The sequence below is a fragment of the Streptomyces sp. 142MFCol3.1 genome (assembly GCF_000424945.1).
In the GTDB taxonomy this organism is placed as follows: Bacteria; Actinomycetota; Actinomycetes; order Streptomycetales; family Streptomycetaceae; genus Streptomyces; species Streptomyces siamensis.
Genome location: NZ_AUKV01000010.1, coordinates 1 through 57,671 on the forward strand (window position 1 = coordinate 1; position 57,671 = coordinate 57,671).

Consider the following 57,671-nt stretch of genomic DNA (forward strand, 5'->3'; position numbering starts at 1 on the left):
CGGTTTCGGCGAGGGGGACGCCGTAGCGGGCGAGGCGCAGGGGCATCAGGGATTCGACGGGGGCTTTGCGGCGCCAGGCGCGGCCGAAGCGGGAGCGCAGCCGGGCCTGGTAGACGAGGCGTTCCTGTTCGAGCTTGATGACCGCTTCGTAGGAGCGCAGTTCCCACAGCTTCATGCGGCGCCACAGGAGGAAGGTGGGCACCGGGGAGAGCAGCCAGCGGGTGAGGCGGACGCCTTCCATGTGCTTGTCGGCGGTGATGTCGGCGATCCGGCCGATGGCGTGCCGGGCGGCTTCGACGGAGACGACGAAGAGGATCGGGATGACGGCGTGCATGCCGACGCCGAGCGGGTCGGGCCAGGCCGCCGCGCCGTTGAACGCGATGGTGGCGGCCGTCAGCAGCCATGCCGTCTGGCGCAGCAGCGGGAAGGGGATCCTGATCCAGGTCAGCAGCAGGTCCAGGGCGAGCAGGACACAGATGCCGGCGTCGATGCCGATCGGGAAGACGTAGGAGAAGTTCCCGAAGCCCTTCTGGATCGCGAGCTCGCGGACGGCCGTGTACGAACCGGCGAAGCCGATACCGGCGATGATCACCGCACCGGTGACGACCACGCCGATGAGAACCCGGTGCATCCGCGTCAGTCGCAATGGCGCACCGTTCCCGACGGCCACGTTCCGCTCCCCCTTCGACGTCCACTGCTTGAGCGGCCCTCACACTCCCACGACGAGCGGAGGGCCGGGGCCTTTCCCCGGCTCGGAGCCGCCGGGGGCCACACACTCCCGAGTGGCCCGCGCCGCCCCCGCCCGCATCCTGCCGCACCGTCGGCCGTACTGTCTCGACGGGGCGTGTCGTTCGTGGAGGCTGAAGGTGACAGTGGATCTGCGGGTGGGCGACGTCGTCAGCGTCTCCTGTCCCTACACCCCGGCGCGGGTCACCCGGAAGACCCTGGAACACGTGGTCCTGAAGTGGCCGTGGTGGTCGGCCGATCCGCACTGCGACTGGATCGAGTGGAACGGCGACGTGGCGCTCGTCGGCGATCCGGCATCGTACACGTGGGACGAGGAGTTGTTCCGCACCGATCCGGCCGCCGAACAGCTCATGGCCGGGGCCGTCTGCCGCGTCGGCATTCCTCCGTCGCTCGTCCACGTGGTGGCCGTCGATCACTTCGATCCGCCGCTGGAGACCGGCCGTCTGCCCCGCCCCGGGCGCCGTGTGGTGGTCCTCCGCGCAGGCCGGTCGCTCGATCCCGAGTCGGAGGAACAGGGTTACGACATCTATCCCGACGACGGCATCCCGATCGCTTTCGAGCTGGTGTTGCGCCCCTACGCCTGCCTCGTCGCCGGTGACGAGGTGGCCGACGCCGCGGGACGTGCGTGGCGCTTCGACGGCCCGTGGGACTGGCACCCCTTCGACGGCGACGAGCCTCATGAACCACGGTGGCCGCTCACACTGTTGACACGCGGGGGCTCGCCCGACGAGACGGCGGCCACCACTGTCGCGGGGGCGACGAAGGACGGCTCGCACCGGCGGGAGGTCGCGCGCTGGGTCGCACTGGCCGAGGCCGATCCCACCGGCGGCTGCGTGGGATAGCGCCCGTCCCCGCGGCGGCTGCGTCTGGTGGCGCCCGCTGCGCCGAGCGGCGGGAGTACCGCTCGGATCGTTCACGGCGGCGGCGCCGTGCCTCGGAGCACGCCCGTGCGCCCGGCAGGCGACTCATTGGTGGCAGCGGGGGTCCGCCGAGGCGCGACCCCCCGGCACCCGCGCCCGCCGCGCACGCAGAGCGGCGGACGAAGCCCGTCGTCGCGTGCGGCTTCGACGAGCCGGGTCAGCGCCCCATCATCTTGCGGGCCCTGTGCGCTGCCTTCTCCGCCATCTCCTGCGCCTTGCCGCCCAGCATCTCGGCCTGGCCCTCCCGTTTCAGGGACCTGTTGCCCACGGCCTTGCCGACGGTCTCCTTCATCTTGCCCTTGACCTGCTTCACCTTGGCATTGCCCTTGCTCACTTGGACCGCGACCTCTCGAGCTTCGTTGCGGCGCGGGAAGGACGACACACTCCCGCACATGTTTTCACCCTGCGCTTGCCCGCACCGCGCGGCAACCCGTACCTCGGGGCATACCGGGTACTCACCGCGTATGGCTCTTTTCGGATACACGATGATGACCGAGCAAGCCGGTCCCCGAGACCTGGTGGCGCATGTCGTCCGGGCAGAGGAGGCCGGGTTCGATTTCTCGGTGACGTCGGACCACTACTTTCCGTGGCTGGACGAGCAGGGTCACGCCCCCTACGCATGGAGCGTGCTGGGCGCGGCGGCGCAGGCCACCTCGCGGATTCCCCTGATGACGTTCGTGACCTGTCCGACGATGCGCTACCACCCGGCCGTCGTCGCGCAGAAGGCCGCGACGATGCAACTGCTGGCGGGCGGCCGCTTCAGGCTGGGACTGGGCTCCGGCGAGAACCTCAACGAGCACGTCGTGGGAGGTGGATGGCCCGCCGCCGACGTGCGCCAGGACATGCTGGCCGAGGCCGTCGAGATCATCCGGGCGCTGTTCGGCGGAGGCTACGTCAATCACCACGGCGAACACTTCGACGTCGAGTCCGCCCGGCTCTGGGATCTGCCCGACACCGTGCCGCCCATCGGCGTGGCCGTCTCGGGACGGCAGTCGTGCGAGCTGGCGGGGCGACTCGCCGATCTGATGATCGCCGTCGAGCCGGACGCGGACCTCGTCGCGGCGTTCGACGAGAGCGGCGGTACGGGCAAACCGCGCATGGGTCAGCTGCCGGTCAGCCACGACACCGATCGCGACGCCGCGGTACGGCGGGCGCACGAGCAGTTCCGCTGGTTCGGCGGCGGCTGGAAGGTGAATTCCGAGCTTCCGGACACCACGGCCTTCGCCTCCGCCGGCGCGTACGTGCGCGAAGAGGACGTGGCGGATTCGATCCCCTGCGGAGACGACCCGGAGGTCTTCGTCGAGGCCGTACGGCCGTACGTCGAGGCGGGGTTCACCGAGATCGCCCTCGTCCAGGTCGGCGGTGCGTCGCAGCTGCCGTTCCTGGACTGGGCACAGAAAACGCTGCTGCCCGCGCTGCGCGAGCTCTAGGCCGGGCGGCGCCGTGCCCGCAGCGGCTCTGCTTTCGTGTCCCACTCCGTCGTCCGCAGCGTGGTCGCGCGTCGCTCCGTTCGCCGCGGCGTCGTGGGCGACGCGGTCCGGTCCGGGTCCTGACCGGCCCCGGCGACGGAGTGGGACGGTCGTCGGCTCACCAATAGTGGCGGCGGCCGGCGACGGCGTGCCCCATGGATCCCGCGATCCACAGGACGACGCCCACCACGGCCAGGATGACCCCGATGGTCCACAGGATCGAGATCCCTGTGATGAGTCCGATGATGAGCAGAATGATGCCGAGGGCGATCATGGCGTGCCTCCTGCGGTTGTGATGCCTCTAAGCTGCCGAGTTCCCCCGAGCAGGGACGTCACCCATCGGTTCCGGCGAATCTTCGAGCGTCCTCGGGCGGCGGCGCCGACCAGGCTTCGAGCGTCCTCGGGCGGCGGCGCCGACCAGGGCCGAGCCTGCCGTCAGCTCTCGGCGAGCCGTCGTCGGGCGGCTCGGATCGAACAGCGACGCTTGAGGACGTCGCCCCACGGGTCGCAGTCCATCCGCTCGGCGATGGAGTCGGTGCTGAAGCTGCGGGCGCCGATGGCCGGATCCTCGACCTCGTCCCAGGTCAGGGGAGTTGCGACCGGAGCTCCACCGACGGGTGACGGACACCCCGACGGCGCACCGCCCCCACTACGCCGTCGGATCCTCGTCCCGGCCGGGGGTGTCGCCGACCCGCTCGCTCTGTTGCCTGAGCTGCCGTGCCCTGTCCACGAGGCGCTGCTTCTCCTGCTGGTCCGCGGCGCGGCGGGCCTTCTGTTCCAGTTCCTCGGCCTGCGCGCGCATGTGCTCGGCGCGGCGTCCCGGTTCACCCGCGACAGTCATGATCGCTCCTTGCGGTGGGCAGAGCATGCCCTGGCAGGGAAGCCGCCCTTTCCCTGGGTCGCACCCCGGGACACATCCGTGAACGGGTCCCGGCGCGTCGCTCGCGAGGCTCCCTCCTGTTGCGGCGGCCGCGGCGCGACGTGAAGGTGATGCTCATGGTTGAACGCTCCGTGATCGTCCGCCCTCCTGCTGACCCCCGCGGCCGTGAGGTCGTCGTCGACGGGGAGTCCATGGGCATTGCCTACGGCCTGCGTGACCTCGCCACGTTCCTGCAGTCGGCGGGGTGGGCCGGGCTGGACGAGATCGATGTGGCGGATTCGCCGTTCATCGAGTGGCACGGCGGGGGCCCGGAGGTGTGGGCGCAGCGGCCCTGAGACGGCACTGAGCCCGGCGCCTGGATGGTAGGGGCCGACCGGGCCCTCGTTCATGTGCCCGCGGTGTGGGAGGGGTCGGACGGGAGGCCGCCCGCCGTCGACGGGCAGGCGGACACCGGTCATCAAGGTGGTGGTCAGCGCGAGGAGGACGGCCGCCACGACGCGGGCGCCTGCCTTCAGGGCCGCGTCGCCGACCGCCCGGGCGATGCCGCTGCCCGAGGTACAAGGAGTGCAGGGGCAACGGGACTTCGAACCCGCCGCAGGCCTCCGACCGAAGCAGGGGGCCGGCCGTCAAAGCAGGGGGCCGGCCGTCACAGGCGCCCGTACGGAGCCCACTCGGGCGGCAAAGGCGGGCCCGCTCGGCTCACGGGCCGGCAGCACCCCCGCCCCTGGATGCCGACGCGGCGACCCGTAGGCGCTACTAACCCTCCAGATGGCCTTCTCTGGTTAGCACGAAAGAATTCATGTAACCTCTCAACTAAACCAAGCGGGTTAGGAGGTGCGAGAGTGGCCGACCGAGAACAGCAGGACGCCCTGCTGGAGCTCCTCAACAGCACTCCGGTGGTGCGCGACGAGGTCCAGGACCAGCTGGCGGATCCGGAGGCGGCCAGGACCTGGCAGCAGGCCCATGGCGGCACCGGCGGCCCTGGAGAGCACCGATACCTCCTGCAAGCACGCGACGCCCTTCAGGACGTGGTCCGCGGAAGCCGGCCCGCCACCTCACTGGCACCGCTCCTCGAAGACGTGATCTCCCGCCCGCACCTGTCGCCCGCGGGTGTCTCCTGGGAGCTGGACGCCCCCGCGGAGCGCAGGATGGCGGTGGAAGCGGTCATGACATGGAGCGCGCTGCAGGAAACCATGCCCGGTCGGCTGCGGCCGTGCTCCAACCCCGAGTGCCGGCGCTTCCTCCTCGACCGCAGCAAGACCAACAAGGCCCGATGGTGCTCGATGGCCCTGTGCGGCAACAGGATGAAGGCCCGGCGCCACTACCGGCGCACGCGCGACGCCGCCGAGTGACCCCGCGGCGGCGGGCGGGGCCGGCGGGGCATCACGCTTGATTCCCGCGGCCGAGCCGATGCTTCACCCTGGCGATCTCGCCCGCGATGGGCAGCCAGTCGTAGGGGACGAAGGCGGCGATCACGGCCACACCGGGGTACGGGAAGCACCCCGCCGATCAGGGTTCCGGTGGCCGGCCGGGCGACGGCGAGCCGGAAACCTCGGCTGATCGCCGCCACGCCGGGGTGCGAGGGAGGCGGCAAGCAGGCGCCGACGGCGGACGTGCCACCGGATGACGTTGAACAGCACGGCCGGGAACGCGAAGGCCACGTCGTGGAAAACCACGGCGGTGCCTTTGGCACCGGAGGCCGGGGCGCGCGCCCCGCCGCGGAATCGCGGGGGTACCGGCACAAGAATAGGATCGGCCCGAGCGCCCAGATCACCACGCCATGAGGGGCTGCCGGCCCTGCCGTCCCCGCAGGAGGTCCGCGATGGCGACGCTGCTGTCCGTCAACGTAGGAATGCCCAAAGACGTCTCCTGGCAGGGAAGGACGGTCCACACCGGCGCCTGGAAATCTCCCGTCCGCGGGCCCCGGATGGTGCGGCGGCTGAACATCGCGGGAGACGGACAGGGCGACCTCGCCGGACACGGCGGCGAGATGCGCGCCGTTCTCGTGTACCAGCTGGAGTCCTACGAGTACTGGCAGAAACACCTGGGCCGCGACGACCTGTCCTTCGGGAGCTTCGGCGAGAACTTCACCGTCGCCGGCCTGCCCGACGACGAGGTGTGCATCGGCGACCGGTACCGCATCGGCGAGGCCGAATTCGAAGTCAGCCAGCCCCGCGTCACCTGTTACCGGGTCGGCATGCGCCTGGGCGAACCGGCCATGGCCTCGTTGCTGGTCGCCCACCACCGCCCCGGCTTCTACCTGCGCGTCATCTCCGAAGGCCAGGTCCAGGCCGGTGACGAGATCACCCTCACCCGCAGAGGCCCGCAAGAGCTCAGCGTCGCCGACACCGACGCGCTGCTGTACCTCCCCCACCGCGACCCCGCCAAGCTGCGCAGGGCTCTCGGCATCCCCGCCCTGAGCCCCGGGTGGCAGCAGTCCTTCCGTGAACTCGCGGCCGCTCAACAGCCCAAGCAGGAACCGGGTTGGCCCGGTGGGCGTGCCGAGCCGCAGCAGCCCAGGGAGATGCCGGGGTGGCCGGGATTCAAGACCATGCGTGTCGCCCGGATCGTCCCCGAGACCCCCGCCGTGTCGTCCATCCACCTCGACGCCACCGACGACACACCACTCCCGGACTCCCGCCCGGGCCAGTACCTCTCGATCCGCGTCGCCGTCGGCGACGGCGCCCCCGCGGTACGCAGCTACTCCCTGTCCTCCACGCCCACGGCCCGCTCGTACCGCATCAGCGTGAAGCACGAGCCGCACGGGCTGGTCAGCGGCTACCTCCACACGCGCCTCCACGCCGGCGACCTCGTGGAGATCGCCTGCCCCCGCGGGACCTTCGCCCTCGAGGACGGCACCGGGCCGGTCGTCCTGCTGTCGGCGGGCATCGGCGTCACCCCCGTACTCGCCATGCTCCACAAGCTCGCCGCCGTACACGACCCACGTCCCGTCTGGTGGATCCACACCGCGCGCGACCGCGCCCACCACGCGTTCGCGGACGAGGTCCACGCGCTCCTGGCCCAACTCCCCCAGGCCCACGAGCACATCTCCTACACGGCCGAGGCATCCCTCCGTCCCGACGAGGCCCACGTCGGCCAGGGCCGCCCCAGCGCGCGCTCACTCGCGGCCCTGGGCATCCCCGCCGACGCCGACGCCTATCTCTGCGGACCGACCGCCTTCATGGACGACGTCGGCGGCTTCCTGCGCGAACTCGGCCTGGACTCCGCGCGGATCCACGTGGAACAGTTCAGCGCCCTGCCCGCCATCAATCCGGGCGTCACGCCCACCGCGACGGTCCGACCGCACCAACCCCCCGGCCCCGAAGGCACGGGCCCGCTCGTCACCTTCGCCCGCAGCGGCGTCACCACACCGTGGTCACCGGCCCACGTCTCCCTCCTCGATCTCGCGGAGGCCTGCGACGTCCCCACCCGCTGGTCGTGCCGCACCGGCGTCTGCCACACCTGCGTCACCCACGTGGTGTCGGGCGACACCACGTACACCACACAGCCCCTCGAACCGCCCGAACCCGGCACCGTCCTCGTGTGCTGCAGCGAACCGACGACCGAAGTGGTCCTCGACCTCTGAGGGGGCTGAAGGATGCCCGGGCCCGGGGGCCGATGCCCTGCTCGGCTACGGCTCGTCCCGCTCCGGGATGTCCGACGCCGTCGACGGCGAGTTCCGCCGGGACGGCCTCGTCGCCGTACGGCAGGCGCGGTCCGGCGCGGTGCGGTCCTGCCCGGTCTCGAAGCGGTGGAGCGAGCCCCCGATGTTCGCTCGCTCACCGATGGGGCGAGGCGCCCTCAGCGCTTCAGGCGGTCCTTGTCGCCCATCACCACGACGGGGTGACGTGCGGGGTCGAGGGTGCGCAGAAGGGACCTCATCCCGGACTCCGGGACGGTGACACAGCCCGACGTGCCGTCACCGTGGTCCAGATGCAGCCAGATGCCCCCGCCCTTCTCCACACCCAGGGGCCGGGACCAGTCGTAGGGCGGGGTGCCCTTGATCCGGTTGTAGTCGATGGCTATGACGTAGTCGAAGTCGTGCTCGTGGGCTTCGTCCCAGTAGATCGTGGACGCGAAGGCGTGATCGTCCTGCCGGTACTTCAGTCGGCTGCCCGGGTCCGCCAGCACGCCGCCCGCGTCGGTCAGGGTGAAGACGCCCACGGGGCTGCGCTCGTCGTCCATCTGATGGTCGGTCGTCCAGCCCAGCCTGCCGTTGTGGGCAGGCCAGCTGCCGGTCTGTTTCCAGGTCTCGCCCTGCTTCTCGTAGAGGACGACGACGCCGTCGGGTGAGTCCCTGTCGTCCCCGTAGACGGCCACCACCTGGCGGGTGTCGGCGGGGACCTGCCGCCACATCCGGTCTCCGATGCCGGGAACGCGGTCGGGTCTCGCGGAGGGCGAGGCGGATGCCGGGCCGTTGGTGCCCGGTGCGCCACCGGGGCTCCTCCCCGCGGTCGTGTCACCGCATGCCGTGGCGATCGTCAGGAGAAGGCCACAGGCAGCGGTCGAGGCTATGGCGTGCCGGGCACCGCCGCGGCGCATTGCACGATGAGCGGATCGAGTTCTCGAGGATCTCCACATGATCAGGATTTTGTGGGGGCCGGGACATACGGTGCATCCGGGCACGGGCATCCGGCCTAAGGGGCGAGCCGGACCGCGCGAGGGGTGGCGACTTTGTCGCGTACGCGTCCGTCCCGACGTGGGATGCGGACGGCGACCGGCAGGGCGCGTTCGGCGGACGATGGACACGACCCGGGAGAGAGCTTCGGTGAGCCGTCGGTCTCCTCGCGTTCGGGAGCGGCCGGACGAGGTGCCGGGATCGACGTCGCATGTGCACACGCCAGGCGGTCTCCGCGTCCATGCCCGGCGAAGCGGCCGGCGGCCGACCGGCGATTCGGCCAGTGACCAGCGGTCCGGGGTCGCGGTCATCGTCCAGATGCCGCCGGCCCTTCGGCGATCACCCGGACCTGCGTCCCGACGGGCGCGGTGCTGTCGCGCAGGGTGTACGGCAGGGCGGCCAGTGCCGGGCCGAACAGAGGGCGGGCGTCGATCGGCCTGCCCAGCCAGGACCGGTCGACGGGCAGGCCGTCGGGCCGGACGCTCATGGTCGCCGCCCCGCCGTCCATCGCCGTGGCCGGCCGGCGGACGGCTCCCTCGGCTCCCGTTCTCCGACCGGGGTCAGCGGGACTCCGGGTAGCGCCCCCGGCCGTTGGGGAGTTCGCCGGACGTGGTCTCCTCCAGCAGCGCGGTGTACTTCTGCGAGAGCTCGTCGTACCGCTCGTCGGTGTCGTCGGCCCGGCGTCTGTTGCGGGTCATGACGTACAGCGCCACGGGCCCGGTGATCATCGAGACGACCGGGATCAGCGCCCACCACGGCATGGGTCCTCCCCTGAGTGCGGTGTTCCGGGGCTGTCGCGGAACGCCCGTCGCAGACTATGCCCTGTCGGCCCGCTCGCCAACGGGGCGTGCCCCGTGAGGCGTTGCCTACCTAACGTGTTACCAGATGTTTGACGTCAACCACTGGACGGGCGTCCGATACGCAATCTAAGTTCGCCTCTCGGCAGCGGTCATGTCCACGATCGGCACACCGAACGTGCGCAACGGCCCTTCCACGCAAGGCCGTTGATGCATCACCTACCGTGCGATGTGAGGGGCTGTGGAGAAGACCGATGCCCGCGTGCCCGAGGACGCGCCCCCCGAGCGGCTCGCCGCCGCACCGTCCACCGGTCGCCCACGGTTCCTGGTACTGGGTCTGTTAGCCATAACCGACGGGTGCGAGACGGTCGTCCTGCAACCCTCCCGCCCCGCGTCGTTGCTCGCCGCGCTGCTGCTCCATCCCGGCGCCGTCGTCTCCTCGGGCTTCCTCCAGCACGTGGTCTGGGGCAGCGCACCGCCCGCGGGAGGCAAGGCCGCACTGCACACCTGTGTGCTGCGGCTGCGTCGGCTGTTCGCCAAGTACGGCGTCGCGAACCAGACCATCGAGGCCGTCGCCGGCGGCTACCGATTACACGCCGACGCCGACACCCTCGACCTCCTCCACTTCCGCGACCTGCTCTCCCGGGCGCAGGCCTGCGAGGACCCGGAGACCGCATTACGCCTGGCACGGGCCGCGCTGAGTCTCTGGAAGGACCCGCTCCTCGGCAACGTCCACTCCGACGAGCTCCACCGCGACCAGGTCCCGCGCCTGACCGAGGAACGTCTGCTCGCCGTCGAGCGGGTCTTCGACGGCGAACTGCGCCTGGGACGGCACCGCGAGATGATCGGCGAGGCCCGCAGGGCCGTCGAGGCCCACCCGGGGCACGAAGGCCTCTCCGTCCTGCTGATCGAGGCGTTGTACCGCTCCGGGATGCGCGCCGAGGCGCTCGCCGAGTACCGCAGGATCCGCACCCACCTCGACGTGGAACTCGGCGTGGAACCCGGTCCGGCGCTGCGCCGCCTCCAACTCGCCGTACTGCGCGGCGAGCCTCCCGACGGACACCCGGCGTTGCCCCCGGCCGGCACCCCGCCCGCAGCGGCGCTCGCCGAGGCGCCCGCGGCCCGCGGGCGGGCCTCCCCCGCGGCTCCCGGAACCGCCGTGCTGCGCTCCCTGGTCGACGCCGGACTGCTGGAGGAGGGCCCGCCCGGCCGGTACCGCGTCCACGACCTGTTACGCCTGTTCGTCCAGGCCGCGGGCACCCCTCCCCCGGTCGCCACCACGCACAGCCCGGCGGACATGTCCCCGCCGCCGGCCGACTGACCGCCCCCGCCCCCGCCCCCATCGGAGGTTTCGGAACCCATGGCTCACACTCCCGCCTCGTACGAGGAGATCGCGCGGTCGCGGCCCCGCATCCGCAGGGACGTGCTGTTCACTCGCACCCCGTCAGGTGTGCTCTTCCACAACGCCCACGGCGGGTTCAACGTCGTCACCCAGTCCGCCTACCGGTTCGCCGCGCTGATCGTGCCTCACCTCGACGGCCGACGGCGGGTCGAGGAGCTGTGCGACGGCCTGGGGGACAAGCAGCGCGACATGGTGGTCCAACTCGTGCGCGCGCTCTACGCGCGTGGTTTCGCCCGGGACGCCGCGCCCGAACCACCGTCGGACATCCTTCCGCCGCAGGTCGCAGCGCGTTTCGCGCACCAGCTCGACTATCTCGACCACTACGCCGACGACGCACCCGGACGGTTCCTGAGATTCCGATCGACCCCCGTCGCCGTACTCGGCGACGACGCTCTGGCCCGCTGGGCCGCACTCGGTCTGCTGCGCAATGGCTGCGCCGCCGTCGCCGTCACCGAGCCGGACTCCTCGCACGGCGTCCTGCGCCGTGAACTGCACGGCGTGGAAGGCACCGCCGACCTCGACGCCGAGGCCGCCGAACTGGACGGCGCGGGCTGCGCGCCGCGCGTCACCCGGCTGCCCGCCGCGACCGCGCAGACGTACGGCTGGGACGAACTCGACGGCTGGGACACGGTCCTGGTCACCGGTGCGGCCGGACCTCGCCAGATGATCCGTCTGCTCACCGAGGGCGTACCGGCCGGCCGTCGGCTGCTCGGTGCCTGGACCTTCGGCGACCGCGCCGTCATCGGTCCGGTGATGACCGGCGACGCTCCCGGCTGCTGGTCCTGCGCCGCCCTGCGGCTAGGGGCGGGTGCCGACCCCGCGGACAGTGCCGGCCTGTGGGCCTCGGTCGGCCCCGCCGCACCCCTCGGCACTCCCCCGGCCGCCCTCGGCGGCCCGCTCGCCGGCATGCTCGGCAACCTCCTCGCCTTCGAGGTGTTCCGCCTCGTCACCGAGGCGCTGCCCGCCGAGACACGCAACCAGGTCGTCGTGCAGGACCTCGACTCCCTCGACGTGCTGACCGAACCGCTGCTGCCGCACCCGCGCTGCCGGTTCTGCGCCGGCGCGGACGATCCGCTCCCCGTCACCGGCGACGCACTGCGCACACCGCACGCGGACGACGAACCGGCCGCCCTGCCCGCCGACGGCGCAGCCGACGAGGACGCGGCCCGCGCCGCCCTCAACGCCCTGGAGCGACGGGACGTCCTCGTCCACGAGAGGGCCGGTGTCTTCACCGCCTACGCCGACGACGACTGGGAGCAGACCCCGCTCAAGGTCAGCACCGTCCGCCTGGGCCTCGCGCCCGGCCGCGTGCGCCGGATCTCCGCGGTCGACGTCCACCACGTCGCCGGCGCCCGCCTCACCGCTCTCTTCCGCGCCGCCGAGGTGTACGCCGAGCACGTCGTCCCGCCCCGGGTCCTGGACTCCACCGCTCTGGAGGCCGCGGTCGGCAAGTGGGCACGCGTGACGCCCGCCGAACTCACCGTCTCCAGCGGTCTCGACGTGCCCGCCGACGCGATCGCCCACTGGACCGAGGCCACTTCGCTGCTCGACGGCCGGACCGTCCTGGTGCCCGCCGGCGCGGTGCACACCCTCGGTGGCTGGAACGACCAGGGCATCTTCGAACGCTCCTCGGCCGGCACCGGCGCCGCCGGCAGCCCGCGCGCCGCGCTCGTCCGCGCCCTGGGCACCGCGCTCGCCCACGACGCGCTGCGCGGCGCCGTGCACCGCATCGCGCCGGTGCCAGTCGTGGACCCGGCTGCTCGCGCCGACGACCCGGAGCTGCTGTTCCTGCTCCGCTCGGCGGAGAACCTCGGGATCACCGCGGAGATCCTCGACCTGACCGCCGCCGGCGGAAACACACTGCCCGCCGCCATGGCCCGCCTCACCGATGCGGAGACCGGTGCGGTGCGCTGGGCCACCGGTTGCGGCCTGCGGCTGCGCGACGCCGTGCTGGAAGCGCTGCGCGACCTGCTCGGGGCCGAACAGACGGCCCGCGCCGCGGGGCGGCCGGACACCGGAGACCCGCTCTGGGCCGACCTGGACGGCGCCACCCTCGTCGCCGAGGCCCCCGTGCCGCTCCCCGGGACGGCCACCACCTGGGCGGCCGTGCTGGACGGCCTCGCCGCCGCCGGACGGGACGCCTACGCGGTGCCCGTGGCAGCACCCGACCTGGCCGCCGGCCAGGTCCACGCGGTGCGCGTCCTGCTGACCCGCGGGGAGCACCGTGCCCACTGAGACCGCGCCGGCACCGCGTCCCGAGGCGGTGGCGCAACCCGGGGCCACCGGGCCGTGGAGCGCGTTGTGCGAAGCACTCACCGCCGCCCTCGCGGACCGCGCGGGGCGTCGCCCCGGCATGCCGCCGGCGCTCGTGACCTCCCTCGGTATGCGCGATGAACTGGCCGTCGGACCCGGCGCGTTCACGCCGGGGACCGTGCCGGTCGGCCTGTACGGGCATCACGCCGTGGTCGGCCCCCTCACCACGGCCGGCGGCGGCACGGGCTGCCCGCAGTGCCTGGCCCGCCGCTGGCAGGCGGTGCGCGCCGGGTTCCTCCGCGACGCCCTGGAGTGCGGCGGGGATCCCCGTGCCACCGGGACCCCGCCATGGCAGGCCGCCTTCGTGGCGGACGCCCTCGCCGCGCTCGTCGCGTCGGCTGCCCGGCGGCCGCCCTCGGACCGTCACCCCTGGGTCTGGCTGCTGGACCTCGAAACCCTGCACGTCTCCCGGTTCCCGCTGGTGCCCGACGGCGAGTGCCCGTCCTGTGCGACACGCCCCGACGACACCTCCGAAACCGCTCGGATCACGCTCGAACCCACCCCGAAGCACGCTCCGGACAGCTTCCGGCTGCGCCCTCTGGACGCCTACGACCTCGCGCTGGAGGCATTCGCCAACCCCGTCACCGGGATGCTGGGCCCGTCCGTCGCCCCCGACCTGACGTCCGCCTCGACCTCCTCGGCGGTGGGCGCGTTCACCACCCGCTCGGGTGCCTACCTGCGCGAGTGCTACTGGGGCGGCCACACCGACGCCTACGCGACGAGTGTCCGCGTCGGCCTGCTGGAGGGCCTGGAACGCTACGCCGGGATGCGGGCCCGCGCGCGGAGGACCGTCGTCACCGCCGCCCTCGACGAGCTCGGCGACACCGCTGTCGACCCGCGTGTCACGGGCCTGTACTCCGACGCCTTCCACGCCGCGGAGCCGGACGCACCGCGCTTCTCGCCCGACCGCCCGGTGGACTGGGTGTGGGGCTGGTCGCTGCGCGACGCCCGCCCCGTCCTCGTACCGGAGGTGGCGGCCTACTACCACGCGCCCGGCGGCGTCCGGCGGCGCTTCGTGCAGGAGAGCTCCAACGGCTGCGCGTCGGGCGGCTCGCTCACGGAGGCCGTCCACCACGGGCTGCTGGAGACACTGGAACGCGACGCGTTCCTGCTGGCCTGGTTCGGCCGGGCGCGGCTGCCCGAGATCGACCCGTCGACCAGTACCCGGGCCGCGACCCGCGCCATGGTCGACCGGCTGGCGATGTACGGCTACCGGGCCCGGTTCTTCGACACCCGCGTCACCTTCCCGGTGCCGGTGGTGACCGCCGTCGCCGAACGCCTCGACGAAGGACCGGGGTTGCTCTGCTTCGGCGCGGGTGCCTCCCTCGACCCCGAGGCGGCGCTCGCCGCCGGACTGTGCGAGATCGCCACCGACTCCGTCAACCTCCGTCGCCGGGTGGCCCGCGAGGAGAGCCGGCTGCGGCGCATGACGCGCGACTTCGACGAGGTGCGCGTCCTGCACGACCACCCGCTGCTGTACGGGCTGCCCGAGATGGGCCCGTACACCGACTTCCTGCTGAAGGGGCGGGCGGACGCCGACCGGGTGCCGCTCGGCTCGCTGGCCTCCGGACCCGCCGCGCCGCGACCGTCCGCGGACCTGCGGGAGGACGTGGAGTCCTGTGTCGCCGCCGTGACGGCGCGGGGCTTCGACGTGGTGGTGGTCGACCAGACCTCGGCCGAACAGCGCGACCTCGGCTTCCGCACCGTCAAGGTCCTGGTGCCCGGTCTCGTCCCGATCGACTTCGGGTGGCGCAGGCAGCGCGGGCCCACGATGCCCCGGGTCCGTTCGGCGCTCCGGGAAGCCGGTCTCCGTGACTCGGACTTGGCACCGCAGGACCTCAACCCCGCTCCACATCCCTTCCCTTGACCGGTCACCCCGCACCACCCGCCCGCGGCACCCGGTCTCCGGCCCGCCACCGGCACCCGTTCGAGGAAGTGCCCGCGCAGGGCCGTCCAGCGCACCCGCACAAGCCCGCGGCGGCCACCGCCGACGCCCCGTACAGACGAGCAGAACAGGGAGTGAGCATGGGATACGCCCACGAGTACGCGACCGCGGTGATGCGGCGGGGCCGCATCCCCATGGAGCCGGCCGACTTCGTCCCCGACTGGTCCGACCGCCCACGCAAGGGCAAGTTCTTCCCCGGCGCCCCGTCCTTCCCGCTGCCCGACGGCGGCTGCGCGGACGACGCCACCCTCGACCGGGGGCTGTTCGGGCAGCGCGGCACAGGGGAGTTCACCCTGCCCCTGCTCGGCGCGATGCTCCGCGACTCCTACGGTCTGACCGGGCGCCGCCTCGCCGTCCAGGCCAACACCGACCTGGGTTCGCTGCCCTTCCATTCCCATGCCAACTGGTCGCGCGGCACCGCCTCCGGGGGCGGCCTCTACCCCGTCGGCATCCACTGGGTCACGGGCGCGAGCGGCCCGCTGGCACCGGGCGTGTACTACTACGACACTCCGCGCCACCGCGTCACCCGGCTCCTCGCGGGCGACGTCACCGGCGAGGTCCGCACGGCCCTCGGCGACTGGGAGGAGGCCGCCGAAACGGACCAGTTCCTCGTCCTCGGGGTGACGTTCTGGCAGAACGCGTTCAAGTACAACAGCTTCTGCTACCACGCCGTCACGATGGACGTCGGAGCCCTCCTGCAGACCTGGCGGATGTGGGCCCGCGCCCATGGCCTCCATCTGGGCAGCGCCCTCTGGTTCGACGAACCCCGCCTGGGCGGGATGCTCGGACTCGACGCCGACGAGGACGGCGTGTTCGCCGTCGTCCCGCTGCGCTGGGCGGGCACCGCCCTGGCGACACCCGCCCCGCCGGCGCCCGGCGCGCGCGTGCGCCGCACACCCGACGAGAAGTCCCGCCGCGTGCTGGCCTTCCCGACCCTGCGCCGTATCCACGCCGCCACGCTGGAGGGCGCCGCCGACCGGCCCGCCCCCGGCACCCTGGACACCGCCCTCGCCACGCACGCCGGACCCGGCGAGCGCAGCCCGCTGCCCACGCCCGTGCCACTGGACACACCCGTGCGCCGCGCACTGCGCGAACGGCGCAGCAGCTTCGGCCGGTTCGCCGCCGCCGAACCGCTCGCCCCCGACCGGCTCGCCGCCGCGCTCGCCGCCGCCGTCGCCGCGGGCACCCTGGACAGCGACACCGAGACGCCCGGCGGGGCGCCCCTGATCCGGCTGTACGTCTTCGTCAACCACGTGCGGGACGTGCCCGCCGGGCTCTACGAGTACGACCGGGACACCGGCGGGCTGGTGCTGATGAAGGCCGGGGACCTCGGAGCCTTCCTCCAGGAGAACTACTTCCTCGCCAACTACAACGTGGAGCAGGCCGCCGCCGTCCTGGTGCCCGTCGCCCGCACCCACGCCGTCCTCGACGCCGTCGGCGACCGCGGATACCGCCTCGTCAACGCCGCCGTCGGGGCCACCGCCCAGGCCGTGTACACCGCGGCTTCCGCGGCGGGCACCGCCTGTGGCGTCGCGCTCGGCTTCGACAGCGTCTCGTTCGAGGAGGAACTCGGGCTGGCCGAACGGGGGGAGATCCCCTTGCTGATCATGATGATCGGCCATGAGCGGCCGCACCCCGCCGACTACCGCTACGACATCGTCGGCCCGTGACCGCGAGCCCCGCCCAGGACCGACGGGGAGCCCGACGGTCCGTTCCCGATCGGCAGCACACCCCACACGAAAGGGGGAGGGCGTGAGCCCGACCGCCACCACCCCGGCCCAGGACACCGCCCTCGCCGGCGAACCAGTAGGCCTGCACAGCCGGTTCATGCTCCGCGTCGCGGGCCTGCCGGCCGACACCGTCCTCGCGCTGCGCGCCCCCGAGACGGCCGACTGGGCCGTACGGACCGCCGCCGAGGAGGACCGGCTCGTCGAGCTGGGCGCCCGCCTCAGCGACCCGCTGTCCGAAGCGGTCGGCGGGACCGAGGACGCCGGGCTGCGCCGCCGCCTGCTCGCTCTGCGCAGGCAGGTCTTCAACAACCGGCTGCCCGCCGATCCCGACGCCGCCCGCGCTCTCGCCGCGGACCTCGGCGGGGGCACCGGAACCGACCTCGCGGCCTGGCTCGACGCCCGGGTCCGCTGGGAGCGACTGCGCCGTGAGGGCGACACCGTCCTGGCCGCCGGGCTCGCACGCACCCGCGCCGCCCTGCGCGAACTGGCCCTCGACGACCGGCTGCGGCGCGGCCTGCTCCTCGCCTCCCCCACCCTGGAGGAACGGCTCGAGGCCTTCGCCGCCGACCCCGCGCCCGTACCGGGCAAGCGGGCCCGCAAGATGGAGCGCTCACTGCTCTCCTATCTGTACCGCACCGCCTGCAAGACGAGTCCCTTCAGCACCCTCACCGGCGTCGCCCTCGGCGGATTCGACACCGGCGCGGCGAACGGCGCGGCCTCCACCCGTATCCGCGACGACTGGACGGGCCATCCCCGGCTCAACGTCGTCGTCCTCACCCGTCTCGCCGAACTCGTCGCCGCCGATCCGCGACGCCGCGCCGACCTCCCGGTGACCCTGGCCTCCGGCTGGAAGCTGGACGAGGACCGCGTGCGCTATGTCCAGCGAGCCGTCACGGCCGGCGACGACAGCGCGCCCATCAGCTTCGACGCCGCCCAGGACCGCCTCCTCTTCCTGCGCCGCCAAGGCGCCCTCGACGGCATGCTCGCCCTGCTGCGGGGCCAGGACCGCACCCTGCGCCACGGCGATCTGGCGCGCTGGCTGGCCACCACCACCGGAGCCGACGACGAGGAGGCCGAGCGGTACCTCAGCGCCCTGCGCGACCTCGGGATGCTCCAACTCCCCGATCTGGACACGGGCGTGCACAGCGGAGACCCGCTGGCCGCCTTCCAGCGTTCGCTGCGCGCCCTCCGGCGTCCCTGGGCCGATGCGCTGGCCGCCCGGCTGGACGGCCCGGCCGACGCCCTCGCGCGCTACCCGCACGCCGACCTTCCCACCCGCCGCGCCCTGCTCGCCGGCCTCCGCACGGATCTCCTCGCACTCCAGGCCGAGCTGGGCGCCGAGCACCCCACGCTGCCGCAGACCCTGCTCTACGAAGACGTGTCCGCCGGCACCACCACGGCCGGCCTCACGGAGTGGACCACGCTCGCCGCCGGTCCGCTCCGCTCCATCGGGCGCATCCTGCCCGCCTTCGACGTGGCCCTGCCCCAACGGCTCACGCTCAAGGGCTTCTTCCTCGCCCGCTTCGGACGTGGCGGGCACTGCGCGGACGTACTGCGGCTGGTCCACGACTTCCACGAGGACATCTTCCGGCAGTACGTCCAGTTCACCGCCACCAAGGACGACTTCCTCCCGGACGGCAGCCACGCCCCCGAGGAGAACTGGCTCGGCATGCCGGAGATCGCCGCCGTCGACCGGGCCCGCGCCGCCCTCACCGCCCGGGTCCGCGCCGACTGGTCCGTACTGCCGCCTGGCGCCGACGAGTTCGTCCTCGACGACGCCACCGTCGACGAGGTCGCCGACGCGCTCGCCGGTGCCGCACCCGTCTTCCAGCCGCAGAGCCACTTCCTCCAACTGGCCCGCCGCGACGGCGACCCCCTCGTCGTCCTCAACAACTCCTTCGGCGGCCTCTGCTTCCCCTTCACCCGCTTCACCCACTGTTTCGACGGCGAGGACGGGACCGACCTCACCACCTCGCTGCGCGAGGACCTGCGCGGACTGCTGCCGCCCGGCGCGGTGTTCGCCGAGATCACCGCCGGTGCCGCCACCACCAATCTCAATCTCCACGGCCGGCTCACGGACCACGAGATCGTCTGCCCCGGCGAGCACAGCACCGCCCCCGAGGAGTCCCGGATCCACCTCGACGACCTGTATGCCGTGCACGACGTCGACACGGACCGGCTCGTCCTGCGCTCCGCCCGACTCGACCGCGAGGTGGTCCCGCTCTACCTCGGCTACCTCGTCCCCATGGTGCTGCCCGAGATCCCTCGGACCCTCCTGCTGTTCTCCCCCACCGCCCGCTCTGTGCTGGACGTGTGGCGCGGCGTCCCCGCGGGACCCGAGGACCAGGGCGTCACCGGTCGGCCCCGTGTCCGCCACCACGCCCTCGTCCTGCAGCGGCGCTCCTGGACGGCCGCCGACGGCAGCCTCCCGCTGCGCGCCCCGAACACCGGCGACGGCGACTGGTACCTCGGCTGGCAGCGCTGGCGCACCCGGCACGGGCTGCCCGCACGGGTCTTCGCCACGGTCCGTCGGCAGACCGCGGACGGCGAGGACAGCGGACCGTTCGGCGGCTCCAAGCCTCAGTACGTCGACTTCGACAGCCCCCTGTCGCTCATGGCCCTCGAAGGACTCCTCACCGGTACCCGCGCCCGCACGGTCTTCGAGGAGATGCTCCCCGGCGAGGACGAACTCCACGTCACCTCGCCGCGCGGCCGGCACGTCGCCGAACTCGCCGTCGAGATGCTGCCCGGTCCGGTGAGCGCGCCCGCAGTCGACCGCCCCGAAGCCGACCGTGCCGAGGCCCGCACGCCCGGGGCCGGGCTGCCCGAACCTCCCGTGTCCACGACCGGCCTGCCCGAACCTCCCCTGTCCGAGACCGCGCTGCCCGACGCCCGCCTGCCCGAAGAGGACGGAACACAGTGACCGCACCCACCGCGCCCTCCGCCGTCCCCGCAGAGCCGCCCGCCGACGCCGCCGGCGCATGGCAGGCCGTCCACGTCTTCTACGCGGCCAGCCCCCGCCCGCTGCTCCTCCAGTGCGTCAAACCCCTGGTGGCCGCACTGACCGAAGAAGGCCTGCTCGCCGGGTACTTCTTCATCAACTACTGGCTGGAAGGTCCTCATCTGCGGCTGCGCCTCAAACCCGCCCGGGCTGCGGATGCAGCGGCCGTGCGCGAGCGGACGCACGCGGCGCTCACCGCGTTCCTGCGCGAACGCCCGGCGCTCTACGAGGTCAAGGAGGGCTTCCTCGCCGACCTCTACGAGACCCTCTTCACCCTGGAGTACTCGGAGGAGGAGCGTGCCCGGCTGCTCGGCCCCGACGGACGCATGAGGCTGCGCCCCAACAACACCTTCGAGGAACGCCCTTACGAACCCGAGTACGGCAAGTACGGCGGGCCCGCCGGGATCGAACTCGCCGAGTGGCACTTCCAGCACTCCAGCGACCTGGTGGTCGAGGCGAACCGGAGCATGAACCTGCACCTGCGCACAGTGCTCCTCGGGCTGTCCGCGCAGCTGATGATGGTCATGTCCGGCACCTTCCTCTCCGACGACGAGGCGCTGCTCGCCTTCCTCGACCGCTACCACACCTTCTGGAACAGGGCGTTCAGCGGAACCAACTACACCGCCGACGAGGGCTACGAACGCGCCTACGACGCCATGGGCGCCAGCCTCCCCGCACGCTTCCGGCACATCCGGGACACGGTGGCCAAGGATGCGCCGGAACGGCTGCCCGCCTTCCTGCGCGGCTGGGCGGCCCACTGCGCCGAACTCCGCGACCGGGCCCGGGATCTGGCCCGCCGCGGCGAACTCACCTTCCGTTCCTGGGACGGTACCCGCGACATCCACGCCACCGACCCCGCACACGCCCTGCCCATGCTGCTCTCCCCGTACATGCACATGACCAACAACCGCCTGAGCATGACGATCCGCGACGAGGCCTTCCTCTCCTACGTCCTCGCCCGCGCCCTCCGCGACGGCGCACCGCGGGAGGCGGAGTGACCGCGGACGCCTTCCTCACCGCCCGGCCGCGCGTGCGGGCCGACGTCGTCGTCGGCCCGAGCCTCGTACGCGGCGCGGCCCGCATCCACCTGCTCAAGGACCCGCGCTCCGGGCGCCGACTGGAGGTTGGCCCCAAGGAGCATTTCCTGATCACGCGGCTGGACGGCACCCGCACCCTCGCCGAGATCGGCAGGGAGTACGCGGGCGAGTTCGGCACCCGCCTCGGGGAGGCCCAGTGGGGGCAGATGCTCGGGCTGCTGCACAGTCGCAGCCTCCTCGACGGCGGCCCCGCCCCCGCCGCACCGCACGTCGCCGCGCCGCAGGACCGGCCAGGCGGCATCCTCGCCGGCCGGACCAGGCTGGTCGCCGACGCACCGGCCCTCATGGATCGGCTGCACCGCGCCACCTCCCCCGTCCGCCGGCCCGCCGCGCTGACGGTCCTCACCGCACTGGCCGTCGCGCTGCTCGCCGCCGTCGCCGTGCAGGCGGGCACACTGTGGCGGCAGACCGAGGAGACCGCCGGGCGGCCCGCGGTACTGCTCGCCGTCGGCTGCGTCCTGTGGTGCAGCCTCGCGCTCCACGAACTGGCCCACGGCCTGTTCGCGCGTGCCTGGGACGGCCGTGTCACGGAGATCGGGCTGCGCTGGGTGCTCGGCGCCACCTACCTCTACTGCCGGGTCGAGGACGTCCAGTTCCTCGGCAGCAGGGCACGCAAGGTCGCCACCGCGTGCGCCGGGGCCTTCGCCAACCTCCTGTTCCTGGTGCCCTTCTACCCGGTGTGGGCGCTGCTCCCGTCCGACGCCCAGGCCCGCCCCGCACTCGGCGCTCTGCTGCTCCTCGGTACCGTCTGCGCGATCGCCAACCTCCTGCCGCTGCCGCCCCTGGACGGTTACAAGGCACTCGGCCACGCCGCCGGCGTCACAGGTCTCGCCGAGGGCAGCCGTACGTTCATGGCGCTCGCCGCCCGGGCGGCCTTCGGCCGCGGCCCGGGCCTCGCCGCGTACCCGCCCCGGCTGCGGCTCGTGTACGCCGGTTTCGCCCTGCTGACGGCCGCGCAGAGCGTCGCCCTGCTCGTGGCGGCGGGCGCCACGCTGCACGCTGTCCTGCCGGACGACCTCGCGGCCCTGTCCTGGTGGCTGCCGCCCGCCGCCCTGGCCGCCGTCCTGCTCCTCTGGGCGCTCGGCGTACTCGGCCGCTCCCTGCGCGCGCGAGGCCAGGAGCCGGCTCCCGCAACGGCGTCGGCCACCGCCCCTGAACGCCTGCCGCCCACACCCCCCATCGGCCCGGCGGGGCACCTCTCCCGCGCGGGGGCGGGACCCGGGCACATCCCGGACCCGTCGGCTCACGCAAGGAAAGGCGAGATGAGCGCACCAGACAGCGAGACACAGGTGGCCCAGGGCCGCGCCGCGCCCGAGACGGTCGTCGCCCTGGACGGCGTGACGAAACGGTACGGGGAGGTGACCGCTCTCGACGGCGTCGGCCTCGCCGTACGCCGGGGTGAGTTCTTCGGCATCCTCGGCCCCAACGGCGCCGGCAAGACCACCCTCGTGGAGATCGTCGAGGGCCTGCGCGAGGCCGATTCCGGGACGGTCACCGTCCTCGGCGGGAGCCCGTGGCCACGCGACACCGCGCTGCTGGCGCGGATCGGCGTACAGACCCAGGCGTCGGCCTTCTTCGCCCGCCTCACCGCCGGCGAACACCTGCGCACCGTCGCCGCGCTCTACGGGATGGACGAGGCCACGGCGCGCACGGCCCTGGAACGCGTCGGCCTGACGGACAAGGAGAGCGCCCGCGTCGACCACCTGTCCGGTGGCCAACGCCAGCGCCTGGCCGTCGCCACCGCCCTGCTCCACGAACCCGAACTCATCTTCCTCGACGAACCGACCGCCGCGCTCGATCCCGAGGCCCGGCGCGAACTGTGGGGGCTGCTGCGCTCGTTGCGCTCCGAAGGCCGCACCATCATCTGCACCACCCACTACCTGGACGAGGCAGAAGCCCTCTGCGACCGGGTGGCGATCATCGCCCGCGGGCGCGTCGTCGCACTCGACACCCCCCGCAACCTCATCCGCTCCCTGGCCGCCCCCGCCCGGCTGCTGCTCCCCGCCGCCGGGCTCTCCCCCGAGGCCGCCCTCGCCCTGGAGGGAGTGGACCGGGCCACGGTCGAGGGCGACGAACTCGTCATCGAGACGACCGCCGCCAACCGCGTCCTCACCGCGCTCGGCGACCTCGTCGACATCGAGTCGGTCACCGTGCGCACCGCCACGCTGGAGGACGCCTACCTGTCCCTGACCGGTACCGGAAAGGAGCACCTCCATTGAGCGCCTACTCCGCACTGACCAGGGCCACCTGCGTCGCGAGCGTGCGCGACAAGACGACCCTGTTCTTCACCTTCGCCTTTCCGCTGGCCTTCCTCGTCCTCTTCGGCCTCATCTTCCACGACCAGGAGGTCGTCGGCGGGCTGTCGTCCATCAACTACATCGCCCCCGGCGTGCTCTCCTGGGGTGTCGGCAACGCCGCCGTGTTCTCCGTCGGCTTCGCCCTCATGCAGTGGCGCCGGGACGACCTGCTGCGTCTCATCTGGCGTACGCCGACCCCACTGCGCACCCTCCTCGCCTCACGCTGGACCGTGGCGCTGGGCGTCGCCGGTGTGCAGACGGTGCTCTTCACCGCCGTCGCCCTGCTGCCCTTCTTCGGCCTGCGCCTCGCCGGGCCGTGGTGGGCGGCCCTGCCGCTGCTCGTGCTGGGCGTCACCGCGTTCCTCGCCATGGGCCTGGTCGTGGGCAGTGTCGCCGACACCCCGGAGGCGGTCGCGGCCATCGCCAACGTCGTGATGGTGCCGATGGCCTTTCTCTCCGGCTCGTTCTTCCCCGACGACCTCATGCCGGGCTGGCTGCGCACGGTCGCCAAGGTACTGCCGCTGCACTACCTCAACGACGGCCTGACCGACGCCATGGGCGGCCGCGGAGACCTCGGCGACATCGCCGTGGACTGCGTGGGGCTCGTCGTCTTCGCCCTGGTCTTCGGACTCGTCGCCATCCGTAACTTCCGCTGGAGCAACCGGCCATGACCACCGTCACCGCGCCCGCACCGGCCACGTCGCCCCTGGAGGCGGCCCGCGCGGATCTCCAGGACCGCCTGGCGGTCCGCGCCGCCGCCGCCCGCCTGCCCGCTCCTGTCGTCTCCCGGATCGGCGACGTCAATGTCCTCGGCGAGACGCCGCCCCGGCAGACCGCTTCCCCGCACCGGGCAACCGTCCATCTCACCGCCCAGGCCGCGCTGTTGGGCCCGTGGGGCGGCTCCCCCGGTGCCGGGCCCGCGTGCGGCGCCTGTCTGGCCATGCGGCGCCAGCGGCTGCGTACCCGCACCGAGCGCGAGGCGCTGGAGACGGGCGTCGAGACCACCGCGGCGGGCCGCTGGCCCGCGTTGCCCGACCATGCGGTGGACGCCGTGTGGTCCCTGCACCGCCTCATCGCCTCGGGGGCCGCCCGACACGCCGCGGAGGGCGCCGACGCCGTCCTGCCCCGGGTCACGGAACTCGACCTGGAGTCACTGCGGGTCCGCACCTTCCCGCTGGTGCCGGAGCCGATGTGCCCGCACTGCCGGCCGTTCACGGAGGAGGCCACGCGCCGGGCAGCCGTGGAGTCCGCCCTGACGGCACCGGTGTCCCGGCCCAAGCCGCGCCCCGACGCCTACCGGCTGCGCGGCCCCGCCGACTACCCGCTGCCGGTGAAGGGTCTCGCCAATCCGGTGTGCGGGGTGCTCGGCGGCGGCACCTGGATCGATGTCACCTCGCCCACCACCGCGCCGGTCGCGGGCAGCGTCTTCATGCGCGGATACGCCGGGCTGACCGACGTCACGTGGAGCGGCCAGGCCAACTCCTTCGCCCGGAGCCGTGATCTGGCGTTCCTGGAGGGGCTGGAACGCTATGCGGGCACGCACCGCCGTCATCGCGCTCCCGTCGTCACGGCCTCCCTCGACGAGTTGGGCGACCGTGCCCTGGACCCGCGTGACTGCGGGCTCTACGCGCCGCGTACGTACGCGGAGGACCCGATGGTCGCGCCGTTCGATCCGGCCAGGCCCATCCCGTGGGTCACCGGATGGTCGCTGCGCGACGAGCGCCCGGTCCTCGTCCCGGCCCGGCTCGTGTACTACAGCGCGGGCACCCGGGAGGACAACTTCGTCTTCGAATGCTCCAACGGCTGTGCCACCGGGGGCAGTCCGGAGGAGGCCGTCCTGTTCGGCCTGATGGAACTCGTCGAGCGGGACGCCTTCCTGCTGGGCTGGTACGGCGGCCTGACCCTGCCGGAGATCGACCTGGACTCGGTGCGTGCACCACGGGTGCGGGCGATGGTGGCCCGCGCCGCCCTCCAGGGCTACGACGTCCATGTCTTCGACAACCGGGTGGACCTTCCGTTGCCCGTCGTCACCGGTCTCGCCGTGCGCCGCGACGACGGGCCCGGCACGCTGGCGTTCGCCGCGGGCGCGTCGTTCGACCCGGAGACGGCGGTGGAGTCCGCGATCTCCGAGATCCTCACCTACATTCCGCACCTGCCCCGTCAGGTCGCCGAACGTCCGGCCGAACTCACTGCCATGGTGAATGACTTCGGCCTGGTCCGGCGGCTGCCGGATCACGCGGCGCTGTTCGGCCTGCCCGCGATGCGCCGCCACGCGCAGGGCTACCTCGCCCCCTCCCGAGTCGCCCCGTCGGCCGGTCTGTTCGCCGGGTGGGAGGAGCTCCGTCCCCGTACCGGGGACCTTCGCGACGACGTGATGCTGCTGCGCGACCTGATCGCCGGTGCGGGATGCGATGTCATCGCCGTCGATCAGACCACCCCGGAACAGCGGCGGACGGGGCTGCGTACGGTGGCCACGCTCGCGCCCGGGATGCTGCCGATCGACTTCGGCTGGTCGCGGCAACGCGCCCTGACCATGGGGAGGTTGCGGACCGCGCCGTACCGCGCGGGGCTGGTGCCGGCGCCGCTGCCGGAGGAGGACCTGCGACGCGTGCCCCATCCGTTCCCGTGACCGGCGACGGGTCCCGCCCGGACGCGCAGGGTGCACCCCGCAGACCCCGCGCGTCCGGCCCGTGCATGCCGAAGGCCCCCGGCGCACGCTCGCGTGCCGGGGGCCTTCGATACCGACGACGGATGTCAGGCGGTGCAGGAGGTGGTGCTGGTGGTGCTGGAACACGTGCTGGTCGACGAACAGCTCGTGGACGAGCCGAGCATGACCTCACTGGCGTCCGAGTAGTCGGTGATCTCGAAGGTCTCCGACTCCAGGTCCAGGATCTCCTGGGCGAGAGAGGCAAGGGGGCTGTCGGCCATGACGACTCCTTCTGGTCCGAGGACATGAACCCGGACGGGACAGCACAGTCCCGTCGGGTGGTGCGTGTGCTGAACCTGCCGAAGTGTTCCGGGACTTCGGCACCACCCTTTCTACGCGGTGCCTCCGTCACCGCTCTTGCCGTCCGCTGTCACCTCACTGACACCCGCCCCCAGGAGTCCCGCCCTTGAGCACCCGTAGCCGCAGACCGGGCACCACCACGCGCCACGATGGGCCCGCTCCCGCCCTGCCCGGCCTGGACGCCCTGTCGGTGCCCACCGCCGGGCTGTATCTGGACCTGCACCGCCATCCCGAGCTCTCCGGCGACGAACGCCGTACCGCCGCCCGGTTCGCCGACTGGCTCGACGCCGACGGTTTCCGTGTGCTGCGTGGGATCGGCGGTCACGGCGTGGCCGCCGAACTCCGCAACGGCGACGGCCCCGCCGTCCTCCTGCGCGCCGAACTCGACGCCCTGCCGGTGGCCGAGGACACCGGCGCGCCCTACGCCAGCACGGCCACGGCTCCGGGGCCGGACGGACGGCCCGTGCCGGTGATGCACGCCTGTGGTCACGACGCCCATCTGGCCTGCGCGGCGGCGGCCGCCCGGTGGCTCGCCGCCCGTCGCGAACAGTGGCGCGGCACGCTCCTCGTCGTGGGCCAGCCCGCCGAGGAGACCCTCAGCGGTGCTCGCGCCATGCTGGAGGACGGTCTGTACGAGCGGATCACCCCGCCGGACGACGTCCTCGCGCAGCACACGGCGCCGTTCCCCGCGGGGATGGTGGCGCACGCGGACGGGCCGGTGATGGCCGGCAGCGTCCTCCTGGAGGTGCGCTTCGAAGGCGAAGGGGGCCATGCCGCCACGCCTCATCTGACCGCCGACCCGCTGTTGGCAGCCGCCGGAGCCGTGGTGCGGCTCTCCGCCGTCGCGGCCCGCGAGTCCGATCCGGCCGAGCGGCTCGTCGTCACCGCGTCCTCCCTGCGGGCCGGCGACACGGGCGGCACCGGGAACGTGATCGCCTCGACAGCGGTGCTCCATGTCACCGTCCGCGCCTTCTCCGAGCCCGCTCTCGATCGCGTCGTCGCCGCCGTGGAGCGCGTCGTCCGTGCCGAGGCCGCTGCCGCCGCACGCCCGCCCCGCGTGACCGTGACGGCCCTGTCCCGTTCCGGTGTCACTCTCGCCGACCCGGGGGTCACCACCGCCGTCCGTACCGCCCACCGGAGGCAGTTCGGTGCCGCCCGTGTCACGGGGTGGCCGGGCGCCACGGCCACCGAGGACTTCCCGCTCCTCACCGGTGCGGGCGCCGCTCTGCACGGCCGGCCCGGCATACGCGGGGGTTACTGGATGCTCGGCGCGACCGGTCCCGCCCAGTGGGCGGCGGCGCCCGGCAGCGGGGCCGCCGAGAAGCTCCGCGTCCTGCCCCCCAACCACTCGCCCCGTTACCTGCCCAGTGTCCGCCTCACCCTGGAGACCGGCACGGCCGCCCTGGTGACGGCGGCCTTGGCCCGGCTGGGGACGGCCGAGGGGTGAAGGGTGCGGGCGGGCACGCCTGGACCCCCGCCCGCACCCCGCTTTCACACAGGGCCGTGTCCGGGCCTGCCGGTCACGCAGGCGCGTGCCTCAGGCAAGTCGCTCGCAGAGGAGACCGTGGCTGCCGGGCCCCAGGTTCGACACGGTGACGGTCCCGTCGGCCACGGTCACGTCACGGGTGGCCGCGCGCCTGCCGTCCCAGAGCGTCCGGCTGCCCGCACGCACGCGCAGTCGCCGCGCGTCACCGGGGACGGCGACCGAGCCCCGAGTGCCGTCCGGGACGTGGACGGTGAGCCGGAACTCACGGGCGCCGTTCTCCCATTCGACGCACAACGGGCCGTGCGGTGTGGGCAGTCGGCCCGTCGCCCAGTCGACGTCGCCGGGTTGCGGAGCCACCTCCCAGGTGGCGTACCCGGGTGAGGTCGGCCGGGCACCCAGCAGATGGTGGGTCAGTGCCGGCAGCACACCGGTGGACCAGCCGTGCGCCATGCTCGTGTAGGCGTCCTCGTACAGGGATCCGTCGGGGCCGATGCCCTCCCAGTGGGTGATGCCGGGGTCGTGCCGGTCCATCCATCCGTAGGTGCGCCGGATCTGGTCGAGCGCCGACGCGGCCCTGCCCGTCAGGAAGCGGGCCTGGATCTCCGGGTAGGACGTGAAGGCGTAGACCCGCTGGGAGGCCTGGTCGAAGAGGGTGTCGTTGTCCATGAAGGCGTTGCCGTACGCCCGCTTCGTCGTCTTGTCGAGGTGCGCGAGCGCCGATGCCGCACGGTCCGGGCCGGCGATGTCGGTGACGACGGCGAGGGCGTTGCCGTCCTGGGCGTGGCGCACGGGGCCGGTCGCGGAATCCAGGTAGGCGCCGGCCTCGGCGTCCCACAGCAGCGAGTTGACGGCCTGGGCGACCTTGTCCGCCCTGGCCTGCCAGCGCGTGGCGTCGGCGTCACGGCCCAGCAGGCGGGCGAGCCGGGCTCCGTCGCGCAGGGCCTGGACGTACAGGGCGTTGTAGTAGGTGACCCGTCCCGTACGGCCCAGGAACGCGTAGTCGCCGTATCCGCCGGTGCCGTTGAGGCCCTTGCTGAGCAGCCCCGCGTCGTCGGTGACACTGGGGTACCAGGTGTCGAGCACCTTGACCAGATGGGGGTGGTACCGGGCGGCGTAGGCGCGGTCGCCGGTGTACAGGACGTAGTCCCAGCTGCAGGTGACCCAGTAGAGCGGATAGTCGAAGAGAGGCAGCGTGTAGCCCGAGATGGAGGCGGGCGGGATCCAGCCGTCGGCGCGCTGGTGCTCCGCCAGGTCGGCCAGCACGTTGCGGGACGCCTCGGCCGCGTCGTCGTGCGTCAGGTACAGGGTGCGCGCGGAGACGGCGAGGTCGCCGACGTACGGGTCCCGGTCGCGCTTGGCTCCGTCGTGCAGGACCAACTTCCCTTCCAGGGAGGCGGACCACGCGCCGCGGGGATCCACGTCGTCCTGACGGAAGGTGTCGGTGACGATCTCGTTGGTGTACGAGGCGCCGTACCAGTAGCGGTTCAACTCGTCGTCGGAGCACAGGAACCAGCCCCGGTAGGTGCCCGGCGTGCCGAGATAGCCGGTGAACTGCAGGGCGACGGAGTCGATTTCCACCTCTCCCCAGGGCTGGGCGGCGGGCGCGTCCGAGGCCAGGGCGTCCAGTGTGATCTTGACGTAGCGGAATCCGTGCAGTCCGTCGGCGAACACCTTGTCGCCCGACTGGAAGCCCTTGTGGTCGGTCCAGTCGGCACCGCGCGCCGGCACGGCGAACTGGTCGGTGCCCTGCCCGGCGCCGCCCGCCTGGTCGGAACGGGTGAAGTCCGAGCGGCTCGTGAGGAATTGGCGGGTCTCGGAGAACGCGAGACGGACGCCCGGGGCGTTGTCCGAGGCGGAGGTGAACCGGATCTGGGGGTATCCGACGACGACCTTGCCGAAGTCCACGGTGACGCTGGGCGCGGGTATGGGCTCGACCGGAGCGGGCCACACTTCGTTGACGCGCGTGAAGGCACCGTGCGGGGTGTCCTGCACGCCGGTCACGGTGACGCGTACGCGATCGGTGGTGATGTCTTCCGGGAAGGCGACCGCCCTCTGGATGACATCGTTGTCGGAGACCGTGGCGGCCGTGGTCCACACACCGTCACGCCACACGTCGACGGTGAAGTCGGTCGGTACGCCGTCACCGTTGGAGACGACCGTGACGCCGGGCAGTCGCGCGGCCTGTGGCAGGGTGACGGTGAGGACGTCGGGGAACGCCCCCTGCGTGTCGTCGTTCCAGAAGGTGTCCGGGTCGCCGTCGATGGCGTTGGCGGCGTCATAGGTGCGCGGGCGCCCGTCGTTGCCGTTGTTGCCGGCATGCGTCGACGAGGCCTCGGCCGTGGTGCCGTCGGGCCAGCGGGGCGCCGCCTCGGGCCGCGGGCGCCGCAGGAGCGTTCTGGCACCGCCGGGCTCGAGCAGCGCGTCGGGACGCTGCACGTCCCCGCTCGCCTCGACGACACGCATGGGGCGGACCGTGCGCGAGGAGGGCGCCTGGACGTAGCGGTGCCACCCGTTGGTGCGACGCGCCGGGACGCCGGTGGTGGCGGCGCCCGCCTCCCGGTCCGCGGGTGCGGCCGCCGCGGGGAGTCCGGCGGAGAGGGACACCGCCGAGAGCCCGAGGGTGCCTGCCGTGGCGACGACGGTTCGCCTGGGAATGCCGATGCCCTTGTCCGGTGTGTCGCTCGACGTCATGGTGCCTCCCTGGGCAACAGTGGATTGAATCGTTTCAAGTCGCGACGGCGAGGAGAAGTTATCCCGAACACCCGCGGCCCGTACAGGGTTCGGACAGGAGTATTCGCACCGCTGGCCGCAGCGCCCGGAACGGATGGCTGCCGTGTTTTCGTGGCCCACGGAGGCCCGCTCGGCGCCGAATTGCGCCACCCGTGGCCGGGCCGCAGGGTGGCCTGAGGTGACAGGCGGCCGGGCATCAGCCGGCCCGGCGACGGCGGGAGCTGACGAGTCGTGGGCACTGGGTCCGACGAACAGGGGCGAGGCTACGACGCCACCCCGTACCTGCCGAACCGCCGGGCCGGACTCCCGGGGCTTCGGAAAGCTGCCGCCGACTGTCGTGGATGCCCGCTGTACGAGGAAGCGACCCAGACCGTGTTCGGCGAGGGGAAGGCCTCGGCACGGGTCTTCCTGCTCGGAGAGCAGCCGGGCGACCAGGAGGACCGGCAGGGCAGACCGTTCGTCGGTCCTGCCGGCAGGGTCCTGGCGCGCGCGCTGGGGGACGTGGGCATCGACCCCGACGACACATACGTCACCAACGCGGTGAAGCATTTCAAGTTCACCGTCCCGGAAGGGCGCAAGCGCCGCATCCACAAGGCGCCGACCCTGCGGGAGATGACCTCCTGCCGCCCGTGGCTCATCGCCGAGCTGCGCGTCGTGTCACCCCAGGTGGTCGTCGCGCTCGGCGGCACCGCGGGGAAGGCGCTGCTGGGTTCTTCGTTCCGCGTGTCCGAACGGCGCGGCGCCCTGTTGCCCTGGCCGGATCTCGGCGTCGAGGGCGAGCACGACACCGCCGCAAAGACCGTTCGCGGTCTGGTGGCGACCATTCATCCCTCCGCCGTCCTGCGGGCCGACGATCGCGACGCCCTGTACGCCGGGCTCGTCTCGGACCTGCGGGTGGCGGCGGACGCGCTGTAGAAGACCGGGGCGTGCGGGCCTGCGGAGCACGCACGAGGACCACGTTCGCGTGAGGGGACGACGCTGCCGGGTACACCTGTCACAGATGGCTTCGTGGCGCCGACCGGCGCAGGATCGCGCGCCCGGAAAGGAAAGCGTTTCGATGGAGCGCGGCAGCCAGGCGGACGTGACCGGACGCGACGAAACCCCCGCGGAGCGCGCCGACCGTATGTGGAACGACCTCCTCCAGGAGATCCGGGTCGCCCAGACCGGAGTCCAGATCCTCTTCGGATTCCTGCTCACGGTGGTGTTCCAGCCGACTTTCCGGCAGCTTTCGGATGCCGATCGGACGCTCTACGTGGTCATCATCGTCCTGGGCGCAACCGCCACCGGCGCGCTGGTGGCACCGGTGTCGATCCACCGCATCGTCTCCGGCCGCTTCATCAAGCCCCGGGCCGTCGTGTGGGCCTCCCGGCTGACCGAGCTGGGGCTCCTTCTGCTGCTGGTCACCATGGCTGCGTCGGTTCTGCTCGTGCTGCGCGTCGCCACGCAGGACGACAGCCACGTCCCGTGGATCGTGGTCGGCGTCGCGGCGCTGTACGTCCTGTGGTGGATCGTCATCCCCATCGTCTGCCGCATCCGGCGGGACTCGCCGGGCCGCGACGAACCGAAGGGCTGAGGCGAGTCGAACGCCGCTCCCTCCTCGCCACAGGATCAGCCGGCCGCCGCGAGCGGGCGCCGCAACGCACTGCGGTGCTGTTGCCAGGCGGACAGCAGCCCCGCCGCGAGCCGGTCCTCCAGGAAGCCGGTGACCTGCACGCCGAAAGCGACGTCGGAATCGAGTTCCGGTTCGCTTTCGAGCAGGCCACCGACGACGTCGCGGCGTACCACTTGTTCGTGCACGGCATCCGCCTCCACGTGCTCGTCGTAGAACCGCTGCGCGGCGGCTCCCGCCCCGACCCGGCGCATGGCCTCGGCCAGCCGCCGGGAGCCCGGCGAGGAGGTGACCTCGACGGCGGCGAAGTGCCCGACCAGGGCTCCACGCAAGGCGCGGTGCAGTCCGAGCAGGGACATCAGATTGACGGTGGCGAGCGCTTCGGCGGGCGCCGCGTCGACGTAGTAGCCGTATTCGGTGTGCAGTCCCAGGTCGGCCATCAGATCCGCGTAGAGCCTGGCGTGGATCTCGTCCTCACGGCCGGCTCCGAACTCGTCGAATTCGACGGCGACCATCGCGGCCTTGGCCCGGCCGTACAGACGGGGGATGACCCACGCGTGCGGATCGGCCTCCTTGAGGTGGTACAGCGACCGGAGCGCCGCGTATTCCTGGATCTGCCACAGCTCGCCGTCGCGCTGGAGGTGGTGGCTGACACTGGTGTCGTCGTGTCCGACGGGTTCGAGCAGGATGGCTTCCAGCGCCTCGGCGGCGCTCAGGTCGGCAGGTACGTCCCGCCGCAGGGCCTGTGCGAAGCGGGTCTCCAACGAGCGGCGCAGAGCGAGCAGCCCGGGGTCCCACTCCCGTTCGTCGGCCGCCTCGACGAACCCCCGGTAGTGGAGCTCGTACAGCATGTACAGAGCGAGCTGGAGATCGTCGCCGTAGGGGTCGGCCTCTTCTCCGGCGCAGGGCGAGACGGCAAGGGGCGTCGCGTAGCGCAGGGTCGAGGCGAGGGACTCGGACACATCACCTCGCGGCACGGGGAGAGAGGGGCCGGTCATGCCGCGTCTCCCCCGGTCCGCCGTCGGTGGCTGGTGTCGCACCAGGGATACGTACGGCTGCGCCGGCACGTGCAGATCGCTGCCTCGAAGCGCCGTGAGGTGACCGTGGTGCCGTCTTCGAGAACCACTTCGACCGGGCCCTCGACGAGCAGCGGTCCGGTGCGGTTCGCCCGGATGCGGCGCGGTCGCTCAGGTGTTCTGGGCACGGATGACCACCAGCTCTTCCCTGTCGGGGTTCTCCTCGCTCAGCAGGCCCTGCCGGCTCAGCCATGACCGGCGCGCACTCAGGACGGGGCCGAAGGGAACGACGGCACGGTCGCTGACCGAGGCGTCGAGTCCGGCGCCCGCGAGCCGCTCCAGTGTCCGCCGGGTCCCGCAGAGCGCGGAGTGCACGATGAGCAGGACACCACTGGGCCGCAGGGCGGCAGGCGCTTCGTCGCAGAGACGGTCCACCACCGCGCGGCCGTCGAGTCCGGCGTCCCAGGCGCGCGCGGGGCCCCTGCTGGGCAGCCGTGGGGTGGGCGCGGGCACGTAGGGTGGATTGCTCACCACGAGGTCGTACGCCCGGCCCGCCACGGCGGCGGTCAGGTCGCCGCGGCGGACGGTGACGCGCCGACGGGCGAGCAGAGCGTTCAGGCGGGTGGTGAGCACGGAGCGCCAGTCGATGTCGACCGCTGTGACCCGTGCTCCCAGGCAGGCGGCCTTCAGGGCCAGGACACCGCTCCCTGTTCCCAGGTCGAGCACGTCCGTGCGGGCGCTGATCTCCTCCCTCAGCAAGGCTCGGGCCAGCAACTCCGTGTCCTGCTGAGGCGCGTACACACCCGGAGGTGTCATGAGCAGGCCGCCGCTGAGCGTACCCATGTGCCACTTCCCGTCGATGTATCGGTTTACTGAGGAACTTCCCTTTTGGGAGCCCATGATTGTGGGTCCCCCGTGGCAGGAGGTTCACACGTGAACCCTGGGACGGGATTCGGCTCGGAAGACACGCCGAGGTGTGACCGGATCCGGCTCGGAAGGCACGTCGAGTCGCGACCGGCCTGGCCGCCTGCACGCCATCCGGCGCAGCCGTCTCGCCGACCTTCTGGAGCGTGCCCCACATCGTCGTGTCAAACAGAGGCCGACGGGCACCCGGACGCACGACACACCGATCACAAAGTCACTCCACTGGAGGTGAAGGACATGGGCCATGGCGGAAACGTCCTGGACGAACTCATGACCGACCATCGTGAGGTCGAGGAGTTCTTCGGACGCATCGAGGCCTGTCCCAAGGGCGAGAAGGACCGCAAGATCTACGCCGACCAGGCGACGATGGAGCTCGTGCGGCACTCGGTCGCCGAGGAGGCCTACCTCTATCCGGCCGTGCGCGAGCATCTGGCGCACGGTGACGAACTGGCCGACAAGGAGACCGAGGAGCACTCCGAGGCCGAGCAGATCATGAAGGACCTGGAGAGGCACGACGCGGACGATCCGGAATTCGACCGGCTCATCGACGCGTTGATGAGCGAGATCCGCGCCCACATAGCCGAGGAGGAAGAGATTCTCTTCCCCATGCTGCGCAGTGCCTGCTCTCCGGAGACTCTGAACGAGCTCGGCGACAAGGTCCGTCAGGCCAAGAAGATGGCGCCGACCCGCCCCCACCCGTCCGCTCCGGACACTCCCCCGGCCAACAAGATCGTCGCTCCGGGCATCGGACTGGTCGACCGGTTGCGCGACACGCTGACGGGCCGCGGCAAGCACGACTGACCGAGCGCGACCGACAGCGAGTGTCGACGCGCCTCCCACGCTTCGCCCCGTGGCAGGGGCGCGTCGACCTGCTCGGCCCGCTGCCGCAGACTCCGCGTCAGCGCCCGAGGGCGTTCTTCAGCTGCTGCTTGCTCATCGAGGACCGGCCGTGGACGTCGCGCTTCCTGGCCTCCTCGTACAGCTGGTCCTTGGTCGGCCCCTGTGCCCCGGAGTGTGAGCGCTGTCCACCGCGCTCCGGTGCGGACTTGGGGTCCTGGGTGGACGTCCTGCTCGCCGTCTTCGACTCGCCGGCCCGTGCCCGCTCCTTGTTCACCGTGCGTGCCGCGATCTCCTTGGCCCGGCTGGTCGACTCGCCGCGTTCCTCCGCGCTCTCCTTGATGTGCTCGTACTGCCGCTCACGCTTCTTGCTCGATCCTGCCGGCATGGTGCGCCGCCTTCCTTGAGGTGGTCGAGTGGTTCCGGACAACCCGTCGGGTACCCCACAGAACCCGCGAGCCACGGCCTGCACGGCCGACACGGGACCAGTCACACGCCCGGCGCTTGCTGCGTGCTTCAGGAAGCGCGCGCTCTGCGCCCTGTGCCGGGAGCGAGCGCGTGGATGAGTTCGTCACGGTTCATGGAGGACCGGCCCGGTACGCCGGCATCGGCGGCCCGCTCGTACGGCTCCGCCTTGGTGAGGTCGCGCAGCGCCGCGGTCGTGGCGGCCCGCCCGCCGGCGGACTTCCTGCCTCCGGAAGCCGCTCTCGTCCTGCGCCGTGCCGGACGACCGGCCCTGCGCCACCGCCGTCACCTCCGCCCACAACCATCGGACCCCGGTGCGGCACTGATCGCATCCGGAACCTTCGACGCGGGCGCCCGCCTCGGCGCCGACGTCTCGCGCCCGGGTGGAGAAGGCCGAACAGCGGGTACCCGGGAACGATGTACATGATCTCCACGGAAACAACGGCGTCGGCGACCACGGCCGGCGCCCTCGCCGTGCTCGTCGGTGGCCTGATCGTCGTCGGCGCGCTGATCTGGGCCGTACGGTTCGGGATCAAGGTGCGCCGCAGTGAATCCGCGGTGCCCCGACGGGGGCAGCATCCGACGCTGCCGGAGTCCGGGCCCGTCCACGAATCCAGGGAAATGCGCGAGGCGAACGAAGTGCCGCGCGCGCACGGCGAGGGCGGGCGGCTCACTCCGCACGAGCTCAGGCACTCCGCGAGCCGGCGAAGCGACGACCAGAGCCGCCCCCGTTGGGATTCAGGATCCGGCGAAGGCCCGTCCGACTCGTGACCTCCGTCCGATCGTGACCAACGGGGCCCGTCGAGGAGCACGCCGGGGCATGTCTAGGGGCATGCAGCCGGGGCCCGTCGAGGAGCCTGCCAGGGCCTGTCGGCACTTGGTTCCCGCCGGGAGACGGTGGAGCCCGGTACTGCCCGGGTCAGCGACCGCTCTCGCGCCTTTCGACCGCCGGTGCACCGATGCGACGCCCCCTCCGGTCCCGGCGCGCGAGCAGGCGCTCGGCGACCGCCGGTGCCGGGGGCAGACGACGGAGTGCGGCACGGGCGGCGTTGGAGCCCGGCGCCCCGTGGACCCCGCCGCCCGGATGGGCCGCGGCGGAGGCCAGGTAGAGATGCGCCACCGGGGTCTCCGAGCGGCCCGTCCCGGGGACCGGCCGGAAGACGAGTTGCTGGTGCATCGACGCGGTGCCGCCGTTGATGGCGCCCGCGTGCAGATTGCTGTCGAGCGACTCGAGGGTGGGGGGTGCCAGGATGCGCCTCGCCCTGATGAGGCGCTGGAAGCCGGGTGCGAAGCGTTCGACGTGGCGCTCGACACGGTCGGCCATGAGTTCCTGCTCCTTCGTGTCCCAGGTGCCGGACAGCCCTTCGTCCGCCGCGTCCCCTCGGATCCTGACGGGGAGATGGGTGTACGCCCAGGCCGATTCCGTGCCCCGCGGTGAACGGGAGGCGTCCGCGCTGGTCATCTGGCCGAACAGGGCGAAGGGGCGGTCCGGGACCTGGCCCATGGCGATCTGTGCGGCGAACCGGGTGAGTTCGTCGATGCCGTCGGCCAGATGGACGGTGCCGGCCCTTGCGGCGCCCTCGGCCTGCCAGGGAACGGGACCGTCCAGGGCCCAGTCCACCTTGAAGGTCGAATAGTCCCACTGGAACCGCTTCAGGTCGTCCAGCAGTTGCGCGGGCAGATGGTCCGCCGCGACCAGGCCGCCGTAGAGCGCGGGTGCGGAGACGTCCGCGAGCACCGCGCGCCGTGCGGCGATCGTCTCCCCGTCGGCGACGCACACCCCGACCGCCCGCCCGTCGCGGACCACGATCCGCTCCACACGCCGCCCGCACTGCACCGTTCCGCCTCCGGCCCTCAGCCTGTGGACGAGGGACGCCGTCAGGGCACCGGAGCCCCCGACCGGTACGGGGAAGCCGTGGGCCTGCCCCAGCATCGACATGAGCCAGCCGAAGCCGCCGCCGCCCGCCGCTTCCGGTCCCAGGTCGGCGTGCAGGGCGTTCCCGGCGAGCAGGAGACGGCCCCCGTCGCCCTGGAACTCCTCCTCGCCCAAGCGGCGCACGGGCAGCAGCATGGTGCGGGCCAGGCGCAGTGCTCCCCCGGCCCGCAGCCGCCACGCCAGCCTGGCCGTGGCCCTGACCGGGGCGAACGGCGTGAAGAGGGCTTCGAGCAGGCTGGGGCCGAAGTCCTCCCACATGCCGTACAGGCGGCGCCAGGCCGCTCCGTCACCTGGCGCGAAGGCCTCGAGGGACTCAGCGGTGATGTCCAGGTCCCGGTCCAGGACCGCGCATGTGCCGTCGGTCAGGGGATGGGCGACCACGTGGGGCGCGTGGGTCCACCGCAGGCCGTGTTTCTCCAGGTGCAACCGGGACACGACCGGCGACGCCGCGGCCAGGGGGTAGAACGAGCTGAAGAGGTCGTGGACGAAGGCGGGGTCCACGCCGTTGTCGGAGCGCACCGCGCCGCCGGGCTCGGGCTGTTCCTCCAGCACCAGCACGCTCCAGCCCGCGTCGGCCAGGAGATTTCCGGCCACCAGGCCGTTCGGCCCGGCTCCGATCACGACGGCGTCAGGCACGGCCGTCTCCTCTCGCGGGGCGGCCGCCGGCCCCGTACGGTGCCGTGCCGTACTCCGGCGGTCCCCCACGCGGGTCGGCCGCGAAGCCGGATTCGGCTTCCCCGGATCGGGACGGAGCTCTCCCGGAGTCGTACTCGGCTTCGCAGACCCTGGCCAGCCGGGCGAGCATGGCGCGATGGCGGATCTGGATCAGGGCTTCGACGCCCATGTTGTGCAGCGCGCCGCCCGCTCCCTGGAGGGGGTGCTCGTCCACGATCACGAGGCAGTGGCCGCCCCAGCTGCGCAGTTCCACAAAGATCCGTGCCGTGCCGAGGAATCCGGCCTTCGCCTCCAGTTCGAGGACCGATCCCTCCTTGCAGCGCCGTACGACCGTCTCGTTGCCGACACGGACGGGGCCGAGCCGTATTTCGTAGCCGAGGGCCGAATCCACGTGCGGCCACTGGCCCCGTGTCTCGTGTGACTCCGCCGTACCCACCACCCAGTCCGCGTAGCGGCCGGCGTCCGACAGCACGGCCCAGACGGTCTCCGGAGCGGTCTTGATCAGCCGATGGCGCACAGCCATGGGTGCCTCCTGGTTCCTGGCTGCCCCCCAGGGCACGAGTCCCCCGCCCGGCCCGGGTCAACCGGCCGGACGTGCTCGAGTGGAGCGCCACCCCCAAGGCTGGACACACTGGTGAAGGAGCCCACGCCGCAGTAGGCGTACGGCGGCACACGGGGGGTCGGCTCCCGGGGCGCAACGGCTCCGCGGGCGCGTATGCGTCGCCGGCGCGGCAACTGCGGGGGCCCAGTCACGGGCACGGCGTTTCACGCCCGCGGTAACAGGTACTCGCGGCACGCCTGTACCACACAGAGGGAGTACACCGTGGTGGACAACCGTTACACGGAGCGGGATCGCAGCGAGGCCCCCGTCCCACGAGACCTTCCCGACCAGCAGGTCCTCGACGGTGAAGACCCCCTGGACCTGCCACCGGAGGACGACGAGGACGAGAGCGCGTCGGACGGCGCGGCGGTGCCGGACACCGACGAGGCGGGCACAGGCCGCAAGGGAGCGCCGCAGAAGGCGGCCGTGCATCCCGAGCACCCCGTGCCCGACGAGCCCGTCGACTGAACGTCGGGAGGAATCATGGGTATGGCCGACCGGGTCCGCGCTTGGCCCGTCCTCCGTCAGGTCGCCGGGACCGACCGCACCGGGCGCGGCACCGCCGCGAAGTCCGCCCGCACCGAGAATCTGCGCCCCCGTACGGACACCGCCGAGCGGGTCGTGCGGTCCGTCTGCCCCTACTGCGCCGTCGGCTGTGGCCAACTCGTCTACGTGAAGGACGAGAAGGTCGTCCAGATCGAGGGCGACCCCGCCTCCCCGGTCAGCCGGGGGCGCCTGTGCCCCAAGGGTGCGGCGACCCTTCAGCTCACCACCGGGCCCGCTCGCGAGCACAAGGTTCTGTACCGGCGGCCCTACGGCACCGAGTGGGAGACCCTCGACCTCGACACCGCCATGGCCATGGTCGCCGACCGTGTCGTGCGGACCCGGCGCGAGACGTGGCAGTGGGAGCAGGACGGCGCACGCACCGCCCGGACCATGGGCATCGCGAGCCTGGGCGGTGCCACGCTGCACAACGAGGAGAACTACCTGATCAAGAAACTGCTGACCGGCCTCGGCGTGGTACAGGTGGAGAACCAGGCGCGGGTCTGCCACAGCTCCACCGTCGCCGGTCTCGGCACGTCCTTCGGCCGTGGCGGCGCGACGACTTTCATGCAGGACCTGCAGCACGCCGACTGCATCGTCATCGAGGGCTCGAACTTCGCCGAGTGCCATCCGGTCGGCTTCCAGTGGGTGATGGAGGCCAAGCGGCGCGGTGCCCGCATCATCCACGTCGACCCGCGGTTCAACCGCACCAGTGCGCTGGCGGATCTCTACGTCCCGATCCGCGCGGGCAGCGACATCGCCTTCCTCGGCGGGATCATCAACCACGTCCTCACGGAGGAGAAGGACTTCCGCGAATACGTCCTCAACTACACCAACGCCGCCACCCTGGTGGGCGAGGACTTCCTCGACACCGAGGACCTCGACGGCGTCTTCTCCGGCCTCGACGAGGAGAAGACGCACTACGACCCGCACAGCTGGCAGTACGAGGGGGCGGAAGTCCAGCAGCCCACCGGCGAGACCGACGAGCTGTACGAGGACCGGACGCGCAAGGCGGCCGGACCCGAGGCGCACGGCTCCGGCGGAGCCCGCACCGCGCCCCGTGCCCCCAGCGACGAGACCCTCCAGCACCCGCGCTGCGTCTATCAGATACTCAAACGGCACTACGCCCGGTACACCCCGGAGCTCGTCGAGGACGTCTGCGGTATCCCGCGCGCCACGTTCCTGCGCGTGTGCGAGGAGTTGACCGCGAACTCCGGCCGCGAGCGCACCAGTGCCTTCGCCTACGCCGTCGGCTGGACGCAGCATTCCACCGGGGCCCAGTTCATCCGCGCCGCCAGCGTGCTGCAGCTGCTGCTCGGCAACATCGGCCGGCCCGGCGGAGGGATCCAGGCCCTGCGCGGGCACGCGTCCATCCAGGGCTCCAGCGACATCCCCACCCTGTTCAACCTGTTGCCCGGCTACATCCCGATGCCGCACGCGCACGCACACATGAGCCTGGACGACTTCGTCCTGGCGAGCCGCACGGACAAAGGCTTCTGGGCGAACATGCGGGCCTACGTCGTCAGCCTCCTCAAGGCCTACTACGGCGACGCGGCCACACCCGACAACGACTTCTGCTTCGACCACCTGCCGCGCCTGACCGGCTCCCACTCGACCTACGACACGGTCATGGCCCAGCTCGACGGCGACTGCAAGGGCTACTTCCTGATGGGTGAGAACCCCGCGGTCGGCTCGGCCAACGCACGCCTCCAGCGCCTCGGCATGTCCCGCCTGGACTGGCTGGTGGTCCGCGACTTCTCCCTCATCGAGTCGGCCACCTGGTGGAAGGACGGCCCGGAGATCGAGACCGGCGAACTGCGCACCGCCGACATCGGCACCGAGGTGTTCTTCTTCCCCGCCGCCGCCCACACCGAGAAGTCCGGGTCCTTCACCAACACCAACCGCTACGTGCAGTGGCACTACGAAGCCGTCGAACCGGAAGGGGACGCCCGAAGCGACCTGTGGTTCATGTACCACCTCGGCCGCCGCGTCAAGGAGAAGCTGGCAGGCTCCACCGACCCCATGGACCGGCCGGTCCTCGACCTCACCTGGAACTACCCGGTCACCGGCCCGTACGACGAACCCGTCGCCGACGCCGTGCTCGCGGAGATCAACGGCCACGCCCCGGACGGCTCCCCGCTGAACGCGTACACCGAACTCAAGGACGACGGATCGACCCGCTGCGGCTGCTGGATCTACTGCGGGGTGTACGCCGGCGGCGTCAACCATGCCGCCCGCAGAAAGCCGCACTGGGAGCAGAGCTGGGTCGCTCCCGAGTGGGCCTGGTCCTGGCCCGCCAACCGGCGCATCCTCTACAACCGGGCTTCCGCCGCACCCGACGGCAGTCCGTGGAGCGAACGCAAGAAGTACATCTGGTGGGACGGCGAGCAGGGTCGCTGGAAGGGCCACGACGTACCCGACTTCGTCCCGGACCGCGCGCCGGACTTCGTACCGCCCGAGGACGCGACGGGCCCCGACGCGCTGCGCGGCGACGACCCGTTCATCATGCAGGCCGACGGCAAGGGCTGGCTCTACGCGCCGGCCGGCCTGGAGGACGGCCCCATGCCCACCCACTACGAGCCGCAGGACTCGCCGTTCGGCAACGCCCTGTATCCCTCGACCGCGCGCAATCCGGTGCGTCGGCTGCTGCCCCGTGAAGGCAATCGCTACCACCCGAGCGGCGACGAGGCGGGAGCCGGTGTCTTCCCGTACATCGTCACCACGCACCGCCTGACCGAGCACTTCACTGCGGGCGGTATGAGCCGCTGGTCGCCCTACCTCTCGGAACTGCAACCGGAGTTCTTCTGCGAGGTGTCGCCCGAGCTGGCCCAGGAACGGGGGCTCGTCAACGGCGGCTGGGCGACCATCGTCACGGCACGCAATGCCGTCGAGGCGCGGGTGCTGGTGACAGAGCGCATCCGGCCGCTGCGCGTCCAGGGCCGCACGGTCCACCAGATCGCTCTGCCCTTCCACTGGGGGCCCAACGGAATCTCGTCGGGGGACGCGGCCAATGAACTCGTCGCCATCGCCCTCGACCCCGACGCCCACATCCAGGAGGACAAGGCGCTCACCGCGGACATCCTTGCCGGCCGTCGTCCGCGCGGCCCCGACCTGCCCGAACTGGTCGCCGAGTACCGACGGAGGGCGGGCATCACCGCCGCCACCGGGACGGAGGTCCGCAAATGAGGGAGGAGACGCCGGAGCGGGTCGGTTTCTTCACCGACACCTCCGTCTGCATCGGCTGCAAGGCCTGCGAGGTGGCCTGCAAGGAGTGGAACGCCATCCCCGAGGACGGCCTGTCCCTGACCGGCATGTCGTACGACAACACGGAGGCGCTCGGGGCCTCGACCTGGCGGCACGTCGCCTTCATCGAGCAGCCGCGCCCCGACGGCCGGACCGAACTGCCGCTGGCCGAGGGCGGAGCGACCGCGCAGGAGACGGTCGTGGACGGCACCGGTGGCATGCGCTGGCTGATGTCGTCCGACGTGTGCAAGCACTGCACGCACGCGGCGTGCCTCGACGTCTGTCCCACGGGATCGCTGTTCCGCACCGAGTTCGGCACGGTCGTCGTCCAGGAGGACATCTGCAACGGCTGCGGCTACTGCGTGCCCGCCTGCCCGTACGGCGTCATCGAGCAACGCCCGGCCGACGGACGCGCGTTCAAGTGCACGATGTGCTACGACCGCTTGGGCGTGGGCCAGAGCCCAGCGTGCGCCAAGGCCTGCCCCACGGAGTCGATCCAGTTCGGCCCCCTGGACGAACTCCGCGAGAGGGCGGCCCTGCGCGTCGACGAACTGCACGCCGCTGGTGTCCCCGAGGCTCATCTGTACGGCCACGACCCCGACGACGGGGTGGGCGGCGACGGCGCGTTCTTCCTGCTGCTGGCCGAACCCGAGGTGTACGGGCTGCCGCCGGACCCCGTGGTCACCACGCGCGACCTGCCGGCCATGTGGAAGCACGCGGGAGCGGCCGCGCTGTCCCTGCTGGGCGGGGTCGCGGTGTCCTTCGCGCTGGCCGGAAGGGGACGCCGATGACCTCGGCACCGGGCCCCTCCGCACGTCGTCGGCGCGGCGAACGGACCGTGGTGCCGCGAGCCGACTTCCAGTCGTACTACGGCCGTCCCGTCATCAAGGCACCCTCCTGGGCGGCCACGGACATCGCCGGCTACTTCTTCCTCGGCGGTCTCGCGGGCGCGGGATCGGTCCTCGCGGCAGGAGCCCACCTCACCGGCCGGACCTCCACGGCGACCGCCTTGAAGGTGTCCTCGGCGGCAGCCGTGTCGCTGTCCGCGGCGGCGCTGGTGCACGACCTGGGCCGGCCGGAGCGGTTCGCCAACATGCTCCGAGTGTTCAAGCCGACCTCGCCGATGAGCATGGGTTCCTGGCTGCTGTCCGTCTACGGGCCCTCGGCCGCCGTCGCGGCCTCGACCGCGGTGGCCGGGCGGCTGCCGCGGCTCGGCAGCGCGGCGACCGGGGCCGCCGCGGTGCTGGGCCCCGTGGTGGCGACGTACACCGCCGTGCTGGCGGCCGACACCGCCGTGCCCGCCTGGCACGACGTCCACCGCGAACTGCCGTACCTCTTCGCCGCCTCGGCGACCGCCGCGGCGGCGGGCATGGCACTCGTGGCCGGCCCGGCCCGGGAGAACGCCCCCGCGCGCTGCGCGGTCTGCCTGGCCGCGGTCGCGGATCTGGCCGTGTCGTCGGCCGCCGAACGGCGGCTGGGCATCGTCGCCGAGACGTGGCGGGAGGGCCGGGCGGGCTCCCTGCTCCGTGCCGCTCGTGCCCTCACGGCCGGGGGCGCCGTCGCCGCCGTCGTGTTCGGACACCGCCGCGAGGCAGCCGCGGTGGCCGGGCTCGCGCTGCTCGCCGGCTCGGTGTGCACCCGCCTCGGTGTGTTCGCCGCGGGGATCGCCTCCGCGCGAGACCCCCGGTACACGGTGGTCCCCCAGCGCGAGCGGCGCGACGGGGCAGGCGCGGCACCCCACGCATGAGCGCCCTCGGGGGGCGCACGGGACCGCCGGAACGGCTCCCACGGCACGGGGCACTTGGGGCATTCCCGCGGGAGCCAGGGAAGCCCGCCGCGTGCCGCGAGCGTGTGCCGGACGCCTCACGCAGGGCCGACGACCCGAAGGACGCTCTGACCCTCGCCCGGTTCGTGGCCCTCCATCTGGCGGAGACCCGGCGCAGGTCCTGCTCCCCCGGTTCCCAGAAAGTGCCGCGGAGATCGCCCGTCACCGCGACGCAGGCCCCGGGGAGCCGCGGTCACACGCCTCGGTCGGCTTCCCGGGCCGCGCGCTCCAGCCGGCCGCGGTAGTCCTCCCACCAGGCCGCGTCGCCGGGCATCATGCTGTCGTTGTCCTTGCTCATGCCGACGGCACCGTCCATGAGTTCCCGGAGGATGTCGGCCTGCCCGGCATGGCGTTGCGTGTCCGCGGTCACGCGCACCACGGCGTGATGCAACGTCACCTCGTCCTTGCCGTCGGGCCACCACGGCACCTTCCCGACGGCGTCCAGCGCCAGCGCGTCGATCGTCTCGTCCGAGTGTGCCCACGCCCGGCGGTAGAGCCCCATGACGTACTCGCGTGACTCTTCCGCGGTCGCCCACATGTCCCCGTTGGTCTCGGCGGCCTCTTCGAACCAGGGCAGGTCCTCTCCGGACGGCCGTCCGAACGTGTCGCCGAGGTAGCCCAGTTCCACTCCGGCCAGATGCTTGACCAGGCCCAGGAGGTTGGTGCCGGTCGGCGTCAGCGGGCGGCGGACGTCGTACTCCGACAGGCCTTCGAGCTTCCACAGCAGGGCGTCGCGGGCGGACTGCAGGTAGCGTTGGAGATCGGCCTTCAGATCCTCTTCGGTCATGGGATCAGTCTGCCGCCGACGCGGTCCTTGTCCACCCGCTACGGTCCACGCTCCCGCTCCCGCCGCGGCGGGACCGACCGACTCACAAAGACCCCGTCCCGAGCCGCTCGCTCAGGAAGGTGATGATCTCGGCCCGTGCCCGCACGGTGGGGTGGCCTTCCTGAGCGACGAGGTGCGCCGTGACCACGCTGTGGGCGCAGCCGACGACGTCACGGAAGAAGGGCGGAGGGTTCGTGTTCGCCGACTCCGCTTCGAGGACACGGCCGTCGAACGCGTCGCCGAGCAACGCCCGGTAGGCCGCGAACTGCCGGCCGGTGCACCACGTGTCGTGCTCGAAGCGGTAGGCCGGCACCTTCAGGCCGTCGCGCGCCACGCGTTCGGCGCACGGGAGTTCCACGTGAGCACGAGAACCCTGCTCCGCCGTTTCGGAGACGAGACCGGCGAGACGCCCCTCGCGTACCTGCGGACGGCCCGGGTGCGTCACGCCGGGCATCTGCTGGAGACCGCTGACAGGACCGTCGCGAGCATCGCCGCCGAGGTCGGGTACCGCGATCCCGGGACGTTCAGCGGGATCTTCGCCAGACACACCGGTCACCGGGCGTTGTTCGCCGCCGCGGCGCGCCCGCCGAGTGAGGGTGGTGCCCGCCGTGTCTCAGCGGGTGAAGAGTTCGAATCCGACCCAGGGCCTGCCGCCGAAACGTGGACCGTGCCCGCTCGTGATCTTCGTTCGCTCTCCTCGCGCTGTCGATGACCGGGCGCCGACGGCGAAGGCGCACCGGTGACGGGCGGTGCGGTCACTGCCGCAGGCCCATCCCAAGCCTGCCGCCCGCCTGTTGGTCGCTGATGCGCCGTCCGGTCGTCAGTCGGCGGTGACGCCCCAGTAGCCGATCTGTGTCGGCTGCCCGTCCACGTAGAGCACGGTGCATCTCCCCTGTGCGCGGTGGGGGAAGTCCAGTTGCCCCGAGTGCAGGGCCGCCTCCCAATCGTCGTAGTCGGGGCGGCCGTCGGGGGCCCAGACCCTCACCTCCTCGGCCGTCAGCGGACGCATGTAGGGGCCGTCGTCGGGGTCCGTGGCCTCGATCAGCATGGGCTGGTCCAGGACCGTCCCCGTACCGCCGGTGAAGATGTACTCGTGCCAGGCGGGGTCCTCCCACAGTTCGTCCACCGTCCGGCCGGGGAAGCCGTGGTCGTCCTCGGCCAGTTGCTCCTCCTGGGCCTGGCGGAACGCGGCCGCCGGATCCCGCTGGTAGGGGCCCGTGTGCATCCAGCCGTTGCCGCCCATGTGTACGCCTCTCCTCGCCTGTCCGATCGATGTGAGGTCAGCGTAGGAGGTTCCACTGACAATCCGGCCCCGCGCGGCAACCGCGCCCGGCGAACACGCGGAACCACGGTTCGTGCGCCCGCGTGCAGGACGTGAGGACCTGGTCGCCCAAGGGGCCCTGCGCCAGGGCGGACCGTCTCACAGGGCCAGTGCGATCGCGGCGCCGATGCCGCCCAGGCCGAGGGCGAAGGCGGCTTCGGCCCAGCCGCCGTTGCCCCACGGGAAGAGCCGGTCGAGGTCGGATGGCGCAGCACACCATGCAACGTGAGTGGACTCGCACATCGGCCACCCCACGAGCAACATCGCCTCTCGCGGAAGCGACCTGCCCCGACGCCGACAACCGCGGTGGGACGGTTTGGTGCCGCTCTCAATATCTCCGCGTCGTGGATTTTCACGTTGCCCCGTTGACGCGTCACCGAACCGGGGCGACGGAGAACGGTCGGCGGGGCTGGCAGCCGACCGCGGCACGGTGACAGCTGTCGGGGCGCTCCCGTGGAGACGACTGCCGGTCGACCGCCCGAAGGTGCCCCGGGCGCGCGCTGTCCTGCGAGTGGCGCCGTCGGCGGCGGGCCGCCCCGGGACGTGACGCCCGGTCAGGCCTCCGGCCTGAGTTCCTCCAGCACGGCCTGCCCCGCCGCGCGGTGCCCTGCCGCCGCCGGCGGATCCGTCCGGTCGAGCACGGCCGCGATGCCCTCGTGAGCCAGCACCTCCGCGTACCGGTACCCCAGTCGCGGCGCCAGCTCCAGAGCCTCGCGGTGCAGCCGCAGGGCCTCCTCGGGCAGGTTCGCCAGCCGGCAGGTCTCCGCGTAGCCGTTGAGGAAATGGATCTTCCAGTGCTCCTCGAACAGTTCGTCCAGCAGGGCGAAGGCCTGCCGGTGGCTGTCCAGGGCCTCCTCATATCGGCCCATCGTCCGCAGCGCGACCCCCAGGCAGTTCAGGCACCACGCCTCGTTGTGCTTGTGCCCGTCCTCGCGGGCCAGCTCCAGCGCCTGCCGCAGATGCTTGGCAGCCTCGTCGGGCTCCTCCCCGGCGATGGCCACGCCGAGCGTGATCCGAGCCGTCAGCGTGGGCGGCCAGGCGGGGTCGGCGTGCGGGACGTCGAGCGCCCGACGGGCCAGTCGCGCCGCCTCCTCGCGGTGTCCCAGTTGCAGCGTCGCCCAGGCCTCGTACCCGATCGCGTGGGCCGCTCCCATCGGGCAGTCGGCCTTCTCGTAGAGCTTCCCGGCCAGCCGGAAGAACTCCAACGGCTCCTCCACGTATCCCTCGTCCCACCTCAGGTAGCCGCGCCGCATGGTCAGCTCGGCCTCCGACCGGGGGTCCCCCGCCCGGGACACCAGCGGTGCCGCCGCCTCGTAGGCCGCGCCTGCCTCCGGCATCCGTCCCGCGTTGTAGCGCGCGAAGCCCAAGTCGCTGTGCGCCTCGGCCAGTTGCAGCGGATCACCGAGACGCTCCGCCGCCGCGAGGGACCTCTCGAAGAGGGCGTTCAGATGCGTCGTGCCGCAGCGCCGCGCGAAGAAGGCCCGCATGAAGCGCGGCAGTTCGCACACATGCGCGTCGGCCCCCGCGGCGACCGCGGCCTCGAAGACGGCCATCAGGTTCGTGTACTCCGCGACGAACCAGCCGAGGGCCGCGTTCTTGTCGGTGAACCGCGGCAGCTCCGCCGGAGCCCTGCCGACGGAGGCCGCCCGGCCGGGCGACACGAACGGCATCGCGGCGTCGGCGGCGGCCGCCGCGTGCACGTAGTAGTCGAGCACCCGGCCGAGCGCCCGCTCCCGCTCCACCGGTGAGTCCTGCTCCACGCAGGCGCGCCGCGCGTGCTGGTGCACCAGGTCGTGCAGCCGGTAACGGCCGGCCGCCGGCTGCTGGACGAGGTGCGCGTCGAGCAGGTCCTCCAGCATGGTGCGGGCGCCGCGCAGCGGAATGTCCGCGAGGGCCGCCGCGACGTACTCGTCGAAGGACGACCCCGGCAGCAGACCGAGCAGCCGGAACAGACGCCGCTGGTTCCGGTCCAACTGCCTTACGGACATGGCGAACGCGGTGTCGAACTCGTCCACGCCCTCCGCCATCCGCTCCACGAGGATGCCCACGGTCCAGCCCGGCCGGTGCCGCAACCGGGCCGCGGCCAGCCGCAGGGCCAGCGGCAGATGACCGCACAGCCGGAGCACCTCCGCCGCGGACTCCGGGTCGCGGGCCAACCGCCCGTCGGGCCCCCGGGGGTCGCCGCTGGCACGGGCCAGCAGCTCCGCGCTCTCCTCGGGGGTCAGCACGTCCAGCGACACCGGGGGCACCTCGTCGAGGCCCAGCAGCCGGTTGCGGCTGGTGATCAGGGCGACGGAGGGACCGGCGCCGGGCAGCAGCGGGCGGACCTGGTCGGCGTCGGCCGCGTTGTCGAGGACCACGACGGCCCGGCGGTGGGCCAGTTCCGACCGCCAGCAGGCGGCCAGCTGCTCGACACCGCCCTCCTGCGGGACCTTCTCGGAGGGGACGTCGAGCGCGGCCAGCAGTGTGCGCAGCGCGGGGTCCGGATCCAGCGGCCGGCGTCCGTCGGTGAACCCGTGCAGGTCCACGTAGAGCTGGGCGTCCGGGTAGTCGTCGGCGAGCCGGTGCGCCGCATGCACCGCCAGGCAGGTCTTGCCCACCCCCGCCATGCCGTCGACGGCGACCACCCGACTGCTGCGCACACCCGCGAGCACGGCGGTCAGTTCGGCCTCCCGTCCCGTGAAGTCCGGCATGTCGCGCGGCAGATCGTTGCGGGGCGGGCGCGGGTCGCCGGCCGGCGGCGACGGTGGCTGGACCTGACGGCTGGACTTCGGGGGCGCCGGCAGGGGGTTCGAGGCCCGCTCCCACAGCGGGCGCAACGGGCGGGGGTCGCGCTTGACGAGACGGCAGAGCGCGATCACCGCGGGCCACGGCGGCACCGTCTGCCCGCCGAGGTAGCGCGACAGTGACGACGAGCTGAGGCCCGTGTCCCGCGCGAGGGCCCGTACGCCGCGCCCGGACAACTCCTGGAGCAGCCGCAGCCTGGCCGCCAGCTCGTCCGGCGCGTCGGCCTTCGCCGCCCGCTGTTCCACAACCACCGGTCCCCCGCCTCACTGTCCCGGCCCGGCAGAGAATCCCGGGCCGAGTCGTCGCTGTTGAAAGCCGTTTCGGCTGTCCCACGGTGTCCCACCGGCGTCGTCATGGCAAGCCCGTGCGGCTGTGATGGAGGCACGCCCCGAGGAGACGGGGCGCCACCGGTAGGCCGTCTCCACGGCCACTGTCCCGTCAGGGCCTGCCGGTTCCGCCGCCACTGCCCGCCCAGGGTCCGACTCCACCGGCACCGCCACTGTCCAGCCAGGGCCGCCCCCTGACAGGCTGCATCCGTCACTGACAGCGTCGGTCACCGACAATCCGACTCAACCGACTCAACCGACTCAACAACGGCCCGAACGCCCCGTGGTCATCGAAGGAGCCTGCCGTGTCCTCCGCAGCCGACACCGAGCTCGCCCCGGCGAACAGCTCGTACCGCGACGTCCTGCTGCGCAACCGGCGGATGGCCGGTCTGCTGCTGGGCGATCTGCTGGCGAACGCCGGCACGGGCATGCTGATCGTCGCAATGCCTGTGCAGACACTGGCCGTTCACGGGTCACTGGATGCGGCGCTCGCGATCGCAATGGTGGAGGCGGCGCCGTTCCTGCTCTCCACGGTGCTCGCCCTGGCCATCAGCCTGGGGCGGTTCTCCACACCTCCGCGTCGGCTGCTGCTCGCGGACTGTGTCCTGCGCGCCGTCGCGTTCACCGGACTCGGCGCGCTCGCGGTGGCGGACCGGCTCACGCTGCCGGTCCTGGTCGGCGGACTGCTCCTGGGCAGCACCTGCCGGATGGCGGGCTCCAGCAGCCGCCGGCTTCTGGCCACCTCGATGGTGGGCGACGCGGACCGGTTCGCGGTCAACGGACTGCTCGGGCTGGGCAGCAACTTCGCGCTGCTGGTCGTCGGACCGGTGGCCGGCGGAATGCTCGTGGCCTGGGCGGGCACGGGCTGGGCGCTGTTCGCCGACGCGTGCGGAGCGTTGATCCTGCTGGTGTCGGTGCTGCGGTGTGTGCCGCGGGCACCGGTGGTCGGGGGCGCGGCACACGGGCGGGAACCGGAGAACGCCTCGGAGGGCAGGCCGCCGCACGAGGCCGAGCATCAGCCGGCTCAGACGTCGCAAGCGCCGTCGGAGAGGACACCGCAAGCACCGTCGAAGCAGCCACCAGGAGCACCGTCTGAGCAGACACCAGGAGCACCGTCTGAGCAGACGTCGCAAGCGCCGTCGGAGCAGACACCGCAAGCACCGTCGAAGCAGACGTCGAGAGTGCCGTCGGAGCAGACACCGGAACGTGAGCCGCGGCGCGAGTCGGGGTGGCGCGTCCTGCGACGCCGACCGGTGGCCGGACACCTGCTCGTGGTCGTCTTCTTCTTCAACTTTCTCTACATGCCGATCGAGGTCGCCCTGCCGCTGTACGTGCGGGACACGCTGCACAGCGGCGCGTCCGGCCTGGGACTGCTCTGGACCGCGCTGGGCGCCGGGGCGCTGGCCGGTGCCGCGCTGGTCGACCGCCTCCGCGGACTCCCTCAACGCCCTTTGCTCGTCGCCGTCATCGCGCTGTGGGCGCTCTGCCCGATCGCGCTGGCCGGGATCGCGGACCAGAGCGCGGCCATGGTGGTCTTCGGTCTCGGTGGCCTGGTCTGGGCGCCCTTCACACCGATCGCCTACAGCTTCCTGCAGTCCGGGCTCCGTGACGACGAACAGCAACCGGTCGTCACCCTGTGGACGACGGGCTCGACGGTCGCCGCCCCGCTCGGCCTGCTCGCCGGCGGTCCGCTGATCGCCCTCACGGGTCTGCGCACCAGCCTGGTCCTGTCCGGTCTCCTGACCATGCTGCTCGCCGTGCTCGCGGCCTGGAGCGTGGCGCGCGGACCGCGGTGACGCGCGTGGGCCGTCCGGGACCGGGGCCATGGAAGACGGCTGTACGCGTGGCGCGGGACCCCGTGCCTCCTAGCTCGGGACAGCGCCATCGCCGCAGCGCCGTACCGACCGCCCGCAGGCCTGACGCGGTCCTGTCAGGCGGCCCCCTGCCGCGAGGCCATCCAGCGGTCCAGGTCGGCGGTGCCGGCGAATCTGGACCACCTGGTGGTACCGCCGGGACGCGCCCCCCTCCTCCGGGCGAAGCCAGGTGACCCCCTGATGGCCCACGAATGCGGCGGCCTCCGTCTCGATGCCGTGGGCCCACCGCTCGAACTCCGACTCCATGCCCGGCTTCGCTTCCCAGGTGAAGACCACGGTCACCGACTCGCGGGCTCCGTGCGCACTCACTGATGAAGAAATCCTACGGTTGCAGCGCATATCTCCCTGTATCACGATGAATGCGTCCCCTTCTGGAGGTCTGCCATGTCTGCACACACTCCGGCCCCCCTCACCGAACGTGGGCAAGGCCTCGAAGAGCGAGGGCCGGGGCCGGTCGCGGTCACCTTGACGGTCAACGGCGTGCAGCGCTCCCTGGAGATCGAGCCACGGGTCAGTCTGCTCGACGCGCTGCGCGAACACCTGGACCTGACCGGTGCGAAGAAGGGCTGCGACCAGGGCACGTGCGGCGCCTGCACCGTCTGGGTCGACGGCAGTCGCGTACTGTCCTGCCTCACGCTCGCCATGACCTGCGAAGGGCGCGAGGTGACCACCATCGAGGGGCTGGCGGAGGGCGACGAACTGCACGCCATGCAGGACGCGTTCATCGCCGAGGACGCCTTCCAGTGCGGCTTCTGCACTCCTGGCCAGATCATGTCGGCGACGGCGCTGCTCAAAGAGGGCCATGCGCGCGACGACGCCGAGATCAAGGAGTGGATGAGCGGCAACATCTGCCGCTGCGCCGCCTACCCCCACATCCGGGCCGCGATCCGCGCAGTCCGCGACGGAGCCTAGGGAGCCTTGCCGTGCGGCCGATCACCTACGCGCGCGCCACCGACACCGCGGCGGCGATCGCCGCGGTCAGCGCCGACCCGACCAGCGACTTCCTCGCCGGCGGCACCACCGAGATCGATCTGCTGCGGCAGAACGTCCTGCATCCTCGGCGGCTCGTCGACATCAACAGCCTTCCCCTGAACCGGATCGAGACCACTTCGGAGGGAGGCCTGCGCATCGGCTCCCTGGCCCGCATGAGCGAGGTCGCCGCGGCCCCCGTGGTGCGCGAGCGGTTCCCCGTGCTCAGTCAGGCCCTGGAACTCGGCGCCTCGGCGCAGCTGCGGCACATGGCCTCCATGGGCGGCAACCTCCTGCAAAAGGTGCGGTGTTCGTACTACCGGGACGCCGAGTCGCCGTGCAACAAGCGTGAACCGGGCACGGGGTGCTCGGCCGTCGACGGTTTCAGCCGCGGGCACGCCGTCCTCGGCACGAGTTCCCACTGCATCGCCACGCACCCCTCGGACGCGGCCGTGGCGCTGATGGCCCTCGACGCGCAGGTGCACACGCTGGGCCCCGACCAGCGCGAACGCACGTACGCCTTCGAGGACTTCTTCCTGCTGCCCGGTGACTCCCCGCACCGTGAAAACCTGATGGAACACGGCGAACTCATCACGTCCATCGAGGTGCCCGCGGCGCCCGTGGCCCGCCGCTCGCTCTACCTGAAGGTCCGGGACCGCGAGAGCTACGAGTTCGCGCTGGCCTCCGTGGCGGCCGCGGTGTCCGTCGTGGACGGCACGATCGCGGACGTGCGCGTGGCCCTCGGAGGTGTGGCCACCAAGCCGTGGCGGGCCCGACGGGTCGAGGACTTCCTGATCGGCGCGGCAGCACAGCGGAACAACTTCGCCCAGGCGGCACGGGTGGAACTGATCGAGGCGCAGCCGACCACCATGAACGCCTTCAAGGTCGAACTCGCCCAGCGCGCGATCGTGCGTGCCCTCGAAACCCTCATCGGCAACGGAAGCGAGAGCCCGGCATGACCACCGCAGCCGCAATCGGACAACCGCTGTCCCGTGTCGACGGCCGCCCCAAGGTCACCGGCGCCGCCCGCTACTCCGCCGAGATCCCGATCCCCGGCATGACATACGCCTGCCTCGTCGGGTCCCGAATCGCCAGTGGCCGGGTGACCGGGATCGAGACACAGAGCGCCCTGGCGGAGGAGGGCGTCATCGCCGTCCTCACCCACCGGAACCTGCCGCGGATCGCCGAACAGCCGCCGCTGATCCCGTCACTGGCGGGCACCGCCGCACCGGGGCAGACCTTCTTCCCGATGCAGGACGACACCGTCCACTACGCGGGTCAGCACATCGCGATCGTCATCGCCGACACCTGGGAGCGGGCCCAGCACGCCGCGAGTCTGCTGCGCGTCTCGTACGAGCAGACCGCCCCGCTCACGACCCTCAACCAGGGCCGCGGCGAGGCCTACGAACCCGACCGCATCTTCGGCGGCTGGCTGCCGGGACGGGTCGAGCGCGGAGACGTCGAGGCGGGGCTCGCGCAGGCGGACGTGCGGGTGGAGGCCACGTTCACGTACGCGGCGAACAATCACAACCCCCTCGAGCCCGCGTGCACCACCGCCGAGTGGCAGGGCGACGAACTGGTGCTGTACGACTCCACCCAGGGTGTGAACGCCACCCAGATCACGGTCGGCCGGCAGCTGGGCATCCCGCTGTCGAAGATCCGCGTCATCAGTCACTTCGTCGGGGGCAGTTTCGGCTCCAAGGCCATGATCCACGACCATGCGGCGCTGGCGGCGATGGCCGCCCGCGAGGTCGGCAGGCCGGTCAAGCTGGCGCTGACCCGCGAGCAGATGTTCACCTCGGTGGGACACCGTGAGGAGCAGGAACAGCAGATCGTCCTCGGCGCGACGCGCGAGGGGCGGCTGACCGGGATCCGGCACCTCAAACTCTCCCCCACCTCCCACTTCGACGAATGGGCCGAGCCCTCGATCGGCGTCTCGTCGGAGATCTACGCGTGCCCGAACTTCCGGGGCGTCTACCGGATCTTCCGCGCCAACACCATGACCCCGACGTTCATGCGGGCGCCCGGCGAGGCCAGCGGCATGTTCGCGCTGGAATGCGCCATGGACGAGCTGGCGCACGAACTCGGTGTGGAGCCGATCGAGCTGCGGCTTCGCAACTACACCGACGTGAGCCCCATGACGGGCAATCCCTGGTCCAGCAGCGGCCTGCGGGAGTGCTACCAGCGGGGTGCCGCGCGATTCGGCTGGGAGGGCCGCGACCCGCGGCCCGGCGTGCGCCGCGACGGGAACTGGCTGATCGGAACGGGCATGGCCAGCGCGGGCTACCCGGTCGCTCCGCCCGCCAATCCGCAGCGCGCCCGCGCCCGCTTCTACGCCGACGGAACCGCGGTCGTCCAGGCCGCCACCCCCGACTTCGGCACGGGCGTCGCCACGGTGATGGCGCAGGTCGCCGCCGACGGGCTCGGCATGGCGGTGGACCGCTGCCGGTTCGAGAACGGCGACACCGACCTGCCCAACATCGCGGCCGCGGTGGGTTCGGCGGGCGCGGGGATGATCAGTGCCGCCGTGCACAGTGCGGCGACCGCCCTGCGCAACCAGCTGATCGCGAAGGCCGTGGCGGACTCCAACGGGCCGCTGTACGGCGCGAACCCGGTCGACGTGGTCGTCCAGGACGGAGTCATGACCGCCGGAACCGCCTCGGAGTCCTACGTCGAGCTGTTGCAGCGGAACTTCCAGCCGGACGCAGAGGCGTCCGGTGCGTGGAAGCCGCCGGGCGGCGACTCCGAGTACGCGATGATGACGTTCGGTGCCCAGTTCGCCGAGGTGGCCGTGGATCCCGAACTCGGACTGGTCCGGGTACGGCGCATGACGGGCGCTTTCGCGCCCGGCCGGATCCTCAACCCGAAGACGGCCCGCAGCCAGCTCATGGGCGGCATGCTCTGGGGCCTGGGCCAGGCGCTGCTGGAGGCCAACCACACGGACCCGCGAACGGGCCGCTGGGCCAACACGAGCCTGGGTGAGTACCTGGTCGCGGTGAACGCGGACGCGCCCGACGTCGACGTCGAGCTGATCGAGGTCGAGGACAGCGTCGTCAACCCGCTCGGCGTCAAGGGTGTCGGCGAGATCGGTCAGGTCGGTGCCGCCGCCGCGATCGCGAACGCCGTCTGGCACGCGACGGGCCGACGCATCCACAAGATGCCGATCACGATCGAGGATCTGCTCTGAAGCGGACTGCCGCGACAGCTCCGGGGAGCACGCTCAGGCGGCCTCGGACGGCGACTGCTCCGAAGGTCTCCCGTCCCGCTGGATGACGATCACGGCCATGTCGTCGTGCAGCCGGCCCCCCACGTAGTCCCGCAGGTCCGCGGTGAGGCTTTCGACCAGCGGCACGGGCGGCTGGTCCGCCCATGCCGCGACACGTTCGGCGAGCGGATAGAAGACGCCCTGCTCGTCCCGGGCCTCGCTGACGCCGTCGGTGTAGAGCACCAGGCGATCACCGTGCTCGAACGGGAAGGTGGCCGCGGCATAGGTGGGGTCGATCGCCACGCCGAGGCCGAGCGGCGGTGACGGCTCGGGCACCGTCAGGGCGGTGGCCGTCCCGTTCAGGTGGTGCAGCCGGAGGGGCGGCGGGTGGCCGCAGCTGACCACGTGGACGACCGGCTCGTCGTCCGGGATGTCCAGCACCGCGGCGGTCACGAAACGTTCGGCGGCGTCCTCCTCCAGCCCGGAGAACTCCGCCAGCCCCCAGCCGACGGCGTCCTCGATGTGGGCGACCAGGTCCGGCAGCGGGACCGGACGGTGGGCGGCGGCACGGAAGGCGCCCAGCACGATCGCCGTGTCGCTGATCGAGGCGAGACCCTTGCCGCGGACGTCCCCGATGATCACCCGTGTGGAGCCGGGGACGCGGGCCGCCGCGTAGAGGTCACCGCCGATGCCCGTGTCGGCGTCGGCGCTGTGGTACTCCGAGGCGAAGGAGACCGGCCCGGCGTGCTCCGGGAGCGGGCGCAGCACCACGCGCTGTGTCGCGTCGGAGACCGAGCGTACGTGCACCAGCTCCCGGTCGCGCCGCCGCCGCAGGTAGGTGAAGAAGACCAGGAAGGCGCAGACGGCGACGAGGGCGCTGATCTCGACGACGACACTCTCGGTGATCAGCGTGTGCCGCAGCGTTCCGGCGGCGACCAGTGCGAGTACGGCCAGCGCGCCGACGAGCGCGGTGAGCCGGGGGCCGTAGGCGACGGCGGTGACCGCCACGGCGACGACCAGCAGGTGCGCGAGATGGATGTCCGGCGGCAGGAACGCGTCGGCCACGGGGATCGCGAAGATCAGCAGGATGGGGCCCGCCAGCCACAGCCAGTGCGGCGCCGCGCGGAGCGAGGCCCGCAGGGTCTCGGCCACGGAGATGGTGATGCTCGCAGGGCTCACATGGTGCTCCCGAACTGGTCGTCCTGCCTCGACCAACGTGTGGCCGGCCGTCCGTCATTCCCCGGCGCCCCTCGGCAGGCCAGGTGGGCGCGTCCCTTGAGCGGGCCCTCAAGGAACCCTCCCGGGCGGCCGTCGGCTCCCTCCGCGGCCTCAGCCGCCGCCGGGGCGCGCGTCACGCGCCCCGGCTCTTACCCCCCTCGCCACAGGCCCTTCGAGGGCCCTACGGACGTTGGCCGATCCGGTCGACCACACCCACCTCCTGGCGGCTGCGCATCTCGAAGTACCTGTCCGTCTTCCGCCACTCGCCGTCGACGCGCTCGTCGTTGCTGCCCTTGAGACGAATGCCCAGGTAGTCGTAGGTCTCACGGTCGAAGACGAAGGTGAACGTCAGGTGGGGGTACGACACCCCGACCCCGTGCCGTCCCAGCGCGTCGACCTCCCGCCGCTGCCGCGGCGACCGTCGCGGCCACCGCGACACGGAACACCGCCCGCCTGGGCAGAGTGACCGTACTTCTGTGTCCCGCAGCGGCGGCGGACCGGCCGCCGCGCACCGGGGATCGAGGCCCGCCGAGCTCCCCGGCTTCCGGCGGCGCGTCCAGGTGGCGACCTACGGCGACCCGCCCGATCCGCCCTCCACGGCCGCGTCCTCGTCGCACTCCGCCAGGCGGTCGAACAGGCGGGGTGCTTGCAGCCCGTCGCAGGCCGACGTGGGCAGGAGTCACGCGAGTACTGCCCCCTGCGCCTCCGCGCACCCCTGAAGGTGCCCGCAAGCCGTCGCGCCCGGGGTGGCGACGTTTCCGGCCACCAGCATTCATACAGACAAGACTGTACAGAGCAAGCTGTACTATTTAAGGTGGAAGGCATGAACGAGAACCCTCACGCGTCGCCTTCGGCGGTAGAGGCGTCGCGGCAGGTGCGTGCCGTCATCGGCCGTCTGCGACGCCGCATTCTCGGTGCCGCCGAGGCCGACGACATCACCTTGGGACAGGTTTCGGTCCTGACGCGGCTGGCCGACCGGGCCGGTGTGACGGTCAGCGATCTGGCGGCCTCGGAGGGGATGCGGCACCAGTC

Annotated in this window: 51 protein-coding genes (1 of these 51 running past the window's edge); 29 read left to right on the forward strand and 22 right to left on the reverse strand. The window is 72.2% G+C overall.

Annotation, left to right across the window (positions count from 1 at the left end):
- A partial coding sequence (locus H305_RS0115790; protein ID WP_028801226.1) for a DUF2637 domain-containing protein occupies window positions 1–631 on the reverse strand: 631 nt, incomplete at its 3' end.
- Between the two features lie 235 nt (window positions 632–866).
- On the opposite strand from H305_RS0115790, the gene H305_RS0115795 reads away from it, so the two are divergent.
- The gene (locus tag H305_RS0115795) at window positions 867–1,589 is read left to right on the forward strand and encodes a hypothetical protein (RefSeq protein ID WP_234020865.1); all 723 of its coding nucleotides are present in this window, start codon (window positions 867–869) and stop codon (window positions 1,587–1,589) included.
- 235 nt (window positions 1,590–1,824) lie between these two features.
- On the opposite strand, the gene H305_RS50655 is transcribed toward H305_RS0115795, so the two are convergent.
- A complete protein-coding gene (locus tag H305_RS50655) occupies window positions 1,825–2,001 on the reverse strand; it encodes a CsbD family protein (protein WP_107440037.1) in 177 nt (58 codons plus the stop codon).
- Between the two features lie 130 nt (window positions 2,002–2,131).
- On the opposite strand from H305_RS50655, the gene H305_RS0115805 reads away from it, so the two are divergent.
- A complete protein-coding gene (locus H305_RS0115805; protein ID WP_028801228.1) occupies window positions 2,132–3,097 on the forward strand; it encodes an LLM class F420-dependent oxidoreductase in 966 nt (321 codons plus the stop codon).
- 157 nt (window positions 3,098–3,254) lie between these two features.
- Here H305_RS0115805 and H305_RS54015 read toward each other — a convergent pair whose 3' ends face one another.
- Both H305_RS54015 and H305_RS0115815 read right to left on the reverse strand, forming a co-directional pair.
- On the reverse strand, window positions 3,255–3,410 hold the full coding sequence (locus tag H305_RS54015; RefSeq protein WP_199791413.1) for a DUF6131 family protein: 156 nt from the start codon (window positions 3,408–3,410) through the stop codon (window positions 3,255–3,257).
- A 375-nt stretch (window positions 3,411–3,785) separates the two neighbouring features.
- Entirely contained in the window at window positions 3,786–3,977 is a 192-nt protein-coding gene (locus tag H305_RS0115815) for a DUF6381 family protein (protein ID WP_028801229.1), read from the reverse strand.
- Window positions 3,978–4,132: 155 nt separating this feature from the next.
- Between H305_RS0115815 and H305_RS0115820 the strand changes: the two genes are divergently transcribed.
- The 3 genes from H305_RS0115820 (at window position 4,133) to H305_RS0115835 (ending at window position 7,602) form a co-directional block, all read left to right on the forward strand.
- Window positions 4,133–4,351, forward strand: coding sequence for a hypothetical protein (locus H305_RS0115820; protein WP_028801230.1), 219 nt, complete (start codon window positions 4,133–4,135; stop codon window positions 4,349–4,351).
- A gap of 507 nt (window positions 4,352–4,858) precedes the next feature.
- Window positions 4,859–5,368 carry a CGNR zinc finger domain-containing protein gene (locus tag H305_RS0115825; protein WP_028801231.1) on the forward strand — a complete coding sequence of 170 codons (510 nt, stop codon included), beginning with the start codon at window positions 4,859–4,861 and terminating at the stop codon, window positions 5,366–5,368.
- 470 nt (window positions 5,369–5,838) lie between these two features.
- The gene (locus H305_RS0115835; protein ID WP_028801232.1) at window positions 5,839–7,602 is read left to right on the forward strand and encodes an MOSC and FAD-binding oxidoreductase domain-containing protein; all 1,764 of its coding nucleotides are present in this window, start codon (window positions 5,839–5,841) and stop codon (window positions 7,600–7,602) included.
- Window positions 7,603–7,817: 215 nt separating this feature from the next.
- On the opposite strand, the gene H305_RS0115840 is transcribed toward H305_RS0115835, so the two are convergent.
- The 3 genes from H305_RS0115840 to H305_RS0115850 form a co-directional block, all read right to left on the reverse strand.
- Complete coding sequence (locus H305_RS0115840) at window positions 7,818–8,372, reverse strand: L,D-transpeptidase family protein (RefSeq protein ID WP_324608103.1); 555 nt, start codon at window positions 8,370–8,372, stop codon at window positions 7,818–7,820.
- A gap of 569 nt (window positions 8,373–8,941) precedes the next feature.
- Entirely contained in the window at window positions 8,942–9,121 is a 180-nt protein-coding gene (locus H305_RS0115845; protein WP_158690539.1) for a hypothetical protein, read from the reverse strand.
- A 73-nt stretch (window positions 9,122–9,194) separates the two neighbouring features.
- Entirely contained in the window at window positions 9,195–9,395 is a 201-nt protein-coding gene (locus tag H305_RS0115850) for a hypothetical protein (RefSeq protein ID WP_028801235.1), read from the reverse strand.
- Window positions 9,396–9,672: 277 nt separating this feature from the next.
- On the opposite strand from H305_RS0115850, the gene H305_RS46080 reads away from it, so the two are divergent.
- From H305_RS46080 to H305_RS0115895, 9 genes are all read left to right on the forward strand, one after another.
- Complete coding sequence (locus tag H305_RS46080; RefSeq protein ID WP_051370627.1) at window positions 9,673–10,752, forward strand: AfsR/SARP family transcriptional regulator; 1,080 nt, start codon at window positions 9,673–9,675, stop codon at window positions 10,750–10,752.
- A gap of 39 nt (window positions 10,753–10,791) precedes the next feature.
- Window positions 10,792–13,068: a TOMM precursor leader peptide-binding protein gene (locus H305_RS0115860; RefSeq protein ID WP_028801236.1), complete on the forward strand. Its 2,277-nt coding sequence runs from the start codon at window positions 10,792–10,794 to the stop codon at window positions 13,066–13,068.
- On the forward strand, window positions 13,058–15,013 hold the full coding sequence (locus H305_RS0115865) for a TOMM precursor leader peptide-binding protein (RefSeq protein ID WP_028801237.1): 1,956 nt from the start codon (window positions 13,058–13,060) through the stop codon (window positions 15,011–15,013). The genes H305_RS0115860 and H305_RS0115865 overlap by 11 nt, the downstream gene beginning before the upstream one ends.
- A gap of 158 nt (window positions 15,014–15,171) precedes the next feature.
- A complete protein-coding gene (locus tag H305_RS0115870) occupies window positions 15,172–16,761 on the forward strand; it encodes a SagB/ThcOx family dehydrogenase (protein ID WP_028801238.1) in 1,590 nt (529 codons plus the stop codon).
- A gap of 82 nt (window positions 16,762–16,843) precedes the next feature.
- Window positions 16,844–19,744 (forward strand): lantibiotic dehydratase, encoded by a 2,901-nt coding sequence (locus tag H305_RS46085; protein ID WP_107440038.1) that lies wholly within the window; start codon window positions 16,844–16,846, stop codon window positions 19,742–19,744.
- On the forward strand, window positions 19,741–20,820 hold the full coding sequence (locus H305_RS0115880) for a lantibiotic dehydratase C-terminal domain-containing protein (RefSeq protein ID WP_028801239.1): 1,080 nt from the start codon (window positions 19,741–19,743) through the stop codon (window positions 20,818–20,820). Before H305_RS46085 ends, H305_RS0115880 begins: the two co-directional genes overlap by 4 nt.
- 1,361 nt (window positions 20,821–22,181) lie before the next feature.
- Entirely contained in the window at window positions 22,182–23,138 is a 957-nt protein-coding gene (locus tag H305_RS0115885) for an ABC transporter ATP-binding protein (RefSeq protein WP_051370675.1), read from the forward strand.
- On the forward strand, window positions 23,135–23,887 hold the full coding sequence (locus H305_RS0115890) for an ABC transporter permease (protein WP_028801241.1): 753 nt from the start codon (window positions 23,135–23,137) through the stop codon (window positions 23,885–23,887). The genes H305_RS0115885 and H305_RS0115890 overlap by 4 nt, the downstream gene beginning before the upstream one ends.
- Window positions 23,884–25,845, forward strand: a complete 1,962-nt coding sequence (locus H305_RS0115895) for a TOMM precursor leader peptide-binding protein (RefSeq protein ID WP_028801242.1) — start codon at window positions 23,884–23,886, stop codon at window positions 25,843–25,845. Before H305_RS0115890 ends, H305_RS0115895 begins: the two co-directional genes overlap by 4 nt.
- A 125-nt stretch (window positions 25,846–25,970) precedes the next feature.
- On the opposite strand, the gene H305_RS0115900 is transcribed toward H305_RS0115895, so the two are convergent.
- Window positions 25,971–26,144 (reverse strand): thiazolylpeptide-type bacteriocin, encoded by a 174-nt coding sequence (locus H305_RS0115900; RefSeq protein ID WP_028801243.1) that lies wholly within the window; start codon window positions 26,142–26,144, stop codon window positions 25,971–25,973.
- Window positions 26,145–26,329: 185 nt separating this feature from the next.
- Here H305_RS0115900 and H305_RS46090 point away from each other — a divergent pair, with 185 nt between their 5' ends.
- Window positions 26,330–27,670: an amidohydrolase gene (locus tag H305_RS46090; protein ID WP_234020869.1), complete on the forward strand. Its 1,341-nt coding sequence runs from the start codon at window positions 26,330–26,332 to the stop codon at window positions 27,668–27,670.
- Between the two features lie 90 nt (window positions 27,671–27,760).
- Here the strand turns inward: H305_RS46090 and H305_RS0115910 are convergent, their stop codons facing one another.
- The gene (locus tag H305_RS0115910) at window positions 27,761–30,400 is read right to left on the reverse strand and encodes an alpha-L-rhamnosidase C-terminal domain-containing protein (RefSeq protein WP_028801244.1); all 2,640 of its coding nucleotides are present in this window, start codon (window positions 30,398–30,400) and stop codon (window positions 27,761–27,763) included.
- Between the two features lie 270 nt (window positions 30,401–30,670).
- Here H305_RS0115910 and H305_RS0115915 point away from each other — a divergent pair, with 270 nt between their 5' ends.
- Entirely contained in the window at window positions 30,671–31,354 is a 684-nt protein-coding gene (locus H305_RS0115915) for a UdgX family uracil-DNA binding protein (RefSeq protein ID WP_028801245.1), read from the forward strand.
- 142 nt (window positions 31,355–31,496) lie between these two features.
- Complete coding sequence (locus H305_RS46095; protein WP_037764151.1) at window positions 31,497–32,012, forward strand: DUF6328 family protein; 516 nt, start codon at window positions 31,497–31,499, stop codon at window positions 32,010–32,012.
- A 35-nt stretch (window positions 32,013–32,047) separates the two neighbouring features.
- On the opposite strand, the gene H305_RS0115925 is transcribed toward H305_RS46095, so the two are convergent.
- The 3 genes from H305_RS0115925 to H305_RS0115930 are packed head-to-tail and all read right to left on the reverse strand — an operon-like array spanning window position 32,048 to window position 33,907.
- The gene (locus tag H305_RS0115925; RefSeq protein WP_028801246.1) at window positions 32,048–33,046 is read right to left on the reverse strand and encodes an iron-containing redox enzyme family protein; all 999 of its coding nucleotides are present in this window, start codon (window positions 33,044–33,046) and stop codon (window positions 32,048–32,050) included.
- Window positions 33,043–33,252: a CDGSH iron-sulfur domain-containing protein gene (locus tag H305_RS50665; RefSeq protein ID WP_078629074.1), complete on the reverse strand. Its 210-nt coding sequence runs from the start codon at window positions 33,250–33,252 to the stop codon at window positions 33,043–33,045. The genes H305_RS0115925 and H305_RS50665 overlap by 4 nt, the downstream gene beginning before the upstream one ends.
- Window positions 33,236–33,907: a HemK2/MTQ2 family protein methyltransferase gene (locus H305_RS0115930; RefSeq protein WP_028801247.1), complete on the reverse strand. Its 672-nt coding sequence runs from the start codon at window positions 33,905–33,907 to the stop codon at window positions 33,236–33,238. The genes H305_RS50665 and H305_RS0115930 overlap by 17 nt, the downstream gene beginning before the upstream one ends.
- A gap of 318 nt (window positions 33,908–34,225) precedes the next feature.
- On the opposite strand from H305_RS0115930, the gene H305_RS0115935 reads away from it, so the two are divergent.
- On the forward strand, window positions 34,226–34,789 hold the full coding sequence (locus H305_RS0115935) for a hemerythrin domain-containing protein (RefSeq protein ID WP_028801248.1): 564 nt from the start codon (window positions 34,226–34,228) through the stop codon (window positions 34,787–34,789).
- Window positions 34,790–34,886: 97 nt separating this feature from the next.
- Here H305_RS0115935 and H305_RS0115940 read toward each other — a convergent pair whose 3' ends face one another.
- On the reverse strand, window positions 34,887–35,213 hold the full coding sequence (locus tag H305_RS0115940; protein ID WP_028801249.1) for a hypothetical protein: 327 nt from the start codon (window positions 35,211–35,213) through the stop codon (window positions 34,887–34,889).
- A 500-nt stretch (window positions 35,214–35,713) separates the two neighbouring features.
- Between H305_RS0115940 and H305_RS0115945 the strand changes: the two genes are divergently transcribed.
- Window positions 35,714–36,061, forward strand: coding sequence for a DUF6479 family protein (locus H305_RS0115945; protein ID WP_051370679.1), 348 nt, complete (start codon window positions 35,714–35,716; stop codon window positions 36,059–36,061).
- Between the two features lie 148 nt (window positions 36,062–36,209).
- On the opposite strand, the gene H305_RS0115950 is transcribed toward H305_RS0115945, so the two are convergent.
- Both H305_RS0115950 and H305_RS46100 read right to left on the reverse strand, forming a co-directional pair.
- Window positions 36,210–37,862: a phytoene desaturase family protein gene (locus tag H305_RS0115950; RefSeq protein ID WP_028801251.1), complete on the reverse strand. Its 1,653-nt coding sequence runs from the start codon at window positions 37,860–37,862 to the stop codon at window positions 36,210–36,212.
- Window positions 37,855–38,424: an SRPBCC family protein gene (locus H305_RS46100; RefSeq protein WP_107440039.1), complete on the reverse strand. Its 570-nt coding sequence runs from the start codon at window positions 38,422–38,424 to the stop codon at window positions 37,855–37,857. Before H305_RS46100 ends, H305_RS0115950 begins: the two co-directional genes overlap by 8 nt.
- 300 nt (window positions 38,425–38,724) lie before the next feature.
- Here H305_RS46100 and H305_RS0115960 point away from each other — a divergent pair, with 300 nt between their 5' ends.
- The 4 genes from H305_RS0115960 to nrfD are packed head-to-tail and all read left to right on the forward strand — an operon-like array spanning window position 38,725 to window position 44,035.
- A complete protein-coding gene (locus H305_RS0115960) occupies window positions 38,725–38,970 on the forward strand; it encodes a hypothetical protein (protein WP_028801252.1) in 246 nt (81 codons plus the stop codon).
- A 15-nt stretch (window positions 38,971–38,985) separates the two neighbouring features.
- A complete protein-coding gene (fdh, locus tag H305_RS0115965) occupies window positions 38,986–42,231 on the forward strand; it encodes a formate dehydrogenase (RefSeq protein ID WP_028801253.1) in 3,246 nt (1,081 codons plus the stop codon).
- Window positions 42,228–43,079: a 4Fe-4S dicluster domain-containing protein gene (locus H305_RS46105; RefSeq protein WP_037764153.1), complete on the forward strand. Its 852-nt coding sequence runs from the start codon at window positions 42,228–42,230 to the stop codon at window positions 43,077–43,079. The genes fdh and H305_RS46105 overlap by 4 nt, the downstream gene beginning before the upstream one ends.
- Window positions 43,076–44,035, forward strand: a complete 960-nt coding sequence (gene nrfD / locus H305_RS0115975; RefSeq protein ID WP_078629075.1) for an NrfD/PsrC family molybdoenzyme membrane anchor subunit — start codon at window positions 43,076–43,078, stop codon at window positions 44,033–44,035. The genes H305_RS46105 and nrfD overlap by 4 nt, the downstream gene beginning before the upstream one ends.
- A gap of 271 nt (window positions 44,036–44,306) precedes the next feature.
- Here nrfD and H305_RS0115980 read toward each other — a convergent pair whose 3' ends face one another.
- Window positions 44,307–44,900, reverse strand: coding sequence for a DinB family protein (locus H305_RS0115980; protein WP_028801255.1), 594 nt, complete (start codon window positions 44,898–44,900; stop codon window positions 44,307–44,309).
- Window positions 44,901–44,982: 82 nt separating this feature from the next.
- A complete protein-coding gene (locus H305_RS46110) occupies window positions 44,983–45,297 on the reverse strand; it encodes a hypothetical protein (RefSeq protein ID WP_234020937.1) in 315 nt (104 codons plus the stop codon).
- Here H305_RS46110 and H305_RS50670 point away from each other — a divergent pair, their 5' ends adjacent.
- Entirely contained in the window at window positions 45,298–45,651 is a 354-nt protein-coding gene (locus H305_RS50670) for a helix-turn-helix domain-containing protein (protein WP_051370628.1), read from the forward strand.
- A gap of 108 nt (window positions 45,652–45,759) precedes the next feature.
- On the opposite strand, the gene H305_RS0115990 is transcribed toward H305_RS50670, so the two are convergent.
- The 3 genes from H305_RS0115990 to H305_RS0116000 all read right to left on the reverse strand — a co-directional run bounded on the left by H305_RS0115990 (window position 45,760) and on the right by H305_RS0116000 (window position 49,298).
- Complete coding sequence (locus H305_RS0115990; RefSeq protein ID WP_028801256.1) at window positions 45,760–46,182, reverse strand: hypothetical protein; 423 nt, start codon at window positions 46,180–46,182, stop codon at window positions 45,760–45,762.
- 177 nt (window positions 46,183–46,359) lie between these two features.
- On the reverse strand, window positions 46,360–46,503 hold the full coding sequence (locus H305_RS53415) for a hypothetical protein (RefSeq protein ID WP_158690540.1): 144 nt from the start codon (window positions 46,501–46,503) through the stop codon (window positions 46,360–46,362).
- Between the two features lie 311 nt (window positions 46,504–46,814).
- The gene (locus tag H305_RS0116000) at window positions 46,815–49,298 is read right to left on the reverse strand and encodes a tetratricopeptide repeat protein (protein ID WP_234020873.1); all 2,484 of its coding nucleotides are present in this window, start codon (window positions 49,296–49,298) and stop codon (window positions 46,815–46,817) included.
- 380 nt (window positions 49,299–49,678) lie between these two features.
- Between H305_RS0116000 and H305_RS50675 the strand changes: the two genes are divergently transcribed.
- The 4 genes from H305_RS50675 (at window position 49,679) to H305_RS0116025 (ending at window position 55,403) form a co-directional block, all read left to right on the forward strand.
- Complete coding sequence (locus H305_RS50675) at window positions 49,679–51,169, forward strand: MFS transporter (protein ID WP_078629076.1); 1,491 nt, start codon at window positions 49,679–49,681, stop codon at window positions 51,167–51,169.
- Window positions 51,170–51,631: 462 nt separating this feature from the next.
- Window positions 51,632–52,159, forward strand: a complete 528-nt coding sequence (locus tag H305_RS0116015) for a (2Fe-2S)-binding protein (protein ID WP_028801259.1) — start codon at window positions 51,632–51,634, stop codon at window positions 52,157–52,159.
- An 11-nt stretch (window positions 52,160–52,170) separates the two neighbouring features.
- Complete coding sequence (locus tag H305_RS0116020) at window positions 52,171–53,175, forward strand: FAD binding domain-containing protein (protein WP_028801260.1); 1,005 nt, start codon at window positions 52,171–52,173, stop codon at window positions 53,173–53,175.
- Entirely contained in the window at window positions 53,172–55,403 is a 2,232-nt protein-coding gene (locus tag H305_RS0116025; RefSeq protein WP_028801261.1) for a xanthine dehydrogenase family protein molybdopterin-binding subunit, read from the forward strand. The genes H305_RS0116020 and H305_RS0116025 overlap by 4 nt, the downstream gene beginning before the upstream one ends.
- Before the next feature lie 33 nt (window positions 55,404–55,436).
- On the opposite strand, the gene H305_RS0116030 is transcribed toward H305_RS0116025, so the two are convergent.
- Both H305_RS0116030 and H305_RS0116035 read right to left on the reverse strand, forming a co-directional pair.
- Complete coding sequence (locus H305_RS0116030; protein ID WP_051370629.1) at window positions 55,437–56,600, reverse strand: PP2C family protein-serine/threonine phosphatase; 1,164 nt, start codon at window positions 56,598–56,600, stop codon at window positions 55,437–55,439.
- 220 nt (window positions 56,601–56,820) lie between these two features.
- Complete coding sequence (locus H305_RS0116035) at window positions 56,821–57,006, reverse strand: hypothetical protein (protein WP_028801263.1); 186 nt, start codon at window positions 57,004–57,006, stop codon at window positions 56,821–56,823.
- 456 nt (window positions 57,007–57,462) lie between these two features.
- Here H305_RS0116035 and H305_RS0116040 point away from each other — a divergent pair, with 456 nt between their 5' ends.
- A protein-coding gene (locus tag H305_RS0116040) for a MarR family winged helix-turn-helix transcriptional regulator (protein ID WP_028801264.1) crosses the window boundary here: on the forward strand, window positions 57,463–57,671 show its 5' portion. 238 nt of this gene lie beyond the right edge of the window; 209 of the gene's 447 nt are visible here — the first part of the coding sequence; its start codon is at window positions 57,463–57,465; the stop codon falls past the right edge of the window.

Bases quoted from the DNA above. Each gene is read 5' to 3' on its own strand.
- H305_RS0115990 (WP_028801256.1), bottom strand. From the start codon at position 46,182: ATGGGCGGCAACGGCTGGATGCACACGGGCCCCTACCAGCGGGATCCG.
- H305_RS0116025 (WP_028801261.1), top strand. From the start codon at position 53,172: ATGACCACCGCAGCCGCAATCGGACAACCGCTGTCCCGTGTCGACGGC.
- H305_RS0115930 (WP_028801247.1), bottom strand. From the start codon at position 33,907: ATGGGTACGCTCAGCGGCGGCCTGCTCATGACACCTCCGGGTGTGTAC.
- fdh (WP_028801253.1), top strand. From the start codon at position 38,986: ATGGGTATGGCCGACCGGGTCCGCGCTTGGCCCGTCCTCCGTCAGGTC.
- H305_RS0115925 (WP_028801246.1), bottom strand. From the start codon at position 33,046: ATGACCGGCCCCTCTCTCCCCGTGCCGCGAGGTGATGTGTCCGAGTCC.
- H305_RS0115885 (WP_051370675.1), top strand. From the start codon at position 22,182: ATGAGCGCACCAGACAGCGAGACACAGGTGGCCCAGGGCCGCGCCGCG.
- H305_RS0115900 (WP_028801243.1), bottom strand. From the start codon at position 26,144: ATGGCCGACAGCCCCCTTGCCTCTCTCGCCCAGGAGATCCTGGACCTG.
- H305_RS0116015 (WP_028801259.1), top strand. From the start codon at position 51,632: ATGTCTGCACACACTCCGGCCCCCCTCACCGAACGTGGGCAAGGCCTC.
- H305_RS46100 (WP_107440039.1), bottom strand. From the start codon at position 38,424: ATGGCTGTGCGCCATCGGCTGATCAAGACCGCTCCGGAGACCGTCTGG.
- H305_RS0115835 (WP_028801232.1), top strand. From the start codon at position 5,839: ATGGCGACGCTGCTGTCCGTCAACGTAGGAATGCCCAAAGACGTCTCC.
- H305_RS0115815 (WP_028801229.1), bottom strand. From the start codon at position 3,977: ATGACTGTCGCGGGTGAACCGGGACGCCGCGCCGAGCACATGCGCGCG.
- H305_RS0115910 (WP_028801244.1), bottom strand. From the start codon at position 30,400: ATGACGTCGAGCGACACACCGGACAAGGGCATCGGCATTCCCAGGCGA.
- H305_RS0115980 (WP_028801255.1), bottom strand. From the start codon at position 44,900: ATGACCGAAGAGGATCTGAAGGCCGATCTCCAACGCTACCTGCAGTCC.
- H305_RS0115940 (WP_028801249.1), bottom strand. From the start codon at position 35,213: ATGCCGGCAGGATCGAGCAAGAAGCGTGAGCGGCAGTACGAGCACATC.
- H305_RS46095 (WP_037764151.1), top strand. From the start codon at position 31,497: ATGGAGCGCGGCAGCCAGGCGGACGTGACCGGACGCGACGAAACCCCC.
- nrfD (WP_078629075.1), top strand. From the start codon at position 43,076: ATGACCTCGGCACCGGGCCCCTCCGCACGTCGTCGGCGCGGCGAACGG.
- H305_RS0115935 (WP_028801248.1), top strand. From the start codon at position 34,226: ATGGGCCATGGCGGAAACGTCCTGGACGAACTCATGACCGACCATCGT.
- H305_RS0115870 (WP_028801238.1), top strand. From the start codon at position 15,172: ATGGGATACGCCCACGAGTACGCGACCGCGGTGATGCGGCGGGGCCGC.
- H305_RS0115850 (WP_028801235.1), bottom strand. From the start codon at position 9,395: ATGCCGTGGTGGGCGCTGATCCCGGTCGTCTCGATGATCACCGGGCCC.
- H305_RS54015 (WP_199791413.1), bottom strand. From the start codon at position 3,410: ATGATCGCCCTCGGCATCATTCTGCTCATCATCGGACTCATCACAGGG.
- H305_RS0115860 (WP_028801236.1), top strand. From the start codon at position 10,792: ATGGCTCACACTCCCGCCTCGTACGAGGAGATCGCGCGGTCGCGGCCC.
- H305_RS46105 (WP_037764153.1), top strand. From the start codon at position 42,228: ATGAGGGAGGAGACGCCGGAGCGGGTCGGTTTCTTCACCGACACCTCC.
- H305_RS0115945 (WP_051370679.1), top strand. From the start codon at position 35,714: ATGATCTCCACGGAAACAACGGCGTCGGCGACCACGGCCGGCGCCCTC.
- H305_RS53415 (WP_158690540.1), bottom strand. From the start codon at position 46,503: ATGTGCGAGTCCACTCACGTTGCATGGTGTGCTGCGCCATCCGACCTC.
- H305_RS0115840 (WP_324608103.1), bottom strand. From the start codon at position 8,372: ATGTGGCGGCAGGTCCCCGCCGACACCCGCCAGGTGGTGGCCGTCTAC.
- H305_RS0115895 (WP_028801242.1), top strand. From the start codon at position 23,884: ATGACCACCGTCACCGCGCCCGCACCGGCCACGTCGCCCCTGGAGGCG.
- H305_RS0115845 (WP_158690539.1), bottom strand. From the start codon at position 9,121: ATGAGCGTCCGGCCCGACGGCCTGCCCGTCGACCGGTCCTGGCTGGGC.
- H305_RS0115805 (WP_028801228.1), top strand. From the start codon at position 2,132: ATGGCTCTTTTCGGATACACGATGATGACCGAGCAAGCCGGTCCCCGA.
- H305_RS0115820 (WP_028801230.1), top strand. From the start codon at position 4,133: ATGGTTGAACGCTCCGTGATCGTCCGCCCTCCTGCTGACCCCCGCGGC.